Below are 56,621 nucleotides of genomic sequence, written 5' to 3'. Positions count from 1 at the left end.
AGACGCTGCTGGAGGTCAACAATATCGAGGTGATCTACAATCACGTCATATTGGTGCTGAAGGGGGTTTCGCTGAAAGTGGCCGAGGGCGGGATCACCGCGCTTCTGGGCGGGAACGGTGCGGGCAAGACGACCACGTTGAAGGCCGTGTCGAACCTGCTGCATTCGGAACGGGGAGAGGTGACCAAAGGGTCGATCTCTTATCGCGGGGATGGCGTCGCTGGGTTGGACCCTGCCGACATGGTGAAAAAGGGCGTTATTCAGGTGATGGAGGGGCGGCATTGCTTTGAGCACCTGACCATCGAGGAAAACCTGATGACCGGCGCCTACACCCGCGGCGACGGGCGCGGCGCGGTGTCATCTGATCTGGAGAAAGTGTATTCCTACTTCCCCCGGTTGAAGGAACGCCGGACCTCGCAGGCCGGATACACATCGGGCGGGGAGCAGCAGATGTGCGCGATTGGCCGTGCGCTGATGTCCCGGCCTGAAACCATTTTGCTGGATGAGCCGTCGATGGGCCTGGCCCCGCAGCTGGTGGAAGAGATTTTCGGCATCGTCAAAGACCTGAACGAGAAGGAAGGCGTGTCCTTCCTGCTGGCCGAACAGAACACCAACGTGGCGCTGCGCTTTGCGCATTACGGCTACATTCTGGAATCGGGACGCGTGGTGATGGACGGCCCCGCCGCCGAGCTGCGCGAGAACCCGGACGTAAAAGAATTCTACCTGGGCGTGTCGGAAGAAGGACGAAAATCGTTCCGCGACGTGCGCTCTTATCGGCGGCGCAAGCGCTGGTTGAGCTAGGCCGGATTTGCATATTTTTGCCAAGATGAAACTGAGGCCACTATGAGCTATTTCGACGAATTAGAGACCCGCAGCGCGGACGCGAGAGACGCGGACCAGCTGGCGCAATTGCAGCGCCAGGTGAAGCGGGTTCAAGACGGGATGGGATCGTGTTTTCCGCAAGGCGAGGTGCATTCGGTCGCCGACCTGACGCAGTTCCCGGTCCTGCGCAAATCAACGTTGAGCGAGTGGCAGGCGGCGCAGCCCCCGTTTGGGGGCGTGATCATGGGCGAGTACGACCATGTCTTCCAATCCCCCGGCCCGATTTATGAACCCGGCGGCGTGGGCCACGACTGGTGGCGGTTCGGCCGGTTCCTGCATGCCGCGGGCGTGAATTCGTCTGATGTGGTGCACAACTGCTTTGGCTATCATTTGACGCCGGCCGGCATGATGTTTGAGAACGGCGCCCGGGCCGTAGGCGCGAAGGTTTTGCCCGCTGGCACCGGGCAGACCGAACTGCAGGTGCGGGCGGCGTTGGACATCGGGTGCACCGCATATGCGGGAACGCCCGATTACCTGAAGGTGATTTTGGATAAGGCCGACGAGATGGGGGTCTCGTTGGCCTTCACAAAGGCCTGCGTGTCCGGCGGGGCGTTGTTCCCGGCATTGCGGCAGGCCTACGCCGACCGCGGGATTTCCTGCCTGCAATGCTACGGCACCGCCGATCTGGGGCATATCGCATTTGAAAGCGACGCCATGGAAGGCATGATCCTGGACGAGGGCGTGATCGTCGAGATCGTGACCCCGGGGACGGGTGACCCCGTGGCCGAAGGCGAAGTGGGTGAGGTGGTGGTGACCTCGCTGAACCCGGACTACCCGCTGATCCGCTTTGCCACCGGCGACATGAGCGCGTTTATGTCCGGCACCTCGCCTTGCGGGCGGACCGGCAAGCGCATCAAAGGCTGGATGGGCCGCGCCGACCAGACCACCAAGATCAAAGGCATGTTCGTGCGCCCTGAGCAGGTGGCCGAGCTGGTGAAGCGCCACGACGAGATTGCCCGCGCGCGGGTGATTGCCACACGAAACGGCGACGCGGATGCGATGACGGTGCAGATCGAGGCGCCAGAGGGCGCGGACTATGCCGACAGCGTTCAGGCCGTTTTGAAGCTGCGCGGGGCGGTCGAAATCATGCCGATTGGGACCTTGCCACAAGACGGGGTGTTGATTGAGGACAAGCGCAGCTACGATTGAGGCTGACGCCTTCAAAAGGAGCTCCACTATGCGCACCCTTACAGTTGCGGCCCTGATGGCCGTGTCCTCCCCGGTTTGGGCGGGGGACGTGGCCCTGCTGATTGCCAACGAAAATTACGACAACGGCCGCGACATCCGCGCCGCCGAGGACCTGCTGGACGCCATCCCCGCGCTGGAAGCGGCGGGGTTCGAGGTGATTGAGGGGGAAGACGTGACTGCCGCAGACCTGCGGTCCTTGGTCGGGCAGGCACAGGCAAAGGCCGACGGATCGGGGCGGGTGATCGTCGCGGTTTCTGGGCATTTCGCGGGCACAGCGATCGGATCCTGGGTGTTTGGCACGGATGCGGACAGGCCGGACCTGCTGAGCGCCGGAGCGCAAGGCGTGTCGCTGGACGCGTTGATGGGGGTCGCCGCGAAAGCGCCGGGGCAGGCAGTCCTGCTTTTGGGCACCGAGGAGCGGGAGTTTGCGCTGGGATCTGGGCTTGCGGCGGGCATTGTGGCCCCGGACGCGGCGCAAGGCGTGACAGTCGTGGCCGGCTCGGCAGAGGACATTGGCGCGTATCTTGGAAGCGAGTTGTTGAGTGCGGGGGAAAGCGTCGTGGGATCGGCGTCGGCGTTTCCTGATCTTGAATTGAGCGGGTTCCTGGCGCCGTTGATCCCGTTTGTTGGTGGACCGGAAGCGGCCGAGGTTGTTGACCCAGATGCTTCGGAAAAGGCGTTCTGGGACGCGACCAAGTCGATCAACACTGAGTTCGGCTTTGAAGGGTATCTGAACAAATACCCCGAGGGTTTGTTCGTTGAAGAGGCACGGGCAGAAATTGCGCGGATCAAGGCGGAACCGGGCTTGCGGGCCGAGGCGAATGAGAAAGCATTGGGCCTGACGCGGGATGCGCGGCGAGAGATTCAGCGCTCGCTGACGCTGCTCGATTACGACCCAAAGGGGATCGACGGGATTTTTGGCAAAGGCTCCCGCGCGGCGATTACCAAGTTTCAGACCGTAAACGGGCTGGAACCAACGGGTTTTGTCACGGCGTCGATGATGTCGCAGTTGGAGGCGCAGGCGGAGCGGCGATCTGCCGAGTTGGAAGCTGAGGCCGAGCGGCGCCGGATCGAGCTGGAGCGGCAGGACCGCGCCTATTGGCGGGAAACCGGCGCGCTAGGCGACGAAGTTGGGTTGCGGTCCTATCTTGAGCGCTACCCTGATGGTGTTTTTGCGGAGATTGCCACGGTGCGGCTGGCCCCGTTTGAGGAAGCGCGGCGCGCAGCTGCGGCGGAGCAGGACCGCGCGGATTGGGATGCGGCAACCTCGGTCGACACGATTGCGGCCTATCAGGGCTATTTGCAGGCCAATCCCGAAGGTGCGTTCGTGGCGCAGGCCAATGCGCGGGTGGCGGAGCTGGACTTTGCGACCAAGAACGCGGCCGCCTTGGAGGCGGCGAAACGCAATGAGGAACGGCTTGGTTTGAGTGGCGGCACGCGGCGGCTGGTTGAGGATCGGCTGATGCGGCTGGGGCTGAAGCCCGGACCGGTTGACGGTGTGTTTGATGATAAAACCCGGCGGTCGATCCGGCGCTATCAGGATGCGCGGAAATTGCAAAAGACTGGGTATCTGAACCAAGCGACGGTGGTGCGATTGCTGGCGGATTCAGTCCTTCGGTAGCGGCATTTGTCGCAAACGGGATAGCGTGTTCTCAATGATGTATACAAATTGTATGCAATCGAATCGGGGACGCAAATGGCATCGACCGCAAAACAAGACTGCCTGAACGATCTGCGCATGCGGATCATGACGCTGGACATGGCACCGGGGTCCGATCTGGATGAAGCAACATTGGTGTCGCAATACGGCATTTCACGCACGCCTTTGCGGGAGGTCTTGCAGCGTTTGGCCGGTGCCGGGCTGATCGAGACGCAGGACAATCGCGGGGCCAAGGTGGCCTCCATGGATCTGGAGGTGTTGCGGACCTTCTTTCAGACCGCACCAATGGTCTATGCCAATATCGCAAGGCTGGCCGCAGAAAACCGGACGGGTGCCCAGCTGGATGATCTGAAAGAGGTGCAGCAGCGCTTTGTGCGCGCCGATGCCTCTAACGCCGCGATGCTGAACCACCGCTTTCACGAGATCATTGGGGAGATGGCGCGCAACCCGTATCTGATGGCGTCGCTGACGCGGATGCTGGTGGACCATGCGCGGCTGAGCCAGACGTTTTACCGCCCCGCTTCGCCGGCGGAATCCATGCTGGTCGTCAAAGCGCGGGAACAGCATGACGCGATGATTTCGGCGCTGGAGGCGCGCGAAGGCGCGTTGATGATCGACCTGACCCTCCAACATTGGGACCTGTCCAAGGACCGCATGGAGCGCTTCGTGCGCCCCGACCCGCTGCCCCTGGACGTCATATCACTGAAAGAGAATCGCAATGCAGTTTGAGGGGATTTATACGCCCATCGTGACGCCGTATTTCGACGACTTCACGGTTAATGAGGCGGCCTTGGCGCAGACAGTCGACCATTTGGTTGGCGCAGGCGTGCATGGGATCATCGTGGCGGGGTCGACCGGCGAATACTATGCGCAGACGATGGAAGAACGTGTGGCGATGATGGGCATGTGCCGCGACCTGATCGCGGGCCGCGTGCCGATGATCGTGGGGACCGGGGCGATCCGAACGGAGGATTCTGTGGAATATGCGCGTCAGGCTGTGGCACATGGCGCCGACGCCCTGCTGGTCGCGACGCCGCCTTATGCTTACCCGACGGGGCGCGAGATTGCGTTGCATGCCTTGGCGATTGACCGCGCCGCAAACCTGCCGGTGATGCTGTACAACTACCCGGGCCGCATGTCGGTCAATATGGACGAGGACTGTCTGGACCGGCTGGGGCGCAGCCCGAATTTCTGCGCAATCAAGGAAAGCTCCGGCGACATCAACCGCGTGCACATGCTGGCGCGGGACTATCCTCATATCGCGCTGTCCTGCGGCATGGATGACCAGGCGCTGGAATTCTTCGCGTGGGGCGCGCGGTCATGGGTCTGTGCGGGGTCCAACTTTGCCCCGGAAGCGCATATCGCGCTGTACCAGGCCTGCGCCGTTGAGGGCGACTTTACCAAGGGCCGCGCCATCATGTCGGCGATGCTGCCGTTGATGAGCGTGTTGGAGCAGGGCGGCAAGTTTGTGCAATGCATCAAACATGGGCTGACCTTGCGCGGCATTGACGCGGGGCCGCCGCGCAAGCCGCTGCAGCCGCTGAACAAGGACGACAAGCGGCAGCTGGCGGAGGTGATCCGCACCATGAACACCACCATTTCAGGCATTACAGGGGTGAAGATATGAGCGATCTGCTGACAGAGGCCGAATACCGCGCGATTGCGGCCGACATGGACCCGCCGCGCACGCCCTTCATTGACGGCAAGTACCAGCGCGGGCGGGGGCCTGCGATGGGCTCGGTGAACCCTGTGACGGGGGAGGCTTGGGTGGAGATTTCGACGGCCTCCTCGGATGATGTTGATCTGGCAGTTGGGAAAGCGCGGGAGGCATTTGACCAAGGGCATTGGGCGAAGATGCACCCGTCGGAGCGCAAGGACGTTCTGATCCGGCTGTGCAAACTGATCACCCGCAACCGGCGGGAATTGGCGGTGATGGAGAGCTTGGATAGCGGCAAGCCCATTCGCGATTGCGAGCTGATCGACATCCCTGAGAGCATCCATTGCATCAAGTGGCATGCGGAGGCCGCCGACAAGATATACGACAAGACGGGGCCTGCCGGGGACGACGCGATTAGCATGATTGTGCGGGAGCCTGTGGGGGTTGTGGCCGCCGTGCTGCCGTGGAACTTCCCGCTGCTGATGCTGGCGTGGAAGATTGGGCCTGCGCTTGCGGCGGGCTGTTCGGTGATTGTGAAGCCGGCGGAGCAAACCTCGTTGACGGCGTTGCGCGTGGCTGAACTGGCGGCGGAGGCGGGCGTGCCGCGTGGGGTTTTGCAGGTTTTGCCCGGCGATGGGCCGAGCGTGGGCGAGCCGCTGGGGCGGCATATGGGCGTGGACATGGTGTCTTTCACCGGCTCTACGGAAACTGGGCGGCTGTTCCTGACATACGCGGCAGAAAGCAACCTCAAGAAGGTGGTGCTGGAATGCGGCGGCAAGAACCCTTGTGTGGTTTTGGAGGATGCGGAGAACCTGGACCACGTGGCCGAACATGTGGTCAACGGCGCGTTCTGGAACGCGGGGCAGAATTGTTCGGCGGTGTCGCGGCTGATTGTGCATTCGGCGGTGAAGGGCGCGTTGTTGGAGAAGATCGAGGCGCGGATCAGGGATTGGAAGGTCGGCGACCCGCTGGACCCCGGCACCCATATCGGGGCGCTGATTGATGCGGGGCACTGCAAGAAGGTGCGCGGCTATTTGGGTGACAAGGGCAAGGGGCCTTACGTGACCCCGAGTGTGCTTGAGGTCGGCAAGGACGACCCAAAGGCGCGGGAGGAGATCTTTGGCCCCGTGCTGAGCGTGATTGAAGTGGCGTCTTACGACGAGGCGATTGCCGTGGCCAATGATACGGAATACGGGCTGGCGGCGTCGGTCTTTACCGCCCATGGCCGTCGCGCCATACGCGCGGCGCGCGATATTCGGGCGGGCACGGTGACGGTGAATTGCTACGGGGAGGGCGACGCGGCGACGCCCTTTGGCGGCTACAAGCAGTCCGGTTTCGGCGGACGCGACAACGGGGTGCATGCGCATGATCAGTATACCGAGCTGAAGACGATCTGGGTTGATTTGGGCGATCCAAGCGAGGGCGACAATGTCGGTTGACGCGGTAGGGACCTCTCGTCGAGGTCGCGGGGCGCGGAAGGCTATCCGGCAAAAGCGCGACATCGCCATGCTTCCCGCGCTGAAGCGCAAGCTGCCTTTGGTCGAGCCGATGGATGCGGAGCAGATCGAGAAGATCGACGCGGCCTCGATGGGTATTCTGGAGGATGTGGGCGTTGTGTTCCGCGATCCCGTTGCGTTGGAGGATTGGCGCAAAGCGGGTGCCGATGTGCGCGGGGAGACGGTGCATCTGGATCGCGGGCTAGTGCGGGAGCTGATTGCGACGATCCCGTCAGAGTTTACCTATCACGCGCGCAACCCGGCCAATAACCTGCCCTTTGGCGGGGATCATGGGATTTTTGTGCCGATGACCGGTGCACCCTATTTGCGGGATCTCGACGATCAACGGCGCAACCCGACGCTGGAGGACCTCGCGAATTTCCACAAGCTCAGCCATATGCTGCCCGCCATTCATTCCTCGGCGCATCATATTGTCGAGCCGTATGACCACCCGATCTCGCAGCGGCATCTCAGGATCACCTATTCGTCGATGAAGCATAGCGACAAGACGTTCATGGGGATGACGACCAGCCCCAAGAACGCCGAGGACGTGATGGAGATGTGCGCGCTGCTGTTCGGGGAAGACTATCTGGAAACGCACGCAGTCTGTACGGGCAATTGCAACGGGAACTCTCCACTTGTGTGGGACGAAACGATGCTGGGCGCGTTGCGCGCGTTTTCGAAACGCAATCAACCGATCCTGTGCTCGCCCTTTGTACTGGGCGGGGCGAATACGCCTGCGTCTGTTGCACCGACCGTGGCGCAGTTGAATGCGGAGGCGCTGAGCGCCTTGGCCTATACCCAAGTGGTGCGGAAGGGCGCGCCCGCGATTTACGGGCACTATCTGTCGACCGTGTCGATGAAATCCGGTGCGCCGATGGCAGGGACGCCTGAGATCAGCTTGATGAATTTCATGATCGGGCAGATGGCGCGGTATTACGACATCCCGTGGCGCACCTCGAACACGCTGGGCGGATCCAAGACCTTTGACGCGCAGGCGGGCTATGAAAGTGCGATGACTATGAACGCGGTGCTGATGGCGGGGGCCAATTACATGTGGCACAGCGCAGGTTGGAACGAGGCGGGGATGCATTGCTCCATGGCCAAGTTCGTCGTGGATGCCGAGGTTTGCGCGATGGGCTACCGCATGGCGGAGGGCGTGCGTTGGGACGATTTCGACGAGGCCTTGGCGGCGGTGCGTGACGTGGGGCCGGGGGGGCATTATCTGGGCCATCCGCATACGCTGGAGAATTTCCAGCGGGCGTTTTTCATGCCGGAGATGTTCAACAACGACTCGATTGAGCAATGGCAGGCGGAAGGCGGAGTGGAGATCAACGAACGCGCGCTGCAGCGCTGCCGGGATTTGCTGAACGAATATGAAGAACCTGCGCTGGATCCGGGCGTGAACGAGGCGCTTCTGGACTATATCGCGCGGCGGGAGCGGGAGATCCCGGCGGCGGATGCGCTTAATCAGGACCACTAGATTGGGTTGGGTACGGCCCTGCGGGGCGGAAATTTGTGAACATGGGAATTCAGGAGGTGTGCCATGAAGGTGGCGCGGTTGCCGGTGGACCCAGGGCCTGCGGGCTGGAACCGCCTACTGGGCCCGCCTCCGCCTGCTCGTGTTCTGGAGGGTGACGTTACCGCAGACTGGCTGGTGATTGGCGCGGGGTTTGCAGGGCTGGCCGCAGCGCGGCGGCTGTCGCAGCTTTGCGCAGGTGATCGGATTGTCATCCTTGAAGCGTCGCGGGTGGCGGACGGTCCGGCGGGGCGTAATTCGGGGTTCATGATCGACCTGCCGCATGACCTGGCCTCGGCCACATATGCGGGCGGGGTGGCGGCGGACCGTGCCCAGACCGCGTTGAACCGACACGGGATCGAATTTGCGGCGGAGGCAGCCGCGGAATACGGGCTGGATGCTGAGGCGTTTGTGTTGAGCGGCAAAACCAATGCGGCGGCGACCAACAAAGGACATCGGCACAATCTGAGCTATGCCGCCCATCTGGACGCGTTGGGCGAGCCCTATGAATTGCGCGATGCCGCGCAGATGCAGGCGATGACGGGGACTGGGTACTACCAAAGTGGGTTGTACACGCCGGGATGCGCCGTGATCCAGCCCGCCAAATTTGTGCGTGGCATTGCGGCCGGGTTGGTGGCGAGCGGGGTGCATCTGTACGAGAACAGCCCGGTGGTGACGTTGACGCGCGACAGCCACTGGGTCGCACAGACCCCAAAGGGTCAGGTCACGGCGCCGAAGGTCATTCTGGCGGTCAACGGACATCTGGCAAGCTTCGGGCACTATACGCGGCACCTGATGCATGTGTTCACCTACGCGTCGATGACGCGCGCTTTGAGCGCTGACGAGGTGGCGGCGCTTGGCGGTGAGACTGTTTGGGGTGTTACCTCCGCCGATCCGATGGGCACAACCGTGCGACGGATCTCTGGCGCCGGAGGTGACAGGATCACGGTGCGCAATCGGTTCACCTTCGATCCCTCCATGCAAGTGAGCGATGCGCGTGTCGCGAATGTGGCCCGCGACCATGACCGCAGCTTTGCGGCGCGGTTCCCGATGCTGCCGGGGGTCGAGATGGAGTACCGTTGGGGCGGGCGACTTTGCCTGAGCCGCAACAATGTGCAGATCGTGCGGGAGGTTGAACCAGACCTGATCGCGGCCTGCTGTCAAAACGGGTTGGGGACCGCGAAAGGGACCCTGGCGGGAAAGTTGGCCGCCGAACTGGCGTGCGGCGAAAGCAGCGCGATGCTGGATCAGTTACTGGCAAGCGACGCACCGACCAAATTGCCCCCCGCCCCTGTGACGGCCATTGGTGCCCGGGCGTATCTGCGCTGGCAAGAACGCCGCGCCGGTCGCGAGATGTGAATTATCCCTTTTGATTCGGGTGGCGATCGTTCGCCAGACATGCGTTTCCCATCAGATTTCAGCATTCTCACGGTTTGTGAGCCGGTTCTCACGCGGCCGTTACGGTGTCTTCCGCATCAAACCCAATCTGTGCACGTGCGCACCAATCGTGGCGTATTCTCACGCTCGAGTGAATTCCAGTGAGGGCCTCCATGCCCCATATTGGTCTCATCAAACGGCAACACCGCCGAACACATATCGCCCTCACCGGGCAACACACACTGGAGAAAAAACATGAAAACCATCATCGCAACTGCCGCACTCGCCCTGTCCCTGTCCGCACCAGCTTTCGCTGACGTGTCCGATGCACAGGCCTTCTTTGCACTGACCAACGACTCCGCCGCTGAGCGCATCGTGGGCGAAACATCGACTGGCAACCCAGTTGGCGCGGCCCAGATCCTGGCGCTGGTAAACGACTCACCTGCCGAGAACATCGTGAACTTCGACCGTGCTCGCAACGTTGACGTGTCGGCCATCCAGGCGATGTTCGCGCTGACCAACGACTCGCCTGCCGAGAACTAAATTACCGCCGGTTCTGATTGACTGAACCGCTCTTGTGAGATGGCCTCCCCTGTCCCCGGGGAGGCCATTTTTGTTTCATAGCTCAAATAGTGACGGGTCATGGTGCGACAGCCTTTCGCAACCGTCCTTGATTACCAATACCGAATGACCCAAACACATGGCATGGCCCGCGTCGCTGTCCATTAACACCATGTGCAGAAAGAAGACCTGACCTTCTTGCATCAGCAACGGGTTGCCTTCGTAAAACATTGGAAAATCCACCCAAATCGGGGTGTAGACCGCGCCCATGCCGTAGCCGCAGGCCTGCAGGCGCGCGTGCGACATCCCCGCCTTGTCAAACACATCTGCATGCGCTGCATAGACATCGCCCATGGGTTTGCCCGGCTTTATCGCGGCCTCGCAGGCTTCGAGCGCATCGCGGGCAGTCTGGTGCATCTTTCGCTGCGACGGGGTGGCTTGCCCGACAATCAGCGTTTGCATCATAGCCGCATGGTAACGCGCATAGGCCCCTGACCATTCGAGCGTCAGCTGATCGGTTGCATCAAGGTGCCGGCGGCCCGAAAAATACCGGCAGAGCAGCGCGCCTTCGCCGGATCCAATGATAAATTCATTGCCCGCGTAATCTCCGCCGCCTTTGAACACCGCGCCCTGCATGGCTGCGAGAATGTCTCCCTCAAACGCGCCTGCGCGGGTTGTGTGCAATGCAGCGTCCAGCGCGTCATCTGAAAGTGTAGCCGCGCGGCGATGCATGTCGATCTCGGCAGGGGATTTCTTGCGTCGCAATGTGCGAATGACGTCGGAGGCTTCGACCAGATCGCCCAACGTCTCGCGGACCATGCGACCATTAAAATCGGTCAGCCCGGCTGTCTGCCCTTCGATCCCGATCCGCCCAGCGCTCACCCCGAGATCATCGAGCAGCGTTTTGAGGTCATCGGCAGGATTTGCGCCTTCGCGTTCGTGCCAAATGCGGATGTCATTGTCAGACAGCGTAGACGTGTGACGGGCCTGGCGCAGGTCTGGCATCCGGGTCAGGAGCGCCAAAGCGCCGTCGCGGGTCAAAACCATGCATTGAAACATCGCGAAGCCGAACGTGTCGTAGCCGCTGATCCAGTAGTGGCTTTCCGGGGCGAACATCAGCAACGCGTCGAGTTTGGCGTCCGTCAGCGCCTGCGTCGCCGCCCGTTTTCGAGCAGCAAATTCGGCGTCGGAGAAATGGATTGGCACGAGATTTCCCTCACTTTTGGTTCTGGAAGAAGTCTATCCGAGATTCGTTTTGAAGCGCCGACTTGTTCGCGACATTCGGCAGATTTCAGCGTTTTCACGGATTGTGAGCGACTTCTCACGCGGTCGTTATGGAACAGTCTAACCTCAACTCTTAATGTGAATCTGCGCACCAAAAAGGCACAGAATCAGCGTCCACGTGCATTGAGGCGGACCCGCTCAAGGCGCATATTAGTCCCATCAAACGGCGACACGCCGCACACACATCGCCGCAAGGCTTACAAAAATTGGAGACCTAAAATGAAAACAATCATCGCAACTGCCGCAATCGCCCTGTCCCTGTCCGCACCTGCATTTGCAGACGTGTCGAACGCCCAGGCCTTCTTTGCCCTGAACAACGATTCTGCCGCTGAGCGCATCGTCGGTGACACTTCGGTCGGTGATCCAGTCGGTACCGCCCAACGTCTGGCACTGGTCAATGACAGCCCTGCTGAGAACACCGTGAACTTCGACCGGGCACGCAACGTTGACGTCAAAGCGATCCAACACTTCTTCGCGCTGACCAACGACTCCCCTGCCGAGAACATCGTGCGCTAACTGAAACAACCTAGATGGAACAAACCAATAGGTTGATCCATCTCCAGTGACCCAAGCGATTGGGTCGAGGCGGGCCCTGGTGATGCGGGGCCCGTTTTATTTGGACGAGACCTTTCTGCCGCGCACAAAAAAACCGCCCCTAAGGCGGTTTCTTCGTAAGCGATGTGCTTTCGGTTTAGCCCTGGCGAGCCTTGAACCGGGGTTGCGTCTTGTTGATCACATAGACGCGGCCCTTGCGGCGCACAATCCGGCAATCCCGGTGGCGCGACTTCAGGGAGCGAAGCGAGTTCTTGACCTTCATGTCCGTTCTCCATTTCGTCCAGCGCGCTTGCGCCTTCTGGTTTCAGTTTGCCTCAACGAGGCGGAATTTCGATGGTGGGCACTACTAGGTTCGAACTAGTGACCCCTTCGATGTCAACGAAGTGCTCTACCACTGAGCTAAGCGCCCATCTAACCCCTATTTTCCGTCGAGTCCACAGCATGTGGGCCGCGCCAGAGCACGGGGGGTCCGCGCTCTATAGAAGGAGTCGGAATACGGTTCAAGGGCTTTTGAAGTCGCCACAAAAAGGCCTATAGTTAGGTGCAAAGGAGCCTACATGGCCAAAGACGCGTTCAAACTGACCCTTCCGGATGTCCAGTCCACCTCGGTGATATTTGCCAGCCCGCATTCGGGACGCGACTACCCGTGGTCTTTCCTGCGCCGGTCGGAGCTAGACGAGCTGGCGATCCGGTCTTCTGAGGACGCGTTTATGGACATGTTGATTGCCTCGGCGCCGTCCTGCGGCGCGGCTTTGTTGGCCGCCCGGATGCCGCGCGCGTTTTTGGATTTGAACCGTGCCTCGGACGAGTTGGACCCGGCTGTGATCGAGGGTGTGCACCAGGTTAGTCACAATCCCCGGATCGCCAGCGGGTTGGGGGTGATCCCAAGGGTGGTGTCAAACGGGCGGGCGATTTACCGCGGTAAGTTAAAGCTCAGCGAGGCGCATGCCCGGATATCTGAGTATTGGCGGCCCTATCATGATCAGCTGGCCGAATTGATGAGCGACACACGGCGCGACTTTGGCGAGGCCATTTTGATCGATTGCCACTCGATGCCGCATGAGGCCGTGGACGCCGTCACCCAATCGGGGTTGGCCCGCCCCGAGGTCGTGCTTGGCGACCGCTTTGGGGCCTCTGCCGACAGCGCTATTGTTGAAAGGATTGAGACGATTTTTCTGGAAGCCGGTTTGCGGGTCAGCCGCAACGCGCCCTTCGCCGGCGCGTTCACCACGCAGCATTACGGCCGCCCGTCGCGACGCCAGCACGCGGTGCAGATCGAGATTGACCGGTCGTTGTACATGAATGAAATGCGGGTTCGCCCGAACGGAAATTTTGACAATTTCCGGGCCTTGATGACCCGTGTGGTCGCCGAGATTTCCGAGATCGGACGCAAGAAGCTGCGGGTTGCAGCGGAATAGGCGTGACCTGATTGGGCGCTGCGCGCGCATGATGTTTTTGCGCTGTCGCGCAGACTTGGGGCTTTGCCCCAAACCCCAGAGTATTTGAACCCAAATGGAGCCAGCTTAACGCAGCGCGCGGCCTTTGGTGATGGCGTCGGGGCCGAACCGGTCACGGATCTTATCAGTCGCGCGTTCCGCGTCTGAGCGCTTATTTGCATCAGGGTCCAGCAGGTCGCCGGACCGGTCGGCACCGTCTTCAGCGACGAGGTCAGAGATGCCGACACCCAGCAGGCGGTAAGGCCCCTGGGGTCCAACCTGGTCAAACAGCTGCCGGGCCGTTCGGTAGATTTTGTCGGCCAGTTGAGTTGGGTCCCTCAGCGATAGGCGCTTGGTGACGAGCTTGAACTCCGCGGTCTTCAGCTTGAGATTGACGACCCGCCCGGCGATGCCTTTCGCCTTGGCGCGGTCGGCAACTTTTTCGGACATGCGCCAGATATGGCCGTCGAGAATATCGATGCTGGCGGTGTCATCATGGAAGGTCGTCTCGTTGGAGATGCCCTTTACGGGGGTGTGCGCTGATACGCTGCGCCGGTCCTGACCGCGCGCAAGATGCCATAGCCGGTCCCCCATGGACCCAAATCTTGCGCCTAGATCCTTGCGGTCCCAGCGCAAAAGATCAGAAAACGTGCGGATGCCCGCCTTTTCGAGGCTTTCGCGCGTGACGGCCCCGACGCCCCAGATCATCGAGACAGGCTTGTCGCGCAGGAAGTCATCGGTTTCCGCCTTGCCGATGATCGACAGCCCGCGAGGTTTGTCGAGGTCGGAGGCAACTTTGGCCAGGAACTTGTTGTGGCTGAGGCCGATAGAGCCGGAAATGCCCAGCTCTGCCTCCATGCGATTGACCAGCTTCGCCAGCATCACCACCGGCGGGGCATGGTGCAGCCGCTCGGTTCCGGTGAGGTCAAGAAATGCCTCGTCCAGCGAAAGTGGCTCAATCGCGGGGGTCAGGTCTTCCATCATGGCGCGGATCTGCTTGGAGACCGAGACATAGACATCCATGCGTCCGCGTACGACAACCGCCTCCGGGCAGAGCTTGAGCGCTTTGAACATGGGCATTGCCGAGCGCACGCCCTTGATGCGCGCAATGTAGCAGGCGGTTGAAACCACGCCGCGTCTGCCGCCGCCAATGATCACCGGCTTGTCGCGCAGCTCCGGGTTGTCGCGTTTTTCCACCGAGGCATAGAACGCATCACAATCCATATGCGCGATGGACAGATCAAATAGCTCTGGGTGGGAGATCACGCGCGGCGACGCACAGGAAGGGCAACGCAGGCCGCCGCCAAATTGGGTCAGGCAGGATCGGCAGAGCGCTGAGGGTTTGGCATTCTCGGGCATCTCGCGGTTACGTCCTGACTGCTTGTCTCATTTAGGAACGGTGCCGACCAAAGTGATCCTTGTCGGGCGGGTTGGGCCAATTGATCGCCGACACCACAGTAGGGTGATGGTCACCTGATAGGTCTAATTATGCGTGGGTTTCAAGGCGGCGCAAGCGTCGCGTTTTGTGCGATGATCCGGGGCAGACCTTCAGAACAGCAAAGGACGCCGGCATCTTGGCTGCCGCGGCGCTCAGAGCCCGATGGCCCGCATCTGCTGGGACATTTGAACAAAAGACCCGTCAATGTGTTTGCGAATGACGGCGTCGGCCTGTGCAGCATCGTTCACCTTAAACGCCGCCAGCAGCGCATCGTGATCTTCAAGGATGGCCTGGTATCGCACGGGGCTTATGCGCAGGTCTGCCGCATGTACGTTGAGCGCCGTCCGTAGATTGCGCCACGTCTTGGCGGCGACCTGATTGTAATGCCGTTTGCAAATGGACCAGTGGAATTCGAAATCCAGTTTGCGGAAAGCCAGTTGGTCATTCACCGGTGTCGCTTTTATCTGCTCCTGTATCAGCGCCATTTCTTCGACCATCTGCGGTTGGGCGTAATCCGCAAACCATCCCACGAAATAGGGTTCTAGAAGCTGCAGAACCTCGAAGATGTTCTGAATTGTGCTGGCATCGGCCAGTTTGATGGTTGCCCCGCGATTTTGGTGGATTTCGACGAATCCCTCACCTTGCATCTGACGCAGCACCTCGCGGATTGGGCTTGTGCTGACACCAAAGCGGTCCGCAAGTTCCGATACCTTCAAACGTTCGCCGCCCTTCAATGTGCCGCTGTAAATGTCCTCAAGGATCGCTTCGTACAGCGTGTTCTCCGAGTCAGGGGCGCGGCTATTTGTGGTCATTTTTGAGGGAACCCTTCTTCGATCATCTAGGTGAGGTTAGTCGAAAATTCGCGCTCGATCCACCGTTTAGCGCCTGAAAACGCTAGTATAAAATTTTAAATTAACAAAATAGTCGACGATTTGTAAAAAATAATGCTACAAAAGGTGAAAGATTCGCTCACGGGAGGGGCTATGGAAATGTTGGGCGACAGAGAAGGCCGGCTTGGCGCGGCGGACCGGGCAGCACGGATTGCTGAAATCAGACCTGTCAGCGCCCGCGTTGGAGCCCGCAACCAGCTTCTGGTGAAAGTGACCATGGAAGACGGAACCTTCGGGTGGGGCGAGTCTGGCATGTCATCGCGCGAAAATTCTGTTGCAGCGACCATCGACCATTTTGCCAGTTTTCTTGTCGGGCAGGATAGCCGCCGCATTGGTCGGATTTGGCAGGAATGCTACCGCGGTCAGTATTTTGAGGGCGGGCGCGTCTTGACGTCAGCGCTGTCAGCCATCGACATTGCGTTGCATGATGCATTGGGCAAACGGCTCGGGGTTCCCGTGTATCAGCTGTTGGGAGGCCGGCACCGCGACGTCGTGCCAAGTTTCGCCAGCACAATGGCCAACACTATTGAGGGGCAAGTCGCGGACGCGCGCAAGCTTGTGGATGCCGGTTGGGATTGCATCCGCACCTATCCAGGCAGCTTCGACGGTAACGAGGTGTTTGACCCCCGTTCGTCATTGGCCGCTACAGCGAAAGAGCTGATCGCAGTACGGGAAGAGATTGGACCGGATATCCATCTTGGCATTGACCTGCACCACCGGTTCAGCGTGCCCGAGGTCGCCTATCTCTGCGATCTGTTGCCTGCCGGAACATTGAACTTTCTGGAAGAACCTATCCGCTGCGAAAGCCCGGAAACCTACCATGCGCTCCAAAAGATGACGACTATCCCGCTTGCGATTGGGGAAGAGTTCGCCTCGAAGTGGCAAGCCGCGCCGTATCTGGAGCAGGGTCTCACCCAATACATGCGGATGGATGTTTGCAATGTCGGTGGCTTTACCGAAGCGATGAAGATCGCAGGCTGGTCAGAACGTTTCTATGTCGACCTGATGCCGCACAACCCGCTTGGCCCTATTTGCACCGCCGCGACGGTTCATTTGGGCGCCGCCGTCCCGAATTTCAGCTGGGCCGAAACCCGCCAATCCCCGGTTGAAAGTCTCGGGTTCCATGACCCGGAAATATTCCCGACGCAAATCGAACTCAGTGGCGCGGTGTACAAAGTGCCCGACACCCCGGGCCTGGGCGTCGAGGTGAATGAAGCGGCTATAGCCAATCAAACAGTGACGCATCTGGAAGGTCCGCATCTCAGACGGCCCGATGGTTCTGTCACCAACTGGTGACCCAAAAAACTGATAATCTTGGAGGAGAAAATTATGTTGATGAAACGAGGACAACGGGGGCTCATACGCTCCACTGCAATGGGCATGGCGCTAACCGCCACTGTCGCGCTGCCTGCATTCGCGTTTGAGGAAGCGCCGATGCTGGCTGAAAAAGTAGCGGCCAACGAGCTGCCAGCGGTTGACGACCGCTTGCCGTCAACCCCGATGGTTATGGAGACGCTGGACAGCATTGGCGAATATGGCGGCACGCTACGGCGCGCCATTCTTGGTGGTGGCGATCAGCACAACATCCTGCGCCAAATCGGCACCGAGCTTTTGGTGCGTTGGAGCCATGACTGGAGCGAGGTGAAACCCAACATCGCTGAAAGCTGGACTGTTTCCGACGACGCGACAACCTACACATTCAAGCTGCGCGAGGGCATGCGCTGGTCCGACGGCGAGCCATTCACCGCCGACGATATCATGTTCTGGTACGAAGTTTTCATGGACGACAAGCTGACGCCCTCGAAACATCCAAATTATGTGGACGCGGGTGGCCCGGTTCAGGTCTCCAAAATCGACGCAACAACCGTCGAGTTCAAATTCAGCCAGCCTAACGGCTTGTTCATCCAGAACATGGCCTACGGCTTCGGCTACTACCCGGTTGTTTATCCGAAGCACTACCTCAGCCAGTTTCATGAGAAGTACAACTTGGACATTCAGGCACTGATTGATGCCGAACCGGCAGCTGCCGACTGGGTGCAACTGTTCAATCTCAAGGCGGGTCCGATGCATACGCCGCTGTTTTGGCAAAACGCTGACCGGCCAACATTGCACCCTTGGAAGACCAAGAACGCCTATGGCTCTTCAGATCGCGTGGTTGCCGAACGCAACCCGTATTTCTGGAAGGTTGACGAAGCTGGCAACCAGTTGCCCTATGTTGACCAGATCACATGGGATCAGGTCGAAGACCCTGAAACGATCTTGCTGAAGGCCTTCAACGGCGAGATCGACTACATGGCCCGCCACATTGGCCGTCCGTCAAATCTGGCGGCGCTGACCGACAATAAGGAACGCGGGAAATATGACTTCTTCGGGGTGGGTGATATCCCCTCCAACCAGTCGATCCTGATGTTCAACCTCAACAATCCGGACCCGATCAAGAACAAGATCGTCAACATGGTGGACTTCCGCAAAGCGGTTAGCCATGCGGTTGATCGTCAGGAGATTGTGGACCTGGTTTACCTTGGGGCCGGCAAGCCCGGTCAGACTGCCCCGCATGAGCGGTCGCCGGTCTACAATGAAAAGTGGGTGACCCAGTTCACCGAGTTCGACCCTGACGCGGCAAATGCGCTGTTGGACGGCATCGGTCTGGATAAGAAAGATGGCGACGGATACCGGCTTGGACCGGACGGCAACCGCTTTACATTGGTCTTCCTTGTCGCTGATGTCTTTGGGTTCCAATACCCCGACGTGATGGAGCTGGTTGCGGAATACGCAAAGGATGTGGGGCTCGACTTCCAGGTGCGCGCTTCGGATCGGTCGCGTCTGCAGGAAATCGCGTCTGCCGGGGATCACGATGCCTACATTTGGAACTGTGGGGGCGGTTTGGCGGATGCCTACACCAACCCCGATTGCTACCTACCACGTGGTCAGGCCGTTTTCTGGGCGCCCAAATGGGCCGCTTGGGGCGTCGATAACAGCAAGGGCATCGAGCCACCTGAAAGCATCAAGGAGCTGTTCGAGGCTTATAGGGGCGTCACGACAAGCGGTGATACGGCCGTTCAGGAGGCAGCTTTGAAAGACCTGATTGAGAAGGCGACGAGCCAGCTTTTGACGGTCGGGCTTGTTCAGAGTGACGGTGCTTACGGAGTCGTGCGCAACAATGTGCGCAACTATGTCGATCCGATGCCGATTGCGGGTCAGCTTTGGACGCCGGCTCCATACACGTCACAGGTCTACTTCGAGGGCGGTGCCAACCTTCCTTGATGTGATATTGCGCGCCGGTTTCTTCCACGCCGGCCCGTAAGTGACAGAGCAGCGCCATCTCCTCCCTTGGCGCTGCTCTCCTCTCTCGCCGCTTCTGGCTATATACTGCACGTGCTGCAACAGATGATCGGGCCATGCTGAACTTTCTAATCCGTCGCATTCTCTACATGATCCCGACCGTCTTTCTGGTTTCGGTCGTGACATTTGCGATCATCCAGCTGCCGCCGGGGGATTACCTGGACACGCTCGCCGCGGAGCTGGCGGATTCAGGCGGTCTGGACGAAGGCACCCGGCAGGCATTGGCCGATCAATACGGCCTCGGCCAGCCGATGTACGTGCAGTACCTCAAATGGATGAAGGGCATCCTGTTTCATTGGGATTTTGGCATTTCCTTTGAGAAAAATGTCCCTGTGAATGACCTGATTTGGGACCGGCTTGGTTGGACCTTTGGTATCTCGATCCTGACATTGATGTTCATCTGGATCACCGCCCTGCCGATCGGGATCTATTCCGCCGTGCGGAAGTATTCCGTTGGCGATTACGTGGCGACGTTCTTTGGCTTCGTCGGGCTTGCGGTTCCGAACTTCCTGCTGGCGCTGGTGATGATGTATGTCGCCTTCAAGTATTTCGGCCAAAGCGTCGGCGGGCTGGTCAGCCCCGAATACATTGACGCCCCATGGAGCTGGGACAAGTTCGTCGACCTGCTCAAACACATCTGGATGCCGATCGTCGTGGTTGGCACCTCGGGTGCCGCTGCCCTCATCCGCATCATGCGGGCCAATCTGCTGGACGAGCTATACCGCCCCTACGTGGTGACGGCGCGCGCCAAGGGCATGTCGGAGTTTCAACTTCTCATGCGCTACCCGGTCCGGGTGGCGCTAAACCCGTTTGTGTCCACCATCGGGTGGATTTTGCCCACGTTGGTGTCTGGCGAAATCATTGTTGCAGTCGTCATGAACCTGCCCACGACGGGGCCACTTTTGCTGCGCGCCTTGCTGGTGCAGGACATGTACCTTGCCGGCTCACTCATTCTTATTGTCAGCCTGTTGACCGTGCTGGGCACCCTAATCTCGGACCTGCTGCTGGCATGGATTGACCCAAGGATACGTTACCAATGAGCAGCGCTGACACACACCCGGACATTCAAGACGCGCCAATGGTCCCGGTCCTGCTGGGTCCCTGGGCCCTGATGTGGCGCAAGTTCAGGCGTCACAAGGTAGCTTATGTAAGCCTTTGGTTGGTTGTGTTCATTTACATCCTCGCGTTGTTCGGGAACTTCTTTGCGCCGGAAGCGCATGACGAAACCAACCGCCGTGGTATCTTTGTGCCGCCGCAGGGTATCCACCTGTTCCACACCGATGCCAATGGCGACCGACGGTTCCACCTGCATGCCAAAGCGCTGAAGATGAAGGTGGATCAGGCTACCATGCGCCGCAGCTACGAGGTGCGTGAGGACAAGACCATGCCGCTTGGATTTTTCGTGAGGGGCCACGAATACGAACTGCTGGGTATGTTCAAGGTTGACCGCCATTTGTTTGGCCCGAAAGACCCTGATGACGTTTTCTACCTGCTGGGGTCTGACCGGCTGGGCCGCGATATTCTAAGCCGCATCATCATTGGCACGCAGGTGTCCATGTCGATCGGGTTGGTCGGGGTCGCCGTTTCGCTGCTCATCGGTGTGTCGCTTGGCGGCATCTCGGGGTATTACGGTGGCTGGCTCGACAACGTTATTCAACGCGTGATCGAATTCCTCCGCTCCATCCCGACAATCCCGCTTTGGATGGGGCTGGCTGCCGCCATTCCGTTGGGCTGGCCGCCACTGAGGACGTATTTCGTGGTGACGCTGATTGTGTCGATGATCGGCTGGACCTCCCTAGCACGGGAAGTGCGGGGCAAATTTCTGTCGCTGCGCAAGGAAGACTTCATCACCGCCGCCCGGCTTGACGGCCTGTCGGATTGGGAGGTGATCCGCAAACATATGGTGCCGAGCTTCTCCAGCCATATCATTGCGTCACTGACGCTTGCAGTGCCTTTGATGATCCTTGCCGAAACGTCCCTGTCGTTCCTTGGCATCGGGCTTCAACCGCCCATCGTCTCATGGGGTACGTTGCTGAAAGAGGCGCAGAACATCCGCACAATCATCGAGGCGCCTTGGCTTCTGATCGCGCCCGGCTGCGCCATCGTCGTCGCAGTGCTCGCCCTGAACTTTCTAGGAGACGGCCTTCGTGACGCCGCTGATCCACATGCCCATTGACGCGATTGCCAAACCCGAAGGCCCGCCATTGGTCGAGATGCGAGGGCTGAAGACCCACTTCTTCACCGATGACGGCGTGGTGAAGGCGGTCGAGGGGGTCGATTTGGATGTCTATGCCAATCGGACACTTTGTATTCTGGGTGAATCCGGTTGCGGTAAGTCCATCATGGCCCGGTCCATCCTGCGCATCGTGGACGCGCCCGGGCGGATCGTCGAAGGCTCGATCATCTATCGGGCGGAGGACGGGCGCACGGTCAATCTTGCTGAGGCCAGGCCGGGCTCCAAAGCGCTGCGCGAGGTGCGGGGGCAAGACATTGCGATGATCTTTCAGGAGCCGATGTCCTCGTTGGGGCCGATCACAAAGATCGGCAAACAAATCACCGAGGCGCTCCTGCTCCATCGCAATATGAGCAAGGCGGAGGCGAAAGAGGCGGCCATTGAAATGCTGGTCAAGGTCGGCATTCCGAAGCCGGCGGAGCGGTTCGAGGCATATCCGTTCGAGCTGTCAGGCGGCATGCGGCAACGCGCGATGATTGCAATGGCGTTGTCGTGCCAACCCAGACTGCTGATCGCCGATGAGCCGACCACAGCGCTGGACGTGACCACCCAGGCGCAAATTCTGGATCTCATTGCCGAACTGCAGGAAGAACTTTCGATGGGTGTGATGTTGATAACCCATGACCTTGGCGTAGTGGCCGAAGTCGCCGAAGACGTTGCCGTGATGTATATGGGGCGGGTGGTCGAAAAGGGCGATGTATACTCGATCTTCGAAAACCCGCAGCATCCATACACGCAGGCCTTGCTGGAATCAGTTCCTCATATTGGCGGAACGCGCCGCGCACGGCTGCCTGCCATTCGGGGGATGGTGCCGCACCCGCTTGCGCGACCCTCCGGCTGCCCGTTTCGAACCCGCTGTGACCATGTGATTGCGGGCGTCTGCGACGTGACGGAGCCGGAGCTGCAAAAGGTTGGCGACAGCGCGGTAGCCTGTCATCTGCATTCCACGACGGAGGCCGCCGATGTCTGAACCCATCCTGGAAGTCCGCGAATTGCAAATGACCTTCCCCATTGGCGGCGGGTTCTTTGGCGGGCCGACCGACACCGTGCGCGCAGTCGACAATGTCAGCTTTGACGTTCACAGGGGCGAGACCTTCGGCATTGTTGGCGAAAGCGGTAGCGGCAAAACCACGTTGGGGCGCTGCATCATGCGGGTTCTCAACCCCACATCAGGGCGCATCACGCTGCATCGTACTGGTCGGGCGCCTGACGAATTGGTGACCGCAAACCGGAAGCTGCTGACCGAGATTTGGCGCGACGTGCGGATGGTGTTTCAGGACCCGCAATCCTCCCTGAACCCGCGCCTCAGAGTGGTTGAGCTGGTTGGGCAGTGTTTGCGCAAATCCGAGGGGCTGAGCGGTGCGGAACTGGCGACCAGAGTGGGCGAATTGTTGGAGCAGGTCGGGCTTCCAAAGGAATTCCTGATGCGTTTTCCGAACGCATTTTCCGGTGGACAACGGCAACGGCTCGGGATCGCCCGCGCGCTTGCGACCGGGCCGGAGCTGGTCATTGCGGATGAGGCTGTTTCCGCACTCGACGTCTCTATTCAGGCGCAAACGTTGAACCTGATGCAGGACCTGCAGGAAAAGTTCGACCTGACCTACATCTTCGTCGCGCATGATTTGGCGGTGGTAGAACATATCTGCGACCGGATTGCGGTTATGTATCTTGGCCAAATCGTTGAGCTGGCTCATCGCGACGAGCTGTTTCAAAATCCCAAACACCCCTACACCCGAGCGTTGTTGAGCGCCGTGCCAATTCCTGATCCGCGTGCGCGCAAACGTGGGCAGAACCGCAAGTCGCTTAGCGACGGGGCGGTTGCCAAAACGGGGTGCAAATTTGCGTCTCGCTGCCCACATGTCACGGATCTGTGCCGCGCCGAAATGCCGCCGATGAAAAACATCAATGGCACCGATGTCTTGTGCCATTTTGCAGGTGACGTTTAGGCGTCTTCCAAAACTAGGTCAGCGCAACGCGCGCCCAGCATCATGGCCGGGGCATTGGTGTTGCCCGCGTTGATATCGGGAACGGCAGACATATCGCAGACCCGCAGCCCCTCGACGCCGCGGACACGCAAACGGCTGTCCAGCACGGCCATGGGATCGCCATCGGCCCCCATCCGACAGGTTCCGGCGGGGTGATAATTCGTCTTCACGAAACGCTTGCAGTGGGCGCGTAATGTTTCGTCATCGTCGCCCTCGGGGATGACGATCTTACGGATGCGATCCGACAGGGGTTTGGTCTCAAACGCGCGGCGGAAGAAGCGCTGCCCCCGGATCATCTCAGCCATGTCGTCCTCGGACTTCAGCAGATTTGGGGACACGCTTGGCATCACGAAGGGATCTGACGACCTTAGGCGGACTTCACCGCGCGACGTTGGCTTAACGACCACTGTTGTGACAGTCAGCCCGTAATCATCTTCGACCTCTTCCAACGCATCGCGATCCAGGTAAACGATTGGAACACAAAAAGCCTGAATTGTCGGATCGGCGGTTGGGTCCGACGGGTTTACAAACGCCCCCGCTTCGACCCCGGCGGAAGTGACAGGCCCGCTTCCAAACAGCTTGAATTGAAGGCCGTTACGCAACATGCGCCAGCCGTTGCCTTGCTTGAAATAGCCATACGGTCCATTGGCAAAGGCTGTTACCGGAACCTCGGGGTGATCGATCAGGTTTTGCCCGACGCCCTGCAGCGGTGCGGCGACGTCAATCCCGTGCTGGTCAAGATGCGCCTCGGGGCCGATGCCTGACAGCATCAACAATTTGGGGGACACCAATGCGCCCGCGGCCAAGATAACCTCGCCGTCAACATTTGCGGAATGCTCGCCGCTTTTGTCGCGATAGGTAACCCCAGTGACGCGCCCGTCTTTGGTTTCAATCCGCGCGGCCTCCGCCTGCAACTTGATCGTCAAGTTTGGGTTGCCTTCCAGCGGGGTCAGGAACGCGTAGGCGGAAGAGCTGCGCCGACCAGCCCGGTTGGTGAACTGGTAAAACCCGACGCCGCGCTGCGTGGGTCCATTGAAGTCGGGATTGAATGGCTCGCCCAGTTGCTGGACCGCCTGCACAAACCAGCGTGACATGTCGTTGATATGCCCAGGGTCGGAGACAAGAACCGGACCCTCGCTGCCATGCAGATCGCTTGCAAAACGGTTGTTGCCTTCCATGCCCCGGAAGTAGGGGAGCACCTCGTCCCAGCCCCATCCGACGCCGTCATTTGTTCCCCGCAGCATATCGTCCCAAGCGTCATAATCCGAAGGCCTGCCGCGCATGTAAACTTGGGCATTCACGGAGGACCCGCCGCCCAGCACGTTGCCTTGGGGTATGTCATGCGCGCGGCCATCCAAATGCGGCTGTGCCTCGGTCTTGTGGTAGCGCATGAACTTCGAGCCGTTGATCATCTTGAAAATGCCTGGGGGCATATCCAGAAGCGGATGTCGGTTTGAGTAGCCGGCTTCAAGCAGAAGCACCTTCGCCCCAGCGTTCACAAGGCCGGCGGCCGCCGCGGCACCGGCCGAACCGCCCCCAATCACAATGTGATCGTATTGCGGGGTCATCCGCCTGCAGGCGCGGCAGACCGCTTGGGTGCAGCAATCGAGTCGCGCTCTATCAGCTCGCATTCCAGCTTTGTCAGCGGGTGTCGGTTGTTTCCCAGTGCGCCGTGGAAAAGTTGGTCGATCACCCACCGTCCCATGGACCGGTCGGCCAGGTTCATCGATGTCAGTGGGGGGGACAAGTGCCGTGCGATTTCGTCGTCGTCATAGCCAATAACCGAAACGTCTTCGGGGATGGACAGCCCCATTTCCTTCAAGGCCTCAAAACAGCCCACAGCCATCCGGTCATTTTGGCAGAAGATCGCCGTTGGTGGCTTGGGCAAGGCCATCAGCTTCTTGGTGCCTTCAAACCCCGAACTTGGCAGCCAGTTGCCCTCGATCACCAGCTCTTCGCGAAAGGGAAGGTCCGCTGATACCAACGCGTTGCGGTAGCCAGTCAGCCGCCCGGAGGCGCATTCCATGAACGGCTCGCCGGTAATGACGCCGATATCTGTATGCCCGGCGTTGATCAGCGCGTTTGTCGCCGTGTGGCCGCCCGCGACTTCACCGGGAACGACTGCGGGCCGCGACATGTCATCGGAATAGCAATTCAGCAAAAAGACCGGGATATCTGTCTCGCGCAGCACTTCAGGAAGCTCTACCTGACGTGTGAAAACGCAGGCATATATGATCGCCGAGACCCGTTGGTCGATGAAATATTGCAAGGTTTTTGGCTCAAGTACGGGGTCATTGCGCGTCTCGGCCAGCAGCACCACATTCCCAGTTGCCTTCACCGCCTCGAGGACGCCGTCGTAAGCGTGGACGCCTTCAGGGCTTGTGGCGAGCGTATCGATTACAAACGCAATGGGGCCGTCAATATAGCCCGGGTTTTTGCCCTGAGTTTTTGACGGCAGGGAGACGGCTTTGTACCCCAATTCACGTGCGGCATCGAGCACGCGCGCGCGCGTCTGCTCGGAAATCTTTGCTGTTTCGTTGTTGTTCAAGACAAATGAGACGGTTGGCTGTGAGCAGCCGGCGCGGCGCGCGATATCGCGCATCGTTACCCGTCCATTCACCTTCTTCTTGTCATTGCCCTTGGGCTGCGCGGCATCGTCTTTCATGTAGCTCCCCCGTCTTCGGGTAGTGTCCTAAATCAATTCCTTCGATTCCACAATGAAACGATATTACTAATATTACTAATTGACAAAGGTAATATATTATTTATCCATTTGTACGACTCGCCACGCTGCTGTGGCCCAAGTTTTGCGAGGCCCTGATGCTGACCGCCCAGACACATGATGACCTCCCCTTGGCCGGTGCCATGTTCATTGACGGGCAGTGGTTGCCACCTCAAAACCACTCGCTGATAGAGGTCGAAAACCCTTCCAACGAAGACGTAATTGCGTACATCCCTGAAGGCACGACCGACGACGCTGACGCTGCCGTTGCCGCGGCGCATGCGGCCTTCCCGGGCTGGGCGGCGCGCCCCGCGATCGAACGCGCAGGGTTCGTGAATGCGCTTGCTGCGGCGATGGACGTGGACCTCGAACGACTTGCGACGCTTGTCACGTTGGAGCAGGGAAAACCACTTGATCAGGCCCGCGGGGAGATTGGTGCGGCGATCACTTTCCTTCGTTATGCGGCCGAGAATGCACGCAGAATCGAAGGGGACATTGTTACCTCTGACAACCCTTCCGAGGAAATCCACATCCGCCGTCATCCTTATGGGGTTATCGTAGGTTTGACGGCCTGGAACTACCCGGCGGCATTGGCCACCCGCAAGCTCGGACCTGCCTTGGTGGCAGGAAACACGTTCGTGCTGTTGAGCCATGAGATAACCCCTTTGTCAGGTCTCGCAATTGCCGAATTGGCGGAAAAAGTTGGCTTGCCTCGAGGCGTGTTCAATGTCGTTACAGGTCGCGGGCCGGTGGTTGGCCAGCGTCTGGTTGAACATCCGAACACGTCATTGGTGACGATGACGGGCAGCACGAGGGCCGGGCGCGAAATCAGCAAATCCGCTGCGGATAGCTTGAAGGTCATACGGCTTGAGCTTGGTGGCAAAGCACCATTCATCGTTATGGAAGATGGCGACGTCGACGCAGCCGTCGAGGCCGCGGTCGCGGCGCGCTACACCAACTGCGGCCAAATCTGCACCTGCAATGAACGCATGTATTTGCATTCCGCGGTCGCTGACGAATTCCTGGATAAGTTTGTTTCTGCAAGCCAGGCCCTGAGCATTGGCGACCCCATGGGTGTAGTGGATATGGGGCCAAAGGTAAGCGGGCCCGAAGTCACCAAGATCGAGGAGATCGTTGCACGCGGCGTCGCGTTCGGCGCGGAGGTCTTGCTGGAAGGCGGCCGCTTGCAGGGCGGGGCCTATGACAAAGGCCATTGGATTTCGCCGACAGTGCTGGAAGTGTCCGACAACGCGTCGCCGTTGCTTCAGGAAGAGATCTTTGGACCAGTTGTCGCAGCAAAGCGCGTGGACAGCTTTGACGAGGCCGTCGCATTGGCCAATGACACCGAATTCGGTCTTTCAGCATATCTGTTCACACAAAACGCCAGGCGCATCGCGCAGGCGCCATATGCGCTCAAATCCGGCGAGATTTACCTGAATCGCAGCAATGGCGAGGCAGTTCAGGGCTTTCACACGGGTTGGGGCCAGTCCGGCCTTGGAGGAGAGGACGGCAAATACGGCTTTGACGGCTATTTGCGCAAACAGACGACTTACTTGAACTGGGGGTAACCCCGAAATCGCGCCGGGAGAGAGAAGGCGCACTTTAGTGGAGGAAAAACTATGAAACGTAGAATGCTGCTTCTGGCTGCAACAGCCCTGAGCCTTGGTGTCGGGTCGATGGCCATGGGTCAATCGCTGCCGCCTTTGGAAAAGAAAGACCGCTACAAGGTCGGCTTTTCGCAAATGGAGTCGAACAACCCATGGCGGATTGCGGAAACGAAGTCATTTCATGACACCGCAGAAATGTGCAACTGGGATCTGATTGCCACCGATGCGGCCGGTTCTGCTGCCAAGCAGGTCGCTGATGTGGACAGCATGATCGCGCAGGGCATTGACGTCTTGTTCCTGCCGCCTCGCGAAGAAAAGCCACTGATCCCGGCCGTGAAAAAAGCCAAGGCCGCTGGTATTCCGACCTTCCTGGTGGACCGTTCGGTTGACCCGGCAGCCGCCAAGCCTGGCGAGGATTTCGTGGCTTTCCTTGGCTCCGATTTCATCGACCAAGGCCGCCGCGTCGCGGATTGGACGATCGAAAACTTCAAAGGCGACAAGGGTATTATTGTCCAGCTTGAGGGCACGACCGGGTCTTCGCCTGCCAATGACCGCAAAAGCGGCTTTGATGACGCAATTGCGGCCGACAGCCGGTTCGAAATTGTGGCCTCTCAAACGGGCGACTTTGCCCGCGATTTGGGTCGTCAGGTGATGGAGACGCTGCTGCAGGCGCATCCTGATGTGAACATCGTCTACGCCCATAACGACGAAATGGCGATTGGTGCCATTCAGGCGCTGGAACTGGCAGGACGCAAGCCGGGCGAGGACGTTCTGGTCGTGTCAATTGATGGCACCCGCGACGCGCTTCAGGCCATCATTGATGGCAAGATGGGCGTCACAGTGGAAAGCTCGCCGTTCTTTGGGCCGCTGGCTTGCGAGGTCATGAATCGCTACGCCGATGGCGAAGAAATCGAGCATTGGGTGCAAGTCAAAGACCGCATCTTCACCAAAGACAACGCTGCTGACCATGTGGACGAAGCCTACTAAGGTCACTTTAATATCAAAGGGCGCGGCATCTGCCCGCGCCCTTTTTGGTGACCTGAACGTCACAGCCATTGGGGGGAGACATGGCAGAGCTATTATCCATGACGGGGATCGACAAAGCGTTTGCCGGCGTCAGCGCGTTGTCGAAGACCTCGCTTGAGGTTGCACCGGGCGAGGTGCATGCGCTGATCGGCCAAAACGGTGCCGGGAAATCAACGTTGATCAAGATCCTGACCGGCGTCTATCGGCGCGACCGTGGGACAATAGTCTTTAACGGTTCGGAAAGTGCGATCTCCAGCCCGGGGGAAGCACAGGCCGCCGGGATCGCAACAATCTACCAAGAGCTCAATCTGGTGCCGCTGCGGTCGGTCACCGAGAACGTCATTATGGGCTACGAGCCCAAAAAACTGGGTCTCTTCATTGATTGGAAGGAAGCCCACCGACGCACGCGCGAGATTTTGGCGCGGTTCGGTATCGACATTGATGTACGCGCGCCGCTGGGAAGTTTTTCGACCGCTATTCAGCAACTGGTGGCAATTGCCCGCGCCGTGTCCTTGGATGCCCGCCTTGTCATCATGGACGAGCCGACATCGTCATTGGACGCCTCGGAAGTTGAAGTGCTTTTTGGTGTTGTGCGCGGCCTGCGGGAGGCCGGCGTGTCGGTGCTCTATGTCTCGCATTTCCTTGATGAGTTGTTTGAAATTTGTGACCGCGTGACAACAATGAGGGACGGCCGGACCGTCGATTGCCGGGCCATTGAAGGCACCACGAAACTAGAACTGATCGCCGGCATGCTGGGCCGCGACGCCAAAGACATCGAACAAGCGGGCATGACGGAATTCAGTGCCGGAACAGGAAATGCTGAAAAGGGCGACGTGCTGCTGACGGCCCAAGGCGTGTCAACCGGGCCACGCCTGAACGATTTCGACATGACGTTGCACCGCGGTGAAATCATTGGCCTTGGCGGATTGCTTGGGGCAGGCCGAACTGAGGCCGCGCGCGCCATATTCGGCGTCGACCGACTGACCAATGGGTCAATCGGGATACATGGCCAGGACAGATCACTTGAGACACCCGCCGCCGCCATTCGCGCGGGGGTTGGGTATCTGACGGAAGACCGCAAAGCAGAGGGGATTATCCCCGACATGTCCGTGCGCGAAAACCTCACACTCGCCCTGCTGCCAAAACTTACGCGGAATGGCCAAATTGACCGGGCACGTGAAAAGGAGTTGGTGGCCAGCTACATCAAGGCGCTGGGCATCAAGACCTCCAATATGGAACAGCCCATTCGCGAGCTTTCGGGCGGCAACCAACAGAAGGTGTTGCTGGCCCGTTGGCTGGCCATTGATCCCGAGTTGTTGATACTAGATGAGCCGACCCGAGGGGTCGATGTCGGTGCAAAACGGGAAATCCAGGCAATCATCCGCGACTCCGTCGCCAAGGGCGTGGGGGTCGTTCTGATCAGTTCGGAGTTTGAAGAAATCGTCGAAGGGGCGGATCGGATCATCGTGCTGAACGAAGGCCGGATCGTGACCGAGCTGACCAACCCGGGCATCACCGAGGATGCGTTGGTCAGGGCATTGGCCCATACTGAAGGGGCAGCGGCATGAGCATTCAAGACACAGAACTCAGCGCCCGCCAGGCACGCTTTGCCTGGGGGCCATTCTTGCGCAACAACGGCGGGATTGTCGCGTTGGTCGTTATTCTCGTCTTCAACATTCTGGTGACGCCCAACTTCCTCCAGATGCAGACGCTGTTTGTGAATATTAGCCAGGTTGCCACGATCGCCATTGTGGCCATGGGCATGACGTTGGTTATTGCGACGGGCGGTATCGACCTGTCCGTCGGGGCGATTATGGCATTGGCGGGCGCGCTCGCGCCGTTGATTTTCCTGTCAGAGTTTGGCCAGGCCTACCCCGCACTTGGCCTTGCCGCGGCAATCATCTTGCCGCTTTTTGCGGCGATTGCGTGCGGCCTGTTTAACGGGGTGATGGTTGCGACGCTTAAGGTGCAGCCGATCATTGCCACGTTGATCCTGTTCATCTCCGGGCGCGGGATCGCTCAGGTTCTGACCAATGGCAACTTGCAGACCTTCTCGAACCCGTCCTTCAGCTATTTGGGGACCGGCAAGATCTTGGGGCTGCCCTTTCAAGGGTGGTTGGCATTGGCCATTGCGGGGGTGCTGTTCTGGGTCATGACCCGCACAACCTTTGGCCGTTACGTGCTGGCCATCGGCGGCAATGAACGCGCGGCCGAGCTGTCCGGCGGGCCCGTCAAGCGGGTCAAGATCGGCGTCTACATGATCTGCGGGGTGTTGTCGGGTCTGGCCGGTTTGATTGTCGTGGCCATCAATTCGGCCTCGGACGCGGCCAGAAACGGCAATCTGATGGAGCTGGACGCCATTGCCGCCGCAGTTGTCGGCGGCGCCCTGCTGCAAGGTGGGAGGGCGCCAATTTTCGGAGCCATTCTGGGCGCAGTGATCATCCAACTGGTGAAATACACGTTGTTGGCAAATGGCGTTGAGGACGAGGTTGCCCTGATCGCCAAGGCCGTCATCATTCTGGCTGCGGTTTACTTGCAGCAGGCGCGGAAGGAATAGCCATGTTGGACACCGATGCATTCGACCTCCGCAAGTTCCTGTCGCGCAATCCACAATCCACTGCAGTGTGGATCGCTCTGGCCGCTTTGATCCTCTTTGGCGTCCTGCGCTACGAGAATTTCGGCGGTGCCTACAACATTACCTCGTTTCTGAATTACAACTCGATGTTCATCGTGATCTCGGTTGGCATGTGCTTTGTGATCATGACCGGGGGCATTGACTTGTCGGTTGGATCGGTTGCCGCCTTCACGTCGGTTGTAGCGGCCTATCTGTCGCCCTATGGCATCCAGGTCGCGCTGCCGGGCGCGGTGCTGGCAGGTATCGGGTTTGGAGCCATCAATGCCTTTTGCATCATCATTTTGCGCATACCGCCTTTCATCGCGACGCTGGCGACAATGCTTGGCGCAAAGGGCGGTGCGTTGGTGATTTCCGGGGCGGAGACCATCTCGGTCGATTGGGGGTCCAACTTCACGCGGATGGGTATGGAGAAGGCGCTGAACATCCTGCCGTGGTCCATCGTGGTTGTCCTGGTGGTGATCGTAGGCCTGTGGGTGGTCCTTGAGAAAACCTCGTTGGGCCGCACGGTCCTGGCCATTGGGGGCGGGGCGGATGCAAGCGTATTGATGGGCCTGAAGGTCAATCGCGCGACCGCGTTCGTCTATTTGTTGTCAGGCGGGTGCGCCGGGTTGGCCGGGGTGATCCTGGCCTCGGGGTTCGGCGCAGGCCAACCGCTCGAGGGCATTGGATGGGAATTGTCGGCCATTGCTTCGGTCGTCGTCGGCGGGACGCTCTTGACCGGTGGGTTGGGCTCGGTTCCCGCAACCGTTGCCGGCGCGTTGCTGCTGGGTTTGGTGTTCAATATACTCAACTTCGAGAACGGGCGCGGGACGATCAGTTTCAGCGCGTATTGGCAAATGGTCATCCGGGGCGGGTTCCTCTTTGCAGTGATCCTGTTTCAGGCCAAGGTCATGACGTCACGATCGGATAAGAAGGCAATAACATGACCTCGATAGCTTCAATTGAAACGCGGTTGTTCCACGTGCCGCTGGCCGAGGTGCTGGTGGACGCCAAACATGGCGACCACCACTTCTTCGAGCTGGTCACCGCCACGGTCCGGTTGGAGGACGGCTCCGAAGGGACGGGCTATTCCTACACCGGTGGCAAAGGTGGTCACGCGATCAAGGCGATGATCGAGCACGACCTGACCCCATTTTTGGTCGGGCAGGATGGCGAGGATGTCGAGGCGCTGTATGATGCGATGCAATGGCATGTGCACTACGTCGCGCGCGGCGGCGTCGCCTCGTTCGCCATTTCCGCGGTTGATATCGCGCTTTGGGATTTGCGGGGCAAACGGACAGGTCAGCCGCTGTGGAAGATGGCAGGTGGTGCGGCGCAATCATGCAAGGCCTATTGCGGCGGGATTGACCTTGGGTTTGACCTTCCAAAGCTCCTTGCGTCTGTGCAGGGCTACCTGGATCGCGGCTTCAATGGTGTGAAAATCAAGATCGGCCAGCCGACGCTGGAGGAAGACATTTCCCGCATCGCGGCGGTGCGGGACCTGATCGGGCCTGACGTGGCTTTCATGGTCGACGCCAATTACTCGATGTCGACAGAGCAAGCTATTGCCGCGGCCAAAGCCTTCAAGCCCTTTGACCTGATGTGGTTCGAAGAGCCGATTATCCCGGATGACTATGCGGGCTACGCCGAGATCGCGGATGCGACCGGACAGCCGTTGGCGATGGGGGAGAACCTGCACACGATCCATGAGTTCGACTATGCCTTTGCGCAGTCCAAATTGAGCTTTATCCAACCTGACTCCTCCAACTGTGGGGGGATCACCGGATTTCTGCAGGTGGCGGAGCGCTCGCTTGAACACGGCCTGCCCATCTGCAGCCACGGGATGCAGGAGCTGCATGTCAGCCTCGTCTCAGGGCGGCCGAATGCGGGCTGGATCGAAGTGCATTCCTTCCCTATAGACACCTACACAACCCGACCTTTGGTGGTGGAAAATCATCTGGCGATTGCGCCGGATGTGCCCGGCACCGGGGTTACCTTCGACTGGCCAAAACTTGAGGCCGCTAACATTCTCACCGACTAAAGGACAAGATCATGGTCCACCAAGCTGCCGTTTATCGCGGCGAAAAGCGCTTTTCTATTGAGCAGGTTGAAATTGCGGCCCCAAAATCCGGCGAGGTGCAGGTCGACGTTGCCTATTGCGGGATTTGCGGCACTGATCTGCACATCTATCTTGGCCATATGGATCAGCGCGTCGGTTTCGAGCGGACGATTGGTCATGAAATGTCCGGTGTCATTGCGGCAGTTGGCGATGGTGTCCACGGGCTGAAACCCGGCCAACATATTGTGGTGCGACCGCTTGATCATTGCGGCGACTGCCCGGCATGCAACGCGGGCCATGAACATGTCTGCCACAACCTCAAATTCATCGGTATCGACACGGACGGGGCGTTTCAGCAAAAATGGAATGTGCCGGCCCATACAATCCATGTTCTGCCCGACGATCTTGACCTCAGCCATGCGGCACTGATCGAACCGCTGGCCGTCGCCGTTCATGACGTCGACCGCGGCAAGGTGCAGCCCGGCGAAGATGTGCTGGTGATTGGGGGTGGTCCGATTGGGATGCTGGTCGCCATGGCGGCCCGCGATGCCGGCGCAAACGTAACGGTTTCGGAGATAAACGAGAACCGGTTGGCCTTCGCCCGCAAAATTGGTTTCACAACCCTAAACCCCAAAGATACCGACGTTGCCGCGGCCATTCATGACAGCACCGGCGGCAAAGGCGCTGATGTTGTGTTCGAGGTGTCCGGCTCCCAGCCAGGTGTTGATTTAATGACCGCCGCTGCTGCGACGCGTGGCCGGATTGTGATGGTTGCCATCCACGCATCCAAACCGCAGATCGACATGTTCCAGTTCTTCTGGCGCGAGCTGGAGCTGATCGGGGCACGGGTGTACCGCCCAGAGGATTACGACAAAGCCATGGCCCTGCTTGCCAAGGGCGTGGTCGATTGTGCGGCATTTATCACCGACATACAGGGGCTTTCGGACATTGAAGGCGCGTTTAAATCGTTGACCGAGAACCCGAATGCCATGAAGTCGATGATCCGCGTTTCGGAGGAAACATAATGAACGTATTGGAAAAATTTAGCCTGGCGGGGAAAACCGCGCTTGTCACGGGCGCAAAGCGCGGCATTGGGCGCGGAATGGCGGAAGCTTTGGCTGCGGCCGGGGCCGACGTGATTGGGGTCAGCGCCTCGCTTGATCCTAACGGATCCGACGTCGGCGACGCGATCACCGCGATGGGTCGTTCGTTCACCGGTTATTCGTGTGACTTTTCCGATCGCGCGGCGCTGAAGGCCTTCACGGCGCAGGTTCTCAAGGACCATCCGCAGATTGACATTCTGGTCAACAACGCTGGTACGATCCTGCGCGAGCCCGCTGCGACCCACCCTGACGAGATGTGGGATGAGGTGATCGAAGTGAACTTGTCCGCGCAATTCGTCATCACGCGCGATATCGGTCGCACCATGGTCGAACGGGGCTCTGGCAAGGTCATCTTCACCGCGTCCCTGCTGACCTTTCAGGGCGGCATCACTGTTCCAGGCTATGCAGCCTCGAAGGGCGGCATTGGCCAGCTGGCAATGGCGTTCGCCAATGAATGGGCCGGGAAAGGCGTGAACGTTAACGCAATTGCGCCGGGCTACATCGACACGGACAATACCGAAGCGCTGCGCAATGACCCGGCGCGGTCCAAATCGATCCTTGAACGTATCCCGGCAGGGCGTTGGGGCAAGCCAGAGGATTTCCAGGGGCCGATTGTCTTCCTCGCGTCCGAGGCGGCAAGCTACATGCACGGCCACACAATGCTGGTCGATGGTGGATGGATGGGGCGCTAAGGCGCCCTTTCCTACAACGCAGCAGAACCGGTTTGCGGGTTCCCGCAGTTGGGGCGCGGGAACACCGCGCCAAGGTACGCATAGCACCGTCGCAGGCGCGTGAATTGCCGCGGTAGCATCTCCCTAACCTAGGGAGGACATCATGAAAATTCGAAACATTTTGTGCACGACGCTGCTTGCGACATCGTTTGCGGCGGCGCCTTCGTTCGCAGATGCCGATCAACAGACGTCGCTTCGAATCCAGACGCTTTTTCCGCAGGAATCTCCGTCCGGAAAGCTGGCCACCGAATTTGTCGAAAGCGTCGAGAGGATGTCAGCGGGCGGAATTGACATCGAGCTGTTTTACTCTTCATCCGTGGTCAAGTCGGTTGAAACCTTTGATGCAGCTGTCTCGGGAATACTCGATTGTGACATGACCGGCGGTAGCTATCAGACCGGCAAAAACCCCGCTTTCCAATTTGTCGGCGATATCATGGGCGGATACGACACGCCGTATCAGCAGCTGAGCTGGCTCTACTTTGGCGGCGGGCTAGAGGCCGCGCAGAAGCTTTACAATGCCTACGATATGCAGTTGGTCGGATGGTGGGTGCCGGGCCAGGAAAGCCTTTCCTCCATTCGGCCCCTTGCCGGGCCCGAAGACCTGAAGGGCTGGAAATTCCGTTCGCCCCCCGGGATGGAAACAAAGATCTTCGAGAAGCTTGGGGCCTCCCCCGTCGTGATGGACTTCACCGAGGTTTTCACCGCGCTTGAAACGGGCATCATTGACGGCGCGGATGCTGCGGGCGTCGCCACCAACGTGTCGTTAGGCCTGTTCGACATTGTGCAGCACGCAACTTTTCCCGGTTTCCATTCAATGCCGTCGGACCATCTGGCCTGCAACAAAGCCGTTTGGGACGCCATGCCCGAACATCACCGCGAAATCTTGTCCGTTGCGATGGAATCGTTGGCCCTGCGCACGGCTTTGACCTTTGACAAGGTGAACGGCGAAGCCGCAGCCGGGTTAAAGGCAAAGGGCGTCGCAATTTACGATTGGAGCCGTGAGGACCGCCAGCAGTTCCGCAAAGTTGCTCAGGAGACCTGGGTTGAGTTTGCGACCACGCCGGAAGCCAAGGCATTGGTCGACAGTCACTTGGCCTATCTCGGCCAGCTTGGTTTGGTCAACGAGTGACTGACGCCGCCAGCAGGTTTGAGGTCTAGCCGTTGAAAGAAACTGGCAGGCATGATGAAAAGGGGGCGTCCAATGGAAGGGCGGCCCCTGCCATGCCGAACCCAGATGAAGCGCTTGCATGCTTTCTGTCCATCGCCCAGGCGATAGCCGGGCCAACTGATTACGAGCAGGTGCTGACCAATTTCGCGGACGGGTTGCGGACGCTTATTCCGCATGACCACCTCGACATTGTGCTGCTGCACCCCTCCGGGACCCAGATTTGTTACGAAGCGCAGCTTCAGACAAAGTGGAACCATACCGAAAACCCATACAGACCCACCGAAAACAGCCCCATCCGGGATGTCCTGCGCGGAGAGGTCGACAGCATTCTGACAGAGGATGCCTGGGTGGACCCCCGGTTCCATTTTGAAGGCGCTGACAGCAAGCCGCTTTTTGAGGCCAATTTGCACAGCCGCATCATTGTGCCGTTGCGGGTGCAGGGGGCGATCACCGGTTCGCTGGCCATATCAAGCCATCAGATTGGCGTTTACCAATCTGATTTGGTCGTCACGGCCCAAGGCGCCGCTGATCTTGTCGCCGCCTATCTCTTTGCGTTGGAGCGCGGCAAAGAGGCGCGTGATGCAGCCGTCGCAGAAAGTGACGCACGCGGCAGGGAGGCGGCATTGCGTCTCGGCGCTCTGCGTCTGACGGAAGGGATGGAGCGGGAACGCCAGCGGTTGGGCATGGACCTGCACGACCAGACCCTGGCTGATCTGGCCCGTATCAAACGCCGCATGGCGCGGCTGCAGGACGGCGACACTGCTGAGCTGAGTGAGCTGGATGCCGCCCTTGAAAACTGTCTCGCGGATTTGCGTGGCATCGTTGAAGACATGAAGCCCGGCGTTCTGCAATTGTTTGGTTTTGCCGATGCGGTAGAGGCGCATTTGCAGCGCTGCGTGATCCACTATCGCAGGCGGATCGAGACCACAGTAAACGATTCAACCGGCGGCCAGGTCGACGCGCTTTCAGACACCATCCGCACCGCCGTTTACCGTATTGTTCAAGAAGCAATTAACAACGCTCTCAAACACGGGAACGCTACACGGCTTTCGGTCGAGGTCCTGCAAAAGGGCGACGCATTACACGTCCGTGTCGATGACAATGGCCCCGGCATTGATTTGAGCGCGTTAACCTCTGACAATGGCTTGGAGAACATTCGAACCCGCGCGGAGCTTATTTCGGCAAATGTCGCTATCAGCAATGCGTCCCCTTTGGGCGGTGCGCGGATCGAGATTTCCCTCACAAATGCCTGAACTTGGCATGCTCGCAATTGCTCAGGAGACCTTGCCTTGCGCCTACTCATTTCAGAAGACGACCAATTGCACCGGTCCTTCATTGTGGAAGTCTCGCGTGGTGTGCTGCCAGACATTGAGGAGCTTGTCGAAACGGATAACGGGCAGACGGCGCTGGATCAGTTTCAGAAAAACCCGTTCGACTGCGTTGTTCTAGATCTGCAGATGCCCCACATGACCGGCGTGGATGTTGCAAAGGCCATTTGGGCGCGGCACCCGCAGACGCGGGTCCTGTTTTGGTCCAACTACTCCGATGAGGCCTATATTCGTGGCATAACGCGCATCGTGCCGGAAGAGGCCGTGTACGGCTACATCCTGAAATCGGCGCCTGAGGATCGCCTGAAGCTGGCCATCCAGGGTGTTTTTCTGGCCGATCAGTGTGTCATTGACCGCGAGGTGCGGGGTGTACAGCAGCGTTCGGCAGACCGGGTCAGCAGCCTGACAGACGTCGAGTTTGAGGCCCTTGTTGATGTCAGCCTTGGCCTGACCGACAAGGCCATGGCCGCCCGTCGGCGTGTCTCTTTGCGAGGCGCGCAAAGCCGGTTGCAGCATTTGTACCAAAAGCTCGGCCTCGACAAATCGGATGCGCATGTTGGGCCTTGGGGGCCAACGGTCAATTCCCGAACGAGGGTGATATCGGTTGCGATGTCGCGCGGGCTTTTGAACGCGGATACGTTGCAGCAGGAGGAAGCACGGCTGCAGAAATGGCTGACTTCCGAAGAGGCCAGCAGCTAGTCCCGAATTTTTTGCGGATTCCCGCAGCACCTTTTGCGCTCATCCACGCATTGGCAACGACCAGGCCGTCTTAATGTTTCCTTAACGATCACGGCTGATCAGGGAGGACGCCAATGCCATTCGTTACCATTAGACTGGTGAAACAGGTCATCGAGCATGACCCAGAGGGCATTAAGGCCAAGATCAATAACGCCGTAACTCATGGGATCAGCGAAGCGGCGGGCATTCCGAAAGAGAATGTCTGGCTGGTCTTTGACGAAATCGAGGAAACCGACTGGTTCTCAGGCGGGGAGCGGGTCAAAGAGCTGCGGTCGTCCTCATGATCGTAGAGCCTCGCGAAATTTCGATGGCCGACATCATTGATGTCGACGTGAAGCTGGACTTCGTCGTCGGCGGTTTCGAGTTCATTGAAGGCCCTGTTTGGCATCCACAGAACAAGCAGCTGATCTTTTCGGACATTCCGGCCAACAAGATGTACTCGCTTTCGCGCGGTGACGAAATTGACAGCTTTCGCGTTCCCAGCAACATGGCCAACGGCAACACGTTTGACGCCGATGGCCGGCTGCTAAGCTGCGAGCACGCCACCAGCCGTGTGACACGGGCGGAGGCGGATGGCTCTACCACCGTTCTTGCCGCCGAATACGACGGCAAGGCGTTCAACAGCCCGAATGACATCGTGGTTCGCAAGGATGGCGCGATCTTCTTCACCGACCCAACCTACGGGCGCATGAAGTATTTCGGCGTCGAGCGTGAGCTTGAGATGGGGTGCCAGGGCGTCTATTGCGTCGCTGCCGACGGACAGACGATCACGCAGATTGCGGATGACTTCGCCCAACCCAATGGTCTTTGTTTTTCGCTTGATCAACGGCTGCTCTACGTCAATGACACAGAGCGCAAGCATATCCGGCGTTTTAACATTACCGCAGATGGGACGATCACCGGTGGTGAGGTTTGGGTCAGCGTTACGGAAGGCGAGGGCGAGGGTCATCCTGACGGAATGAAGATCGACAGCCTTGGCAACGTATACTGCACTGGGCCGGGTGGGGTTCATGTCATCGCACCTGATGGTGTGACGCTCGGTGTAATCCGCATGTCTGAATTCACGGCCAATTTCGCATGGGGCGGGAAAGACCTTTGCGACCTTTATTTTACGTCATCGACGACGCTGTACCGAACTCGGGTTAAGGTGCCCGGGTTGGCGTTGTTCTAATTGCGGCCCCTCGGGGAGGGACTACGGGGAGCCGCACCAAAACCCAATGGGAGGAGAAACCATGGATACCAAAGCTCTACTACTGACAGGGACAATGATCAGCGCCGCTGCCGCCATCCCGTCAATCGCGTTCGCAGAAGGGGACACCATCCGCATCGGCGCACTGTACCCGACATCGGGGCCTTGCCAATTGATTGGCGAATACTCGCTGCGGGGCACGGAGATCCTTGTAGAAGAAATCAATGCGGCCGGCGGCCTGAATGGCAAAAAGCTTGAGCTGGCGCATCGGGATTCCAAATGTGACCCAGCGGAAGCGACGGCTATGGCGCGCGACCTGATTGCGCGCGAAAATGTCGATTTCCTCGTAGGTGGGGTCAGCTCTTCCGTGGGGCAGGCCATCTCGGAAGTGTCGCGTCAAGAAGAGACGATTTACGTCGCCGCGATCCCGAAATCGACACAGATGACCTCGCCGGAGAACTTCCACAAATACGTTTTCCGCGCTGCGGCCAATACCAATACCGAAGGCAAGTCCGCCGCTGTTATCGCGGACCGGCTCGGGATGGATAAGATCTGCACGATCTTGATGGACTATTCCTACGGTCACAGCCTGAACGAGGCATTCAGCGAGCACATTGCCAAAATTCGGCCCGGCGCTGAAATCGTTCAGCAAGAGTGGCCCAAGAACGGCACGACCGACTATACGGCCCATATCACCAACATCATGGCTGCGGGCTGCGATGGGGTCTTCTCGGGCGTGTGGGCGGGCCTGTTCCCGGCATTCGCCAAGCAGGCAGCGCCGTTTGGTTTCTTCGATCAGGTCAAATATGTGACCGCCGGTGAAGTCGGTTCCCCCGAAGTGGCAGAGCAGATGGGCGCCGATATGCCCGAAGGCATCTGGGCCAACTCGTACGAGGTGTTCTACCACTCGCCAAATGACGCGCATGGGGAATTCGTCGCCAAGCTTCAGGAAGAGTTAGGCGTGGAAACCACCCCATCTTGGCCTGTTGTGGGCTACGTGGCCTCCCAATGGCTGACCGAAGCGATTGCGAAAGCGGGTTCTGCGGAAACGGATGCGGTGATTGCGGCGCTTGAAGGGCTGACGATCGAAACACCCATCGGCACCCAAACGATGCGTGCAAAGGATCACCAGGCCAACCGTGGCCAGTTCTGGGGTCAGATGGCACAGTCGGATGACGCCGCTTACCCTTACCGGAAACTGGACCCGGTAGAGTATATCGTCGCTGACGAGTTGATGGACTAACGACCTCCCTAGTCGCCGACCGGAACTACATCTGACCATCTGGTCTTGTTTCGGTCGGTGACGCTATTACCATTTTCTGGGACCAAAGACATGTTCGATAACCCTGTCCTCACGTTCATCCAGTTGCTGAACGGTTTGACCCTCGGGATGAGTCTCTTTGTCATCGCCGCGGGGCTGACGCTCATCTTGGGTGTTTTGCGCGTTTTGAACTTCGCCCATGGGGCGTTCTACATGCTGGGAGGCTATGTTTGCTTCTCGCTGGTTGGGTTCCTGTCCGGATTTCCCGGGGGCTTTTGGCTGGCGGTCCTCGGGTCCGGCGCGGTGCTGGCGGCCATGGCCTACGGGATCGAGCGGTCGATGCTTCGCCATCTCTACGATCGGGACCACCTCTATCAGCTGCTGTTCACCTTTGCGCTGGTCATGATCGTCGGCGATCTGGTGCGCTTTACGTGGGGCACTCAGGTGTTGTCGGTGTCGCTGCCGCAGGGCTTCAAAGGCGCGGTCAATCTGGGCATTGCCTACTATCCGTCCTACCGCCTGTTTCTGTGCGCCATGGGCGTGGTTGTGGCAATCGGGATGTGGTATTTCGTCAACCGCACAAGGGCGGGGCGTTTTGTGCGGGCGGCTCGGCAGGACCGGGAGATGCTCGAATCCCTCGGGATCAATGTGGGCCGCATCTATATGCTGACCTTTGTCGGCGGTTCGGCCCTCGCCGGTGTCGGAGGCGCTTTGGCGGCTCCTGCCGTCGCGCTCAGCCAAGGCATGGATGCCGAGATCATCGTGCAGTGCTTTATCATCGTCATTATTGGCGGGCTTGGTTCGCTGGGCGGTGCCTTCCTTGGTGCGCTCATCCTGGGGCTGCTAAATTCCTTCGGGGTCATGCTGGTCCCGAATTTCGAAATTGTTCTGATCTACCTAATGATGGTCGTCGTGCTGATGATCCGTCCATGGGGCCTGCTCGGCAAACCGGAGGCTGAATAATCATGGTCACCCAACGCAATATGATCCTACTCGGCGTCGCGGCGGCTTTGCTGTTGTTGTTGCCGCTGGTGGGCGGCCTGTTCGTCGTCTACCTGGCAACCGAAATCATGATCTTTGCGCTCTTCGCGCTTAGCTTTAACCTGCTGCTGGGCTATGGCGGCCTGATCTCCTTCGGCCATGCAGCGTATTTCGCCATCGGCGCGTATGCCTGCGCGGTGTTGCTGACGACGGTGGGGCTGCCCTTCATCATCGTGTTTCCGGCGGCGGCCATCATCAGCGGGCTCTGCGCCCTAGTGATCGGGTATTTCTGCGTCAAGCTGACCGAGATCTATTTCTCGATGCTAACGCTGGCCTTCGGTCAACTTGTCTGGGCGGTCGCGTTCAAATGGGTCGGCGTGACTGGCGGCGATACGGGCTTCATCGGCGTTGCTGTTCCCGACTGGTTGGATGTCCCGGTCCGGTTTTACTACTTCACTTTCCTTGTGGTTGCGGCCTGCGCATGGATCATGTGGCGCATCGTGAATTCGGCCTACGGGTTCACGCTTGTGGCAACGCGTGAGAACCGCAATCGGGCGGAATTCATCGGGGTCGACGTGCGCCGCATCCAGCTGGTGGCATTTGTTCTAGCCGGCACGTTCGCGGGAGTTGCCGGGTCTTTGTTCACGCTCTTCAACCACTCCGTCTTTGTTGAAAGCGCTTGGTGGACGCAGTCGGCCGAGGTGATGATCATGTCCATCCTTGGCGGTGTCGGGTCCTTTATTGGCCCGGCCGTTGGGGCGGCGACGCTGCTGCTGCTCGACAGGTTCATCACCGAATGGACGGTCTATTGGCCGACCGTGCTGGCAATCATCCTCCTGGCGGTGCTGTTCTTCTTCCCCGATGGGCTGATGGGCTTCACTTCCAAGCGCAAGAAGAAGGGAGAATAGCCATGTTGAAGATCGAAAACCTTGGCATGAACTTCTCTGGCTTTCAGGCGCTGAATGGCATCAACCTTGAGCTGCAGGAAGGCGAAAAACACGCGGTCCTCGGACCTAACGGGGCGGGGAAGACCACGTTTTTCAACTGCCTCACCGGTCAGCTGCACCCTACGTCAGGTGTTACCCATTACAAGGGTCAGAAGATCACCGGGCGAAGCCCTAGCCGCATCGTAAACCTTGGCATCGCGCGCTCGTTTCAAAGGATCAATATCTACCCCAAGCTGACGGTATTCGAAAACGTGCAGGTCGCGCTGATTGCCGACAAGAAGATGATGTTCAACCTCTTCCGGCCAGGCGCCCAGCTTTATCGCGACGAGACGGCGCGGATGCTCGAATTGGTGCACCTCACAGATGAATCGGACGAGACGGCGGGGCTGATGTCATATGGCAAACAGAAGCAACTGGAGCTGGCAATTGCACTATCGTCCGAACCCGACCTCCTGCTGCTTGATGAGCCGACCGCCGGCATGTCGCCGCAAGAGACGATGGATTCCATTGCGTTGATCGGCGACATCGCGTCGAAACGTAAGCTGACATTGTTGTTCACCGAGCACGACATGCAGGTCGTCTTTGCAATCGCGGACCGCATGTCTGTTCTGCACCATGGCGAGCTGATCGCCACCGGCAGCCCCGAAGAGGTGCGCAACAATGCCGAGGTGCGCCGCATCTATCTTGGGGAGCATGCCGATGACGCTGCTTGATGTCGCCAATATCCACACCGCCTACGACATTTCCGAGGTATTGTTTGGGGTCTCCGTCCGCGTCGAGGACGGCGAATGCGTCGGGCTTCTGGGCCGCAACGGGGTGGGCAAAAGCACGACCATGCGGTCGATCAACGGCTTGACCCCGCCGCATTCGGGCACCGTCAAATGGAAGGGCAAAGAGGTTCAGGGCAGGCCGACCTATGACATTGCGCGCCTGGGCATCGGATTTGTGCCGGAGGACAGGCGCGTTTTTCCAGAGCTGACGGTTTGGGAAAACCTCGACATTGCCCGCCGGTCTCGCGGCAAAGCAGACGAGTGGGACGAGGCCAAGGTCTATGCGCTGTTCCCCGAGTTGGAGACGTTCAAAGAGCGTAAAGGCGGGTATCTGTCGGGTGGGCAGCAGCAAATGCTGACCATCGCCCGCTCGCTGATGGGCAACCCTGACATCTTGCTGCTTGATGAACCATCCGAAGGGCTGGCCCCGTTGGTGGTCGACAAGTTGAAAGACCAGATTGCGTCTCTCAAGGCCGCCGGCCTGTCCATCGTGCTGGCCGAGCAGAACCTCAACTTCGTCCTCGATCTCAGCGACCGGGTCTACGTTCTGGAAAAAGGTGAGGTAAAATTTGAAGGGCGGCCGGACGAAATCCGTGCGGATCCTGACCTCATCAAACGCTACCTCACGGTTTAAAGGAGCCCAGCCATGGCGCATGTGATGCCCGACCTGTTCAAAATTGATGTGACCGGCCATTCGGTCAGCGACGCGCGCACTGAAATGGTGGCGCGTCACAACCTTGTCGCCACGGACGAGCCGCCCGAACGCGGCGGAACCGATCTTTATGCCTCGCCGTTGGAGACAATGTTGTCGTCATTTCTGGGCTGCACCAATGTGATCGCCAATTACGTTGCGGGGCTGTTGAAGATGAAGGTCGAAAGCATGGAATTTGACCTGACCGGGCATTTTGACACCCGCGGCGTCTTTGGTAAGGCCGAGATCGGGACCCCATTCCCGACGATTGAGCTAACTGTCCGCCTGAAAACCGATGCGACAGACGCGCAAATTGAGCAACTCAAGACGATCGTTGCAGAGAAATGCCCTGTCTCGGTCCTTCTGCGCCGGGCAGGCTGCGACATTGTCGAAAACTGGGTCCGGGTCCCAACCTAGCGTGATAGCCCCCCACAGTGGTTGCGCAGGGTCATTAGGTCCGTACTGCTCCGCTTGAAACGGCGGGGACGGCCATAATTCATTCCTGTCCCACAGCATTTGGGCTACCACCCCGGTATTTTCCCTTGTTTTCTTCGGTTTGCCCCCGCAATTTCCGGACTGTGCCTAACGTGCCATGGCGGGCACGAACGGTGTGTTTCGGGCGAGTTTCTCTTCAAATTGGTTGGAAAATCCCCATATGTAGTAGGAAAGAGAGGGACATTTACGTGGATATTGAACAAATACTTCTAAGCTTTCTGGGTAACAACATCGTTTTCCTGCTGCTGTTTGCCCTGTTGGTCATTGCGATCATGGCGGGCGTGCGGATTGTTCCGCAATCCGAGAAATACGTGGTGGAGCGGTTTGGTAAGCTGCGCAGCGTTTTGGGGCCGGGGATCAACCTGATCGTGCCGTTCTTTGACCGTGTGGCGCATAAGATTTCAATTCTGGAGCGGCAGCTGCCGACGAACAGCCAGGATGCCATTACCTCGGACAACGTGCTGGTGCAGGTAGAGAGCTCGGTGTTTTACCGCATTATCGAGCCGGAGAAGACTGTGTACCGGATTCGCGACATTGACGCCGCCATTGCCACCACCGTGGCGGGGATTGTGCGGTCCGAGATCGGCACGCTGGAGCTGGACGAAGTGCAGTCCAACCGCGCGCAGCTGATCGTGCGCATCCAAGGCGCGCTGGAGAAGGTGGTCGACGACTGGGGCATCGAAGTGACCCGCGCCGAGATTTTGGATGTGAATTTGGACGAGGCCACCCGCGCCGCCATGCTGCAGCAGCTGAACGCCGAACGCGCGCGACGCGCCCAGGTGACCGAGGCCGAAGGGTCGAAACGATCGGTGGAGCTGAACGCGGATGCAGAATTGTATGCCGCTGAGCAGCTTGCCAAGGCGCGGCGTGTATCTGCGGACGCGGAGGCTTATGCGACGAGCGTCGTGGCGGCGGCGATTGCCGAGAACGGTCTGGAGGCCGCGCAGTACCAAGTGGCGCTAAAGCAAGTTGAGGCACTGACCGTCGTGGGCCAAGGCGAAGGGAAGCAGACCATTCTGCTGCCCGCCAACGTACTGGACGCCTTTGGCGACGCGTTTGGATTGTTGAAAGGACGTAAATGATGACCTGGTCTGACTATTGGGTTTGGTTTGCCGCCGCGATTGCGCTGGGTATCCTTGAGATACTTGCGCCGGGCTACATCCTGCTCGGTTTTGCGATTGCCGCCGGGCTGATTGGGGTCGTGTTCATGATCGACGGGGGCCTGGGCAGCTATCTGGCAACGTCGTTGCCGATCACGCTGGTGATCTTTGGTGCCGTCGCACTTGTTGTCTGGATCGCGCTGCGCAAGATCTTTGGTGCGCGAGGCGGGTCGGTGAAGGTCTGGGAGACCGATATCAACGACGATTGACGCAAAGATGGCGGAGTTACATTGAAAACCCCCGGTTGCTGCGCAGCCGGGGGTTTGTTGTTTTCATAAGAAGCGGGCTGAGAGGCGACGCATTGCTGCAAGGTGCTGCGCTTTGGGCGGACGTGGGATTCGCATATTTTTGGCAGAAAGAAGCGGGGGGTTTGCGCGCTTGTTTCAGCGGCCTCGCGTTTTGTGAGCGGGTTCTCACGGCGGCGTGAGCCTGTGGTCCGTGGTGTTTAGGTATATGTGCGTGAACGCACCTAATTCAGTCACATTTCGTGTTTTGGTGCATTGAAGGGGGCGGTGGGAAGGCGCATATTCATCTCATCAAACGGCAAACACGCCGAACACACACAACGCCGGAAACGGCATCACTTACTGGAGAAACTGAAATGAAAACTGTAATCGCATCCGCTCTCGTCGCCCTGTCCTTCGCCGTTCCTGCTGCGGCAGACGTGTCCGACGCCAAAGCCTTCTTCGCGCTGAGCAACGACTCTGCTGCCGAGCGTATCGTTGGCGACACATCCACCGGCAACCCTGTTGGTGCCGCCGAAGTTCTGGCGCTGGTCAACGACTCGCCTGCCGAGAACATCGTGAACTTCGACCGTGCTCGCAACGTTGACGTGTCGGCCATCCAGGCGATGTTCGCGCTGACCAACGACTCGCCTGCAGAGAACTAAGTTACGCAATCCCCAAGTCTGTCTCCCCCCCAGACTGAAAGCGGTCCTTCTTTGGAAGGGCCGCTTTTTTGTTGTGCTGCGGGACCAAGGCTGGAATGATCCGATCATGCCAATTCTCATTACAGTCGGCCTTGTGGCACTTTATTTTGTCTGGGCCATTTGGGGGCGGAAAACGGCGCAGAACGAAGCGTCCGCGCGGCTGGATCCGCTGTGGTCCAAGATCACGCGCCGCAAAGCGTGCAAATGGGACAAGACCGGCGATGCCAATGGCCGGTTTGTGGAATACCGCTGTGCTACCTGCCGGGTAGCTGCGATGAGCCATTCGGGCAAGCCGCCGCAGGATTGCAAACGGAACCTGAGTTCAGGGCTTTAGGGCAGCTCGGCCAAGATTGCCTGTGCGGCTTCGCTTGGGTTTGGGGCTTGCCAGACGGGGCGGCCGACGACGATGTGATCTGCGCCCTCTTTTATGGCGGCACCCGGGGTTGCGACCCGTTTCTGATCGCCTAATGCCGCCCCTGCAGGGCGCACGCCTGGGGTGACGATCAGGCGATCCTTGCTTTCCGGCAGGGCGCGGATCGCAGCCGCTTCGTGGGGTGAGGCGATAACGCCGTCAGCGCCTGCGTTCAGCGCGTTGCCCGCGCGTTCCAGCACCAAGTCCTGCATGTCGCCTGACTTCATCAGCCCGGCGTCGAGGTCACCACGATCAAGCGACGTCAGGATCGTGACGCCCAGAATTTTGAGGTTGCTGCCAGCGGCCCCTTCCTTGGCGGCGCGCACCACATGCGGGTCGCCGTGCACGGTGAGAAAATCGAGATTGAATTGCGCAAGGCCGCGCACCGCCGCCTCGATCGTGGCGGAGATGTCGAAAAGCTTCATATCGAGGAAGATACGTTTTCCGTGCTCTTGCTTAAGCTCGTTGGCAAGCGCCAGCCCGCCGGTGGTCAGCATGCCCAGGCCGATTTTGTAGAATGACACGGCGTCGCCGATGCGCTGCGTCAGCTCGTGGGCGGCAATGGCGGTTGGGGTATCAAGGGCGACAATCAGACGGTCATCAGACATGGATCAGGGCCTTCCGTTATGGATCGGCCCTGATTGATCTTGTTCTTGGCGCGCGTCAAGCGGCCCGTTGGCCGGAGCTGAACCCGAAGCTGTCCGTCAGCTGGCGTGCGAGGTCGCCCAAATGGGCAAGTTTGCTTTGACCCGTCGGCGTGCGGGAGACCAGATGATTGGCCTTGCGGGACCGGTGCTTCTTGGCCTGTGCCACCAGTTTGTGGGACACGAAGCTGAAATCGCTGTCGATGGGCAAGCGCAGTGAGGTGGGATATTTCGTGGCCTCGGTGCCTTCATACATGATGACCATTGCCTCAAACGACCGTGTGGCCGCGTTGTAGTGAAGGTTTTGCACTTCTGTCTTGTAACTGCTCATTTTGGTTACCCTTTCTAGAGTATTACCGCCTTATCTCCCTCAGATATGGTTTGGTTCCGAAATAATGTAAGGGGGCTCACTCAGCTGTGAATCAGAAGTGAATTAATTCCCCGTAACGCTTGCGATGCGACATTTGGGACCCCATTTAGCGAAGTGAGGTTTGTTGCCTCCGCGTGCTGCCTGGCGGGCGCGGGACGGACAGACGCTTATGAGAAGGACAAAGTGATGAATTTAGAGAAGTTCACCGAACGGTCGCGCGGTTTTGTACAGGCGGCCCAAACCATTGCAATGCGCGAAGACCACCAGCGTCTGTCGCCTGAGCATCTTCTGAAAGCTTTGATGGATGACGAGCAGGGCTTGGCCTCCAACTTGATTTCCTCCGCGGGCGGGCAGCCTGCGCGGGTCCTGGAGGCCGTCGATCTGGCGATTGCCAAGACTGCCAAAGTGTCAGGCGACACGGGGCAGGTCTATCTGGACACCCAGACCGGCAAAGTGCTGGCAGAGGCGGAGAAACTGGCCAAGAAGGCCGGGGACAGCTTTGTGCCGGTCGAACGGCTGCTGACCGCGTTGTGCATGGTCAAATCGAAAGCCCGGGACGCGTTGGAAGCCGGCGGTGTGTCCGCACAGGCATTGAATTCCGCGATCAATGACGTGCGCAAGGGGCGGACGGCGGATAGCGCCTCCGCTGAGGACAGCTATGACGCGTTAAAGAAATACGCGATGGACCTGACGGAACGCGCGCGCGAAGGCAAAATTGACCCGATCATCGGCCGTGACGAGGAAATTCGCCGCACCATGCAGGTGCTGTCGCGGCGCACCAAGAACAACCCTGTGCTGATTGGCGAGCCGGGCGTCGGCAAGACAGCGATTGCGGAAGGACTGGCCCTGCGCATCGTGGATGGCGACGTGCCTGAAAGCTTGCGCAACAAGAAGCTGATGGCGTTGGACATGGGCGCGCTGATTGCGGGCGCAAAGTACCGAGGCGAGTTTGAGGAGCGGCTGAAGGCGATCCTGAACGAAGTGACGGACGCCGCCGGTGAAATCATCCTGTTCATCGACGAGATGCACACGCTTGTTGGCGCGGGCAAGGGCGAGGGCGCGATGGATGCGTCCAACCTGCTGAAGCCCGCCTTGGCGCGGGGCGAATTGCACTGCGTTGGTGCAACGACCTTGGATGAATACCGCAAGCATGTCGAAAAGGATGCAGCCCTGGCGCGGCGGTTCCAGCCTGTGTTGGCGGAAGAACCCACCGTGGAGGACACGATTTCGATCCTGCGTGGCATCAAGGAGAAATACGAGCTGCACCACGGTGTGCGGATCTCCGATTCTGCGCTGGTGTCGGCGGCGACCTTGTCTCACCGTTATATCACCGACCGTTTCCTGCCGGACAAGGCGATCGACTTGATGGACGAGGCGGCTTCGCGGCTGCGGATGGAAGTGGACAGCAAGCCCGAGGAACTGGACGCGCTGGATCGCCAGATCATGCAATTGCAGATCGAAGAAGTGGCCCTGTCCAAGGAAGACGATGCCGCGTCCAAGGACCGGTTGGAGGCCTTGCAGAAAGAGCTGGCCGACCTGCAGGAGAAGTCGTCAGAGATGACGGCCCGCTGGCAGTCGGAACGCGACAAGCTGGAAGGCGCGCGGGAGCTGAAGGAAAAGCTGGACCGGGCGCGGGCCGAGTTGGATATCGCGAAACGCGACGGCGATTTGGCAAAGGCGGGTGAGCTGTCTTATGGCGTGATCCCGGAGCTGGAGAAGAAGCTGGCCGAGGCCGAGGCGTCGGAGAATGACGTCGTGGTTGAGGAAGCCGTGCGCCCTGAGCAAATTGCGCAGGTCGTGGAACGCTGGACCGGCATTCCGACATCAAAGATGCTGGAAGGCGAGCGCGACAAGCTGCTGCGCATGGAAGAGGCGATTGGCAAGCGGGTCATTGGCCAGCGCCAAGCCGTCAAATCCGTGGCCAACGCGGTGCGCCGCGCGCGGGCAGGCTTGAATGACGAGAACCGGCCTTTGGGCTCCTTCTTGTTCCTCGGGCCAACTGGCGTGGGCAAGACCGAGCTGACCAAATCTGTGGCGGAGTTCCTGTTCGACGATGACAGCGCCATGGTGCGCATCGACATGTCGGAGTTCATGGAGAAACACGCGGTCGCGCGTCTGATCGGGGCCCCTCCGGGCTATGTCGGTTATGACGAGGGCGGCGTTTTGACGGAGGCCGTGCGGCGCCGTCCATATCAGGTGGTGCTGTTCGACGAGGTCGAGAAGGCCCACCCGGATGTGTTCAACGTGCTGCTGCAGGTTCTGGATGACGGGGTGCTGACCGACGGTCAGGGTCGCACGGTGGATTTCAAGCAGACGCTGATTATCCTGACGTCAAACCTTGGGGCGCAGGCGTTGAGCCAGCTGCCTGAGAACGCCGATAGCTCAGACGCCAAGCGCGACGTGATGGATGCCGTCAGGGCGCATTTCCGGCCGGAATTCCTGAACCGTCTGGACGAGACGATCATCTTTGACCGGCTGGCCCGCGACGACATGGCAGGCATTGTCGACATCCAGCTGGCGCTGCTCGACAAACGTCTGGCGTCGCGCAAGATTACGCTTGATCTCGATGACGGCGCGCGCAAATGGCTGGCTGATGAGGGGTATGACCCTGTCTTCGGCGCGCGGCCTTTGAAGCGGGTGATCCAACGCGCGCTGCAGGACCAGTTGGCCGAGATGATCCTGGCGGGCGACGTGCTGGACGGCGCGACCATCGAGGTCAGCGCCGGTGCCGACGGGTTGATCGTGGGCGACCGGCTTTCTGCATCCAACAGGCCCAAGCCGGATGACGCGACGGTTCACTAAGCCGCGTATTAATCAGAGGAGGCCGGGTCTTGTGCCCGGCCTTTTTGCGTTCAATGATCCAGTATGAGCAAGCTAGGCCCCCTTTTGGATGAATATGAGGAAAGCCACCGGCATCCCGTGAACATCAAAATCCATTGGGTGGCGGAACCCTTGGCCATTCTGGCGCTCATGGCCTTGGCGCAGTCGGTCTCCGTCTTTGGGGTCACCCTGCTTTGGCCTTTCCTCGCGGCGATGCTTTTCTATTTCGCAAGCCTGTCCCTGAAGGCCGCGGCGTCCTTCCTGCCGGTGATCGTCGCCTTCATCATTGTGATCGGTATCTTCAACGACCTGGCTGCCGTGTCCACATGGCGCTGGGCGTTGCCCTTGTTTGCCATTTGCTGGTTCGCCCTTCTGGGCGGGCATAAGATTGAGGGCCGTGTGCCGTCCGTCTTTCAAAGCCCCAACCTGATTTTCGTAGGACCTGCCTGGTTGTTGCGTCGGGTGTTCCGGCGTCTGGGATTCTCCGACCCTTGATCGAGTCGCTTTGGGCGGACGTGGGATTCGCATATTTTTGGCAGAAAGAAGCGGGGGGGGTTGCGCGCTTGTTTCAGCGTTCTCGCGTTTTGTGAGCGGGTTCTCACGGCGGCGTGAGCCTGTGGTCCGTGGTGTTTAGGTATATGTGCGTGAGCGCACTAAAATCACGTATGTTTCGTGTTTTGGTGCATTGAAGGAGGCGGCGGGAAGGCGCATATTCAACTCATCAAACGGCAAACACGCCGAACACACACAACGCCGGAAACGGCACCACATACTGGAGAAACTGAAATGAAAACTGTAATCGCATCCGCTCTCGTCGCCCTGTCCCTTGCTGCTCCTGCTGCGGCAGACGTGTCCGACGCAAAAGCCTTCTTCGCGCTGAGCAACGACTCTGCTGCCGAGCGCATCGTTGGCGACACATCCACCGGCAACCCCGTTGGTGCCGCCGAAGTTCTAGCGCTGACCAACGACTCGCCTGCCGAGAACATCGTGAACTTCGACCGTGCTCGCAACGTTGATGTGTCGGCCATCCAGGCGATGTTCGCGCTGACCAACGACTCGCCTGCAGAGAACTAAGTTCCCCCTCCGATCTTTCCTCCCAGAAGATCACCAAGCGGCCTTCCCCAAACCGGGGGAGGCCGTTTTCATGTTGAATGACGGGAAAGTGCACTGCTGCCCTCCGCAGGGGTTGCCAAGCGGGCGGGACCTGCGAAATTAGCGCGACTGTCAAAAAGGAGCGCGCGACATGATGGACTGGGCCGGTTGGGTCATTCAGGTGATGGCGTTCTCCTTTGTGCTGGTCGTCGGGGCGGCGGCGCTGTTGATGGTGATCCTGTTCATCATCGACCGCTCCCAGACCGAGGACGCGGTGCGGCGCAACTACCCTGTAATCGGCCGGTTCCGGCACATTTTCACCGAGCTGGGGGAGTTCTTCCGCCAGTATTTCTTTGCCATGGACCGCGAGGAACTGCCGTTCAACCGCGCCCAGAGAGATTGGGTAAAGCGGGCGGTATCAGGCAAAGGCAACACGGTGGCTTTTGGGTCCACCCGCAACATTGCGGTGACGGGGACGCCCCTCTTCGTGAATGCCCCGTTCCCGCCGCTGGACAACCAATTCGCCTCCTCCGAGCCGATGATGATCGGACCTGGGGCGCGGCAGCCATATATGGCTGGGTCGTTTTTCAACATTTCCGGCATGAGCTACGGCGCAATTTCCAAACCGGCGGTGTTGGCGCTGTCACGAGGGGCGAAAGAGGCGGGTATCTGGATGAACACGGGCGAGGGCGGGCTGTCCCCCTACCATCTGGAAGGCGGCGCCGACATTGTGTTCCAGATTGGCACCGCCAAATACGGTGTGCGCGACAAGGATGGCCGACTGGACGACGACAAGCTGCGCGCCGTGGCGGCGGAACCGCAGGTAAAGATGTTCGAGCTGAAGCTGGCGCAAGGGGCCAAGCCCGGGAAGGGCGGCATCCTGCCCGGTGCCAAGATCACGCCGGAGATTGCCAAGATACGCGGCATTGAGGAGGGGCATGATTCAATCAGCCCCAACCGCCATGTCGAGATTGACGACTGGGACGACCTTTTGGATTTCCTCGCGCATGTTCGCGAAGTGACCGGCAAGCCGGTGGGCATCAAAACGGTGTTCGGGGCGGCGCAGCCGGTTCGGGAACTGTTTGAAATGATCAACCGGCGCGGCGACGCGTTTGCCCCTGACTTTATCACCTTGGACGGGGGCGAGGGGGGAACTGGCGCCTCGCCGCTGCCGCTGATGGATTTGGTGGGCGTCACCATTCGCGAAGCTTTGCCAGAGGTCGCCGGGTTGCTGCGGGAATACGGGTTGAAAGATCGGATCAAGCTGGTGGCCTCGGCCAAGCTGATGGTGCCGGGCGACGTGGCCTGGGCCTTGGCGGCGGGCGCGGATTTTGTGACCAGCGCGCGCGGCTTCATGTTCTCGCTGGGCTGCATTCAGGCGATGAAATGCAACATGAACACCTGCCCCACGGGCATCACCACCCATGACCCGCGCTTTCAGAAAGGGCTGGTGCCGGAGGACAAGTACAAGAAGGTGGCGCGCTACGCCAAGAACATCGTCAAGGAGGTGGAGACCATTGCCCATTCTGTTGGCGTGGCGGAACCCCGGCAGCTAAAGCGTACCCATGTGCGCATTGTGCAAGACACCGGCAAATCGGTGCTGCTCAGCGAGTTGTACCCGGACGTTGCCCGAAAAGCCTGACCCCGGCGCCTATGACACCGCACCAACATCTTCGTGAGGTCAGCGGGTTTCTCTTTGTAGAACGCGCCATGCGGGTCATAGGGTGTGGCAACAAAGCGAGGTACCGATGGCAAACCGATTCAAATCCGACCTGACGTGGTCCGACGTCACCCCAGAGAACGTCTTTCTGAACCGCCGCGCCTTCATGGCCGGAACCGCGGCCTTTGCCGCAGGCGGGATCGCGGCAACGTCAGGCGTGCCAGCCTTTGCGGCATCGCAATATTCGACGGATGAAGAGCCCAACGCATGGGAAGAGATCACGCAGTACAACAACTTCTACGAATTTGGCACCGGCAAGTCGGACCCCGCGGAATACGCGCACGCCCTGACGACCTCGCCCTGGTCGATCGAGATTGGCGGCATGGTTGAGAAGCCCGGCAAATATTCGTTCGAGGACATCATGTCCCAGATGACGGTCGAAGAACGCATCTACCGTTTCCGCTGCGTCGAGGCGTGGTCGATGGTGATCCCGTGGAACGGGTTTGAACTGGCCGATCTGTTGACCATGGCGGGCGTCGACACGAACGCGAAATATGTTGGATTTGAAACGCTGGTCCGCCCGGAAGAGATGTGGGGGCAAAAACGTGCCTTCGTTCCGTGGCCCTACCGCGAGGGCCTGCGCATGGACGAGGCGATGCACCCGCTGACCATTATGGCCACCGGTATCTATGGCAAGGACATCCCCAACCAGAACGGCGCACCGATGCGTCTGGTGGTGCCGTGGAAATATGGCTTCAAGTCGATCAAGTCGATTGTGAAGATCACCGTGTCCGACACCCAGCCCGAAACCAGCTGGAACATGATCAACCCGCGCGAATACGGGTTCTACAGTAACGTGAACCCGGAAGTGGCGCACCCGCGTTGGAGCCAGGCATCCGAGCGCAAAGTCGGCGGCGGGCTTTTGGCCAAACGCGTGCCGACGCAGATGTTCAACGGGTACGGGGCCGAGGTGGCAGGCCTCTATGACGGCATGGACCTCGCCAAGAACTTCTGATGAAGAACCGTACGCTCATTGGGGTTGGACTTTCGGGCGCCGTCTTGGCGATTATCTGTTGTGTGACTCCGTTGCTGCCATTGGTCTTGGGTGCAATCGGGCTCGGAGGATTGATCGCCTACGTCTATACCGATGCGGTCCTCTTTTCCGTCGCGGGCGCATTTCTGTTGGTTGCGGCATTTGGTGTTTGGCGAAACCAGCGAAATGGCTGAGCTTCAATCCACACTGACATGCCCGAACTGTAGCCACGTAAAGTTGGAAACCATGCCGACTGATGCGTGCCAGTTCTTCTACGAGTGTGCCAGCTGCAAAACAGTTCTTCGACCCAAGGCCGGCGACTGCTGCGTCTACTGTTCCTACGGCACCGTGCCGTGCCCACCCATCCAAGATGGCGACAGCTGCTGTGCCTGAGCGTTCGGGCGACCTGTTGTTGATTTTTGCTAACCGGCATGGGAATTTTGATAGCATCCATAAATTGGCTCGGCCAAAGTAAGGCATGAGCCACGCCCTGACAGTTTCCGAGCGGATCAATACCGTTCTGCGCCCCGTTCCCAAATGGTTGGTCTACGTGGTGGGCGCGCTCCCCGGTATCTATATAGTCGTGGGCGTCGCCCTTGCGCTGAGCGGGACCTACGACCTGTTCGGCAACAGCCTTGGGGTCGACCCTGCCAAAACGATTGAGCACTGGCTGGGGGAGTTGGCGCTGCAGTTCTTTATCGCCACCATGTCCATCCGGGTGCTGCGCGACTTCTTCAAGCTGAAGCTGATCAAGTTCCGACGCGCGCTGGGGCATCTGACCTTCTTCTATATAGTGCTGCATCTGAGCGTCTGGCTGTGGCTGGATCTGCAATGGAACTGGGCGCTGATGTGGTCCGACATTGTGAAGCGGCCCTACATCACAATCGGCATGGCGGCGTTCCTGATTTTGATCCCCGTTATGGCGACCTCGAATAACGCGGCCATTAAGAAGTATGGGCCGCGGGTTTGGCAGAACATCCACAAACTGGCCTACCCCGCGATCCTGCTGGGCGGCATCCATTTTGTGATGGTGAAGCGGGTGTGGCTGGTGGAGCCGATGATCTACCTCGGCGTGATCGTTGTGCTACTGGCGCTGCGCGGACGGGCGTTGCTGCCGGTGCGCGCATAAGGCCGAGTCGGGCGATTCCTTGGATTCGGGGGTGAGTCTGCCGAATTGTGGGTTCTTGGGGCCGCGATTCATCCACATTTGCCGTTGAGTCTGTGGAAAACACCCCGCTGCGCACGATCTGACCCTAAGGCAGGTTGAAAACAAACGATAATTTCAAAGCGTTTTCAAAAGAATATTGCATCTAAGTTATTGAAAACAAACAAACTACACGAAAAATGACAAAAAAATGCTGCAACATGCAAAAAAGTGGTTGCGGGGATCAGTCACTAGGCCTAGAACCCACTTCACCGGCGGCGCAGAGATGCACCAACGGGGCGCCAGACGGGCCACACGGTCAAGAAAGCGGAATAAAAACAGAGACTTATGCAGGCTGTTGCGCCAAACAAGATTGGGCGCTTCGGTTGGTTTTTGTCTCTACGCTCTTTGAAATTACTAGTATCT

The 56,621-nt window shown here is 59.2% G+C and carries 56 protein-coding genes and 1 tRNA gene (1 of these 57 running past the window's edge); 48 read left to right on the top strand and 9 right to left on the bottom strand.

The features are described 5' to 3' along the window. The 9 genes from Q0899_RS12425 to Q0899_RS12385 form a co-directional block, all read left to right on the top strand. Positions 1-800, top strand: partial view of an ABC transporter ATP-binding protein gene (locus Q0899_RS12425; protein ID WP_298294342.1) — the 3' portion only. Its footprint begins 37 nt before the window's first position; the window shows 800 of its 837 coding nt (coding positions 38-837); its start codon lies beyond the left edge, outside the window; its stop codon occupies positions 798-800. Positions 801-842: 42 nt separating this feature from the next. Continuing rightward, positions 843-2,030 (top strand): AMP-binding protein, encoded by a 1,188-nt coding sequence (locus Q0899_RS12420; protein ID WP_298294339.1) that lies wholly within the window; start codon positions 843-845, stop codon positions 2,028-2,030. A 28-nt stretch (positions 2,031-2,058) separates the two neighbouring features. Beyond that, on the top strand, positions 2,059-3,690 hold the full coding sequence (locus tag Q0899_RS12415) for a peptidoglycan-binding protein (RefSeq protein WP_299193149.1): 1,632 nt from the start codon (positions 2,059-2,061) through the stop codon (positions 3,688-3,690). A 75-nt stretch (positions 3,691-3,765) separates the two neighbouring features. After that, positions 3,766-4,458 carry a GntR family transcriptional regulator gene (locus Q0899_RS12410; RefSeq protein WP_299193147.1) on the top strand — a complete coding sequence of 231 codons (693 nt, stop codon included), beginning with the start codon at positions 3,766-3,768 and terminating at the stop codon, positions 4,456-4,458. Further along, entirely contained in the window at positions 4,448-5,356 is a 909-nt protein-coding gene (locus Q0899_RS12405; RefSeq protein ID WP_299193145.1) for a dihydrodipicolinate synthase family protein, read from the top strand. The genes Q0899_RS12410 and Q0899_RS12405 overlap by 11 nt, the downstream gene beginning before the upstream one ends. Continuing rightward, positions 5,353-6,825, top strand: a complete 1,473-nt coding sequence (locus tag Q0899_RS12400) for an aldehyde dehydrogenase (RefSeq protein ID WP_299193143.1) — start codon at positions 5,353-5,355, stop codon at positions 6,823-6,825. Before Q0899_RS12405 ends, Q0899_RS12400 begins: the two co-directional genes overlap by 4 nt. Beyond that, complete coding sequence (locus tag Q0899_RS12395) at positions 6,815-8,365, top strand: trimethylamine methyltransferase family protein (protein WP_299193141.1); 1,551 nt, start codon at positions 6,815-6,817, stop codon at positions 8,363-8,365. The genes Q0899_RS12400 and Q0899_RS12395 overlap by 11 nt, the downstream gene beginning before the upstream one ends. Positions 8,366-8,428: 63 nt before the next feature. Next, positions 8,429-9,760 (top strand): FAD-binding oxidoreductase, encoded by a 1,332-nt coding sequence (locus tag Q0899_RS12390; protein WP_299193138.1) that lies wholly within the window; start codon positions 8,429-8,431, stop codon positions 9,758-9,760. Positions 9,761-10,033: 273 nt separating this feature from the next. Continuing rightward, positions 10,034-10,321: a hypothetical protein gene (locus Q0899_RS12385; protein WP_298291456.1), complete on the top strand. Its 288-nt coding sequence runs from the start codon at positions 10,034-10,036 to the stop codon at positions 10,319-10,321. 75 nt (positions 10,322-10,396) lie between these two features. Here Q0899_RS12385 and Q0899_RS12380 read toward each other — a convergent pair whose 3' ends face one another. Next, a complete protein-coding gene (locus tag Q0899_RS12380) occupies positions 10,397-11,545 on the bottom strand; it encodes a Xaa-Pro peptidase family protein (RefSeq protein WP_298360735.1) in 1,149 nt (382 codons plus the stop codon). A gap of 297 nt (positions 11,546-11,842) precedes the next feature. On the opposite strand from Q0899_RS12380, the gene Q0899_RS12375 reads away from it, so the two are divergent. Then, positions 11,843-12,139, top strand: a complete 297-nt coding sequence (locus Q0899_RS12375) for a hypothetical protein (protein ID WP_298294311.1) — start codon at positions 11,843-11,845, stop codon at positions 12,137-12,139. Between the two features lie 175 nt (positions 12,140-12,314). On the opposite strand, the gene ykgO is transcribed toward Q0899_RS12375, so the two are convergent. Continuing rightward, the gene (ykgO, locus tag Q0899_RS12370; protein ID WP_009828855.1) at positions 12,315-12,440 is read right to left on the bottom strand and encodes a type B 50S ribosomal protein L36; all 126 of its coding nucleotides are present in this window, start codon (positions 12,438-12,440) and stop codon (positions 12,315-12,317) included. Positions 12,441-12,512: 72 nt separating this feature from the next. Then, positions 12,513-12,587, bottom strand: a tRNA-Val gene (locus Q0899_RS12365). 148 nt (positions 12,588-12,735) lie between these two features. On the opposite strand from Q0899_RS12365, the gene Q0899_RS12360 reads away from it, so the two are divergent. After that, positions 12,736-13,596, top strand: a complete 861-nt coding sequence (locus Q0899_RS12360) for an N-formylglutamate amidohydrolase (protein WP_299193135.1) — start codon at positions 12,736-12,738, stop codon at positions 13,594-13,596. 105 nt (positions 13,597-13,701) lie between these two features. Here Q0899_RS12360 and Q0899_RS12355 read toward each other — a convergent pair whose 3' ends face one another. Both Q0899_RS12355 and Q0899_RS12350 read right to left on the bottom strand, forming a co-directional pair. After that, positions 13,702-14,973 carry a DNA polymerase IV gene (locus tag Q0899_RS12355; RefSeq protein ID WP_298360733.1) on the bottom strand — a complete coding sequence of 424 codons (1,272 nt, stop codon included), beginning with the start codon at positions 14,971-14,973 and terminating at the stop codon, positions 13,702-13,704. A 231-nt stretch (positions 14,974-15,204) separates the two neighbouring features. Continuing rightward, on the bottom strand, positions 15,205-15,864 hold the full coding sequence (locus Q0899_RS12350; RefSeq protein WP_298294303.1) for a GntR family transcriptional regulator: 660 nt from the start codon (positions 15,862-15,864) through the stop codon (positions 15,205-15,207). A gap of 177 nt (positions 15,865-16,041) precedes the next feature. Here Q0899_RS12350 and Q0899_RS12345 point away from each other — a divergent pair, with 177 nt between their 5' ends. The 6 genes from Q0899_RS12345 (at position 16,042) to Q0899_RS12320 (ending at position 23,463) form a co-directional block, all read left to right on the top strand. Beyond that, positions 16,042-17,238 carry a mandelate racemase/muconate lactonizing enzyme family protein gene (locus tag Q0899_RS12345; RefSeq protein ID WP_298360731.1) on the top strand — a complete coding sequence of 399 codons (1,197 nt, stop codon included), beginning with the start codon at positions 16,042-16,044 and terminating at the stop codon, positions 17,236-17,238. A 33-nt stretch (positions 17,239-17,271) separates the two neighbouring features. Further along, the gene (locus tag Q0899_RS12340) at positions 17,272-19,206 is read left to right on the top strand and encodes an ABC transporter substrate-binding protein (RefSeq protein ID WP_299193132.1); all 1,935 of its coding nucleotides are present in this window, start codon (positions 17,272-17,274) and stop codon (positions 19,204-19,206) included. 134 nt (positions 19,207-19,340) lie between these two features. Then, positions 19,341-20,324: an ABC transporter permease gene (locus tag Q0899_RS12335; RefSeq protein WP_299193130.1), complete on the top strand. Its 984-nt coding sequence runs from the start codon at positions 19,341-19,343 to the stop codon at positions 20,322-20,324. Then, positions 20,321-21,460 carry an ABC transporter permease gene (locus Q0899_RS12330; RefSeq protein WP_299193128.1) on the top strand — a complete coding sequence of 380 codons (1,140 nt, stop codon included), beginning with the start codon at positions 20,321-20,323 and terminating at the stop codon, positions 21,458-21,460. Before Q0899_RS12335 ends, Q0899_RS12330 begins: the two co-directional genes overlap by 4 nt. Further along, entirely contained in the window at positions 21,432-22,487 is a 1,056-nt protein-coding gene (locus tag Q0899_RS12325; protein ID WP_298294289.1) for an ABC transporter ATP-binding protein, read from the top strand. The genes Q0899_RS12330 and Q0899_RS12325 overlap by 29 nt, the downstream gene beginning before the upstream one ends. Beyond that, a complete protein-coding gene (locus Q0899_RS12320) occupies positions 22,480-23,463 on the top strand; it encodes an ABC transporter ATP-binding protein (RefSeq protein ID WP_298360725.1) in 984 nt (327 codons plus the stop codon). Before Q0899_RS12325 ends, Q0899_RS12320 begins: the two co-directional genes overlap by 8 nt. On the opposite strand, the gene Q0899_RS12315 is transcribed toward Q0899_RS12320, so the two are convergent. Together Q0899_RS12315 and Q0899_RS12310 are read right to left on the bottom strand one after the other, a co-directional pair. Further along, the gene (locus tag Q0899_RS12315; protein WP_299193125.1) at positions 23,460-25,070 is read right to left on the bottom strand and encodes a GMC family oxidoreductase N-terminal domain-containing protein; all 1,611 of its coding nucleotides are present in this window, start codon (positions 25,068-25,070) and stop codon (positions 23,460-23,462) included. The genes Q0899_RS12320 and Q0899_RS12315 overlap by 4 nt on opposite strands. Continuing rightward, a complete protein-coding gene (locus Q0899_RS12310) occupies positions 25,067-26,167 on the bottom strand; it encodes a LacI family DNA-binding transcriptional regulator (protein ID WP_298294279.1) in 1,101 nt (366 codons plus the stop codon). The genes Q0899_RS12315 and Q0899_RS12310 overlap by 4 nt, the downstream gene beginning before the upstream one ends. Before the next feature lie 155 nt (positions 26,168-26,322). Here Q0899_RS12310 and Q0899_RS12305 point away from each other — a divergent pair, with 155 nt between their 5' ends. The 23 genes from Q0899_RS12305 to Q0899_RS12195 all read left to right on the top strand — a co-directional run bounded on the left by Q0899_RS12305 (position 26,323) and on the right by Q0899_RS12195 (position 47,354). Then, the gene (locus Q0899_RS12305; RefSeq protein WP_298360721.1) at positions 26,323-27,792 is read left to right on the top strand and encodes an aldehyde dehydrogenase family protein; all 1,470 of its coding nucleotides are present in this window, start codon (positions 26,323-26,325) and stop codon (positions 27,790-27,792) included. A gap of 51 nt (positions 27,793-27,843) precedes the next feature. After that, positions 27,844-28,818, top strand: a complete 975-nt coding sequence (locus Q0899_RS12300) for an ABC transporter substrate-binding protein (protein WP_298294273.1) — start codon at positions 27,844-27,846, stop codon at positions 28,816-28,818. Between the two features lie 80 nt (positions 28,819-28,898). After that, on the top strand, positions 28,899-30,425 hold the full coding sequence (locus Q0899_RS12295; protein WP_299193122.1) for a sugar ABC transporter ATP-binding protein: 1,527 nt from the start codon (positions 28,899-28,901) through the stop codon (positions 30,423-30,425). Continuing rightward, positions 30,422-31,414: an ABC transporter permease gene (locus tag Q0899_RS12290; RefSeq protein ID WP_299193120.1), complete on the top strand. Its 993-nt coding sequence runs from the start codon at positions 30,422-30,424 to the stop codon at positions 31,412-31,414. Before Q0899_RS12295 ends, Q0899_RS12290 begins: the two co-directional genes overlap by 4 nt. A 2-nt stretch (positions 31,415-31,416) precedes the next feature. Continuing rightward, positions 31,417-32,418: an ABC transporter permease gene (locus Q0899_RS12285; RefSeq protein ID WP_298294264.1), complete on the top strand. Its 1,002-nt coding sequence runs from the start codon at positions 31,417-31,419 to the stop codon at positions 32,416-32,418. Continuing rightward, complete coding sequence (locus Q0899_RS12280) at positions 32,415-33,512, top strand: mandelate racemase/muconate lactonizing enzyme family protein (protein ID WP_298294262.1); 1,098 nt, start codon at positions 32,415-32,417, stop codon at positions 33,510-33,512. Before Q0899_RS12285 ends, Q0899_RS12280 begins: the two co-directional genes overlap by 4 nt. Positions 33,513-33,523: 11 nt before the next feature. Then, entirely contained in the window at positions 33,524-34,555 is a 1,032-nt protein-coding gene (locus Q0899_RS12275) for an alcohol dehydrogenase catalytic domain-containing protein (RefSeq protein WP_298360713.1), read from the top strand. Next, a complete protein-coding gene (locus tag Q0899_RS12270; protein WP_299193117.1) occupies positions 34,555-35,325 on the top strand; it encodes an SDR family oxidoreductase in 771 nt (256 codons plus the stop codon). Before Q0899_RS12275 ends, Q0899_RS12270 begins: the two co-directional genes overlap by 1 nt. A 142-nt stretch (positions 35,326-35,467) precedes the next feature. Further along, entirely contained in the window at positions 35,468-36,493 is a 1,026-nt protein-coding gene (locus tag Q0899_RS12265) for a TRAP transporter substrate-binding protein (RefSeq protein WP_299193115.1), read from the top strand. A 92-nt stretch (positions 36,494-36,585) separates the two neighbouring features. Beyond that, positions 36,586-37,785, top strand: coding sequence for a sensor histidine kinase (locus Q0899_RS12260; RefSeq protein ID WP_299193113.1), 1,200 nt, complete (start codon positions 36,586-36,588; stop codon positions 37,783-37,785). 36 nt (positions 37,786-37,821) lie between these two features. Continuing rightward, positions 37,822-38,559 carry a response regulator transcription factor gene (locus Q0899_RS12255; protein WP_298360703.1) on the top strand — a complete coding sequence of 246 codons (738 nt, stop codon included), beginning with the start codon at positions 37,822-37,824 and terminating at the stop codon, positions 38,557-38,559. Positions 38,560-38,672: 113 nt separating this feature from the next. Further along, positions 38,673-38,882, top strand: coding sequence for a tautomerase family protein (locus tag Q0899_RS12250; protein ID WP_298360701.1), 210 nt, complete (start codon positions 38,673-38,675; stop codon positions 38,880-38,882). Next, a complete protein-coding gene (locus Q0899_RS12245; protein WP_298294241.1) occupies positions 38,879-39,769 on the top strand; it encodes an SMP-30/gluconolactonase/LRE family protein in 891 nt (296 codons plus the stop codon). Before Q0899_RS12250 ends, Q0899_RS12245 begins: the two co-directional genes overlap by 4 nt. 61 nt (positions 39,770-39,830) lie before the next feature. Beyond that, on the top strand, positions 39,831-41,030 hold the full coding sequence (locus Q0899_RS12240; RefSeq protein WP_298360700.1) for an ABC transporter substrate-binding protein: 1,200 nt from the start codon (positions 39,831-39,833) through the stop codon (positions 41,028-41,030). Positions 41,031-41,120: 90 nt separating this feature from the next. Continuing rightward, positions 41,121-42,011: a branched-chain amino acid ABC transporter permease gene (locus Q0899_RS12235; protein ID WP_298360698.1), complete on the top strand. Its 891-nt coding sequence runs from the start codon at positions 41,121-41,123 to the stop codon at positions 42,009-42,011. A 2-nt stretch (positions 42,012-42,013) separates the two neighbouring features. Then, the gene (locus tag Q0899_RS12230; RefSeq protein WP_298360696.1) at positions 42,014-42,937 is read left to right on the top strand and encodes a branched-chain amino acid ABC transporter permease; all 924 of its coding nucleotides are present in this window, start codon (positions 42,014-42,016) and stop codon (positions 42,935-42,937) included. 2 nt (positions 42,938-42,939) lie between these two features. Further along, positions 42,940-43,689, top strand: coding sequence for an ABC transporter ATP-binding protein (locus Q0899_RS12225; RefSeq protein ID WP_298294228.1), 750 nt, complete (start codon positions 42,940-42,942; stop codon positions 43,687-43,689). Then, positions 43,676-44,380 (top strand): ABC transporter ATP-binding protein, encoded by a 705-nt coding sequence (locus tag Q0899_RS12220; protein WP_298294223.1) that lies wholly within the window; start codon positions 43,676-43,678, stop codon positions 44,378-44,380. The genes Q0899_RS12225 and Q0899_RS12220 overlap by 14 nt, the downstream gene beginning before the upstream one ends. A 12-nt stretch (positions 44,381-44,392) precedes the next feature. Continuing rightward, complete coding sequence (locus tag Q0899_RS12215) at positions 44,393-44,854, top strand: OsmC family protein (RefSeq protein WP_298294220.1); 462 nt, start codon at positions 44,393-44,395, stop codon at positions 44,852-44,854. A 266-nt stretch (positions 44,855-45,120) separates the two neighbouring features. Continuing rightward, complete coding sequence (locus Q0899_RS12210) at positions 45,121-46,014, top strand: SPFH domain-containing protein (RefSeq protein ID WP_298294217.1); 894 nt, start codon at positions 45,121-45,123, stop codon at positions 46,012-46,014. Further along, positions 46,014-46,301, top strand: a complete 288-nt coding sequence (locus Q0899_RS12205) for a hypothetical protein (protein WP_298360692.1) — start codon at positions 46,014-46,016, stop codon at positions 46,299-46,301. Before Q0899_RS12210 ends, Q0899_RS12205 begins: the two co-directional genes overlap by 1 nt. Before the next feature lie 392 nt (positions 46,302-46,693). Next, positions 46,694-46,981: a hypothetical protein gene (locus tag Q0899_RS12200; protein ID WP_299193107.1), complete on the top strand. Its 288-nt coding sequence runs from the start codon at positions 46,694-46,696 to the stop codon at positions 46,979-46,981. Between the two features lie 106 nt (positions 46,982-47,087). Continuing rightward, on the top strand, positions 47,088-47,354 hold the full coding sequence (locus Q0899_RS12195; protein WP_298294210.1) for a hypothetical protein: 267 nt from the start codon (positions 47,088-47,090) through the stop codon (positions 47,352-47,354). Here Q0899_RS12195 and pyrF read toward each other — a convergent pair. Both pyrF and Q0899_RS12185 read right to left on the bottom strand, forming a co-directional pair. After that, entirely contained in the window at positions 47,351-48,040 is a 690-nt protein-coding gene (gene pyrF / locus Q0899_RS12190; RefSeq protein WP_299193104.1) for an orotidine-5'-phosphate decarboxylase, read from the bottom strand. The two genes, Q0899_RS12195 and pyrF, sit on opposite strands and share 4 nt — an antisense overlap. Positions 48,041-48,095: 55 nt before the next feature. Beyond that, positions 48,096-48,407, bottom strand: a complete 312-nt coding sequence (locus Q0899_RS12185) for a hypothetical protein (RefSeq protein ID WP_299193102.1) — start codon at positions 48,405-48,407, stop codon at positions 48,096-48,098. Between the two features lie 225 nt (positions 48,408-48,632). Between Q0899_RS12185 and clpB the strand changes: the two genes are divergently transcribed. The 8 genes from clpB (at position 48,633) to Q0899_RS12150 (ending at position 56,180) form a co-directional block, all read left to right on the top strand. Next, positions 48,633-51,248, top strand: a complete 2,616-nt coding sequence (gene clpB / locus Q0899_RS12180) for an ATP-dependent chaperone ClpB (protein ID WP_299193100.1) — start codon at positions 48,633-48,635, stop codon at positions 51,246-51,248. 63 nt (positions 51,249-51,311) lie between these two features. Continuing rightward, the gene (locus Q0899_RS12175) at positions 51,312-51,761 is read left to right on the top strand and encodes an Mpo1-like protein (RefSeq protein WP_298294198.1); all 450 of its coding nucleotides are present in this window, start codon (positions 51,312-51,314) and stop codon (positions 51,759-51,761) included. Positions 51,762-52,052: 291 nt separating this feature from the next. After that, entirely contained in the window at positions 52,053-52,340 is a 288-nt protein-coding gene (locus Q0899_RS12170) for a hypothetical protein (RefSeq protein ID WP_299191730.1), read from the top strand. Positions 52,341-52,512: 172 nt separating this feature from the next. Then, complete coding sequence (locus tag Q0899_RS12165; protein WP_299195364.1) at positions 52,513-54,000, top strand: FMN-binding glutamate synthase family protein; 1,488 nt, start codon at positions 52,513-52,515, stop codon at positions 53,998-54,000. Positions 54,001-54,106: 106 nt separating this feature from the next. After that, a complete protein-coding gene (msrP, locus tag Q0899_RS12160) occupies positions 54,107-55,033 on the top strand; it encodes a protein-methionine-sulfoxide reductase catalytic subunit MsrP (protein WP_298294193.1) in 927 nt (308 codons plus the stop codon). Beyond that, a complete protein-coding gene (locus Q0899_RS19420; RefSeq protein WP_366942105.1) occupies positions 55,033-55,245 on the top strand; it encodes a mercury resistance system transport protein MerF in 213 nt (70 codons plus the stop codon). Before msrP ends, Q0899_RS19420 begins: the two co-directional genes overlap by 1 nt. After that, a complete protein-coding gene (locus tag Q0899_RS12155; RefSeq protein WP_299193097.1) occupies positions 55,238-55,444 on the top strand; it encodes a GDCCVxC domain-containing (seleno)protein in 207 nt (68 codons plus the stop codon). The genes Q0899_RS19420 and Q0899_RS12155 overlap by 8 nt, the downstream gene beginning before the upstream one ends. Before the next feature lie 85 nt (positions 55,445-55,529). Continuing rightward, positions 55,530-56,180 (top strand): sulfite oxidase heme-binding subunit YedZ, encoded by a 651-nt coding sequence (locus Q0899_RS12150; RefSeq protein WP_299193095.1) that lies wholly within the window; start codon positions 55,530-55,532, stop codon positions 56,178-56,180. Positions 56,181-56,621 lie beyond the last annotated feature (441 nt).

Origin of the sequence: uncultured Litoreibacter sp. (assembly GCF_947501785.1) — a bacterium.
Classification (GTDB): Bacteria; Pseudomonadota; Alphaproteobacteria; order Rhodobacterales; family Rhodobacteraceae; genus Litoreibacter.
The sequence above is the reverse complement of the archived record's forward strand: the minus strand, read 5'-3'. Positions and strand labels throughout refer to the sequence as shown.

Coding starts and splice junctions, on each gene's coding strand:
- Q0899_RS12420 (WP_298294339.1), top strand. CDS start 843: ATGAGCTATTTCGACGAATTAGAGACCCGCAGCGCGGACGCGAGAGAC.
- Q0899_RS12415 (WP_299193149.1), top strand. CDS start 2,059: ATGCGCACCCTTACAGTTGCGGCCCTGATGGCCGTGTCCTCCCCGGTT.
- Q0899_RS12410 (WP_299193147.1), top strand. CDS start 3,766: ATGGCATCGACCGCAAAACAAGACTGCCTGAACGATCTGCGCATGCGG.
- Q0899_RS12405 (WP_299193145.1), top strand. CDS start 4,448: ATGCAGTTTGAGGGGATTTATACGCCCATCGTGACGCCGTATTTCGAC.
- Q0899_RS12400 (WP_299193143.1), top strand. CDS start 5,353: ATGAGCGATCTGCTGACAGAGGCCGAATACCGCGCGATTGCGGCCGAC.
- Q0899_RS12395 (WP_299193141.1), top strand. CDS start 6,815: ATGTCGGTTGACGCGGTAGGGACCTCTCGTCGAGGTCGCGGGGCGCGG.
- Q0899_RS12390 (WP_299193138.1), top strand. CDS start 8,429: ATGAAGGTGGCGCGGTTGCCGGTGGACCCAGGGCCTGCGGGCTGGAAC.
- Q0899_RS12385 (WP_298291456.1), top strand. CDS start 10,034: ATGAAAACCATCATCGCAACTGCCGCACTCGCCCTGTCCCTGTCCGCA.
- Q0899_RS12375 (WP_298294311.1), top strand. CDS start 11,843: ATGAAAACAATCATCGCAACTGCCGCAATCGCCCTGTCCCTGTCCGCA.
- ykgO (WP_009828855.1), bottom strand. CDS start 12,440: ATGAAGGTCAAGAACTCGCTTCGCTCCCTGAAGTCGCGCCACCGGGAT.
- Q0899_RS12360 (WP_299193135.1), top strand. CDS start 12,736: ATGGCCAAAGACGCGTTCAAACTGACCCTTCCGGATGTCCAGTCCACC.
- Q0899_RS12355 (WP_298360733.1), bottom strand. CDS start 14,973: ATGCCCGAGAATGCCAAACCCTCAGCGCTCTGCCGATCCTGCCTGACC.
- Q0899_RS12350 (WP_298294303.1), bottom strand. CDS start 15,864: ATGACCACAAATAGCCGCGCCCCTGACTCGGAGAACACGCTGTACGAA.
- Q0899_RS12345 (WP_298360731.1), top strand. CDS start 16,042: ATGTTGGGCGACAGAGAAGGCCGGCTTGGCGCGGCGGACCGGGCAGCA.
- Q0899_RS12340 (WP_299193132.1), top strand. CDS start 17,272: ATGTTGATGAAACGAGGACAACGGGGGCTCATACGCTCCACTGCAATG.
- Q0899_RS12335 (WP_299193130.1), top strand. CDS start 19,341: ATGCTGAACTTTCTAATCCGTCGCATTCTCTACATGATCCCGACCGTC.
- Q0899_RS12330 (WP_299193128.1), top strand. CDS start 20,321: ATGAGCAGCGCTGACACACACCCGGACATTCAAGACGCGCCAATGGTC.
- Q0899_RS12320 (WP_298360725.1), top strand. CDS start 22,480: ATGTCTGAACCCATCCTGGAAGTCCGCGAATTGCAAATGACCTTCCCC.
- Q0899_RS12315 (WP_299193125.1), bottom strand. CDS start 25,070: ATGACCCCGCAATACGATCACATTGTGATTGGGGGCGGTTCGGCCGGT.
- Q0899_RS12310 (WP_298294279.1), bottom strand. CDS start 26,167: ATGAAAGACGATGCCGCGCAGCCCAAGGGCAATGACAAGAAGAAGGTG.
- Q0899_RS12305 (WP_298360721.1), top strand. CDS start 26,323: ATGCTGACCGCCCAGACACATGATGACCTCCCCTTGGCCGGTGCCATG.
- Q0899_RS12300 (WP_298294273.1), top strand. CDS start 27,844: ATGAAACGTAGAATGCTGCTTCTGGCTGCAACAGCCCTGAGCCTTGGT.
- Q0899_RS12295 (WP_299193122.1), top strand. CDS start 28,899: ATGGCAGAGCTATTATCCATGACGGGGATCGACAAAGCGTTTGCCGGC.
- Q0899_RS12290 (WP_299193120.1), top strand. CDS start 30,422: ATGAGCATTCAAGACACAGAACTCAGCGCCCGCCAGGCACGCTTTGCC.
- Q0899_RS12285 (WP_298294264.1), top strand. CDS start 31,417: ATGTTGGACACCGATGCATTCGACCTCCGCAAGTTCCTGTCGCGCAAT.
- Q0899_RS12280 (WP_298294262.1), top strand. CDS start 32,415: ATGACCTCGATAGCTTCAATTGAAACGCGGTTGTTCCACGTGCCGCTG.
- Q0899_RS12275 (WP_298360713.1), top strand. CDS start 33,524: ATGGTCCACCAAGCTGCCGTTTATCGCGGCGAAAAGCGCTTTTCTATT.
- Q0899_RS12270 (WP_299193117.1), top strand. CDS start 34,555: ATGAACGTATTGGAAAAATTTAGCCTGGCGGGGAAAACCGCGCTTGTC.
- Q0899_RS12265 (WP_299193115.1), top strand. CDS start 35,468: ATGAAAATTCGAAACATTTTGTGCACGACGCTGCTTGCGACATCGTTT.
- Q0899_RS12260 (WP_299193113.1), top strand. CDS start 36,586: ATGCCGAACCCAGATGAAGCGCTTGCATGCTTTCTGTCCATCGCCCAG.
- Q0899_RS12250 (WP_298360701.1), top strand. CDS start 38,673: ATGCCATTCGTTACCATTAGACTGGTGAAACAGGTCATCGAGCATGAC.
- Q0899_RS12245 (WP_298294241.1), top strand. CDS start 38,879: ATGATCGTAGAGCCTCGCGAAATTTCGATGGCCGACATCATTGATGTC.
- Q0899_RS12240 (WP_298360700.1), top strand. CDS start 39,831: ATGGATACCAAAGCTCTACTACTGACAGGGACAATGATCAGCGCCGCT.
- Q0899_RS12235 (WP_298360698.1), top strand. CDS start 41,121: ATGTTCGATAACCCTGTCCTCACGTTCATCCAGTTGCTGAACGGTTTG.
- Q0899_RS12230 (WP_298360696.1), top strand. CDS start 42,014: ATGGTCACCCAACGCAATATGATCCTACTCGGCGTCGCGGCGGCTTTG.
- Q0899_RS12225 (WP_298294228.1), top strand. CDS start 42,940: ATGTTGAAGATCGAAAACCTTGGCATGAACTTCTCTGGCTTTCAGGCG.
- Q0899_RS12220 (WP_298294223.1), top strand. CDS start 43,676: ATGACGCTGCTTGATGTCGCCAATATCCACACCGCCTACGACATTTCC.
- Q0899_RS12215 (WP_298294220.1), top strand. CDS start 44,393: ATGGCGCATGTGATGCCCGACCTGTTCAAAATTGATGTGACCGGCCAT.
- Q0899_RS12205 (WP_298360692.1), top strand. CDS start 46,014: ATGACCTGGTCTGACTATTGGGTTTGGTTTGCCGCCGCGATTGCGCTG.
- Q0899_RS12200 (WP_299193107.1), top strand. CDS start 46,694: ATGAAAACTGTAATCGCATCCGCTCTCGTCGCCCTGTCCTTCGCCGTT.
- Q0899_RS12195 (WP_298294210.1), top strand. CDS start 47,088: ATGCCAATTCTCATTACAGTCGGCCTTGTGGCACTTTATTTTGTCTGG.
- pyrF (WP_299193104.1), bottom strand. CDS start 48,040: ATGTCTGATGACCGTCTGATTGTCGCCCTTGATACCCCAACCGCCATT.
- Q0899_RS12185 (WP_299193102.1), bottom strand. CDS start 48,407: ATGAGCAGTTACAAGACAGAAGTGCAAAACCTTCACTACAACGCGGCC.
- clpB (WP_299193100.1), top strand. CDS start 48,633: ATGAATTTAGAGAAGTTCACCGAACGGTCGCGCGGTTTTGTACAGGCG.
- Q0899_RS12175 (WP_298294198.1), top strand. CDS start 51,312: ATGAGCAAGCTAGGCCCCCTTTTGGATGAATATGAGGAAAGCCACCGG.
- Q0899_RS12170 (WP_299191730.1), top strand. CDS start 52,053: ATGAAAACTGTAATCGCATCCGCTCTCGTCGCCCTGTCCCTTGCTGCT.
- Q0899_RS12165 (WP_299195364.1), top strand. CDS start 52,513: ATGGACTGGGCCGGTTGGGTCATTCAGGTGATGGCGTTCTCCTTTGTG.
- msrP (WP_298294193.1), top strand. CDS start 54,107: ATGGCAAACCGATTCAAATCCGACCTGACGTGGTCCGACGTCACCCCA.
- Q0899_RS19420 (WP_366942105.1), top strand. CDS start 55,033: ATGAAGAACCGTACGCTCATTGGGGTTGGACTTTCGGGCGCCGTCTTG.
- Q0899_RS12155 (WP_299193097.1), top strand. CDS start 55,238: ATGGCTGAGCTTCAATCCACACTGACATGCCCGAACTGTAGCCACGTA.
- Q0899_RS12150 (WP_299193095.1), top strand. CDS start 55,530: ATGAGCCACGCCCTGACAGTTTCCGAGCGGATCAATACCGTTCTGCGC.